The 57,671-nt window shown below is 64.5% G+C and carries 40 protein-coding genes and 1 tRNA gene (2 of these 41 running past the window's edge); 22 read left to right on the top strand and 19 right to left on the bottom strand.

The genetic code is table 11. The annotated features are described in order from the left end of the window. The 7 genes from SJI03_RS03655 to SJI03_RS03625 form a co-directional block, all read left to right on the top strand. A protein-coding gene (locus SJI03_RS03655) for a 2OG-Fe dioxygenase family protein (RefSeq protein ID WP_099378092.1) crosses the window boundary here: on the top strand, positions 1-632 show its 3' portion. It extends 103 nt beyond the left edge of the window; 632 of the gene's 735 nt are visible here — the last part of the coding sequence; the start codon falls outside the window, past its left edge; the stop codon is at positions 630-632. A gap of 142 nt (positions 633-774) precedes the next feature. Then, the gene (locus tag SJI03_RS03650; protein WP_322426285.1) at positions 775-2,136 is read left to right on the top strand and encodes a hybrid sensor histidine kinase/response regulator; all 1,362 of its coding nucleotides are present in this window, start codon (positions 775-777) and stop codon (positions 2,134-2,136) included. A 265-nt stretch (positions 2,137-2,401) separates the two neighbouring features. Then, positions 2,402-3,130 (top strand): CerR family C-terminal domain-containing protein, encoded by a 729-nt coding sequence (locus SJI03_RS03645; RefSeq protein WP_322426284.1) that lies wholly within the window; start codon positions 2,402-2,404, stop codon positions 3,128-3,130. Continuing rightward, on the top strand, positions 3,127-4,539 hold the full coding sequence (locus SJI03_RS03640; protein ID WP_322426283.1) for an efflux transporter outer membrane subunit: 1,413 nt from the start codon (positions 3,127-3,129) through the stop codon (positions 4,537-4,539). The genes SJI03_RS03645 and SJI03_RS03640 overlap by 4 nt, the downstream gene beginning before the upstream one ends. Positions 4,540-4,552: 13 nt before the next feature. Next, the gene (locus SJI03_RS03635) at positions 4,553-5,716 is read left to right on the top strand and encodes an efflux RND transporter periplasmic adaptor subunit (protein WP_322426282.1); all 1,164 of its coding nucleotides are present in this window, start codon (positions 4,553-4,555) and stop codon (positions 5,714-5,716) included. 9 nt (positions 5,717-5,725) lie between these two features. After that, positions 5,726-8,842 carry an efflux RND transporter permease subunit gene (locus SJI03_RS03630; RefSeq protein ID WP_322426281.1) on the top strand — a complete coding sequence of 1,039 codons (3,117 nt, stop codon included), beginning with the start codon at positions 5,726-5,728 and terminating at the stop codon, positions 8,840-8,842. Between the two features lie 131 nt (positions 8,843-8,973). Further along, positions 8,974-9,945, top strand: a complete 972-nt coding sequence (locus SJI03_RS03625) for a hypothetical protein (protein ID WP_322426280.1) — start codon at positions 8,974-8,976, stop codon at positions 9,943-9,945. A gap of 19 nt (positions 9,946-9,964) precedes the next feature. Here SJI03_RS03625 and SJI03_RS03620 read toward each other — a convergent pair whose 3' ends face one another. From SJI03_RS03620 to SJI03_RS03610, 3 genes are all read right to left on the bottom strand, one after another. Then, positions 9,965-10,705 (bottom strand): tetratricopeptide repeat protein, encoded by a 741-nt coding sequence (locus SJI03_RS03620; RefSeq protein ID WP_322426279.1) that lies wholly within the window; start codon positions 10,703-10,705, stop codon positions 9,965-9,967. A gap of 166 nt (positions 10,706-10,871) precedes the next feature. Beyond that, positions 10,872-15,320 (bottom strand): OmpA family protein, encoded by a 4,449-nt coding sequence (locus SJI03_RS03615; protein ID WP_322426278.1) that lies wholly within the window; start codon positions 15,318-15,320, stop codon positions 10,872-10,874. 14 nt (positions 15,321-15,334) lie between these two features. Next, the gene (locus SJI03_RS03610; RefSeq protein ID WP_322426277.1) at positions 15,335-23,974 is read right to left on the bottom strand and encodes an SdrD B-like domain-containing protein; all 8,640 of its coding nucleotides are present in this window, start codon (positions 23,972-23,974) and stop codon (positions 15,335-15,337) included. A gap of 580 nt (positions 23,975-24,554) precedes the next feature. On the opposite strand from SJI03_RS03610, the gene SJI03_RS03605 reads away from it, so the two are divergent. Continuing rightward, positions 24,555-24,803, top strand: coding sequence for a hypothetical protein (locus SJI03_RS03605; RefSeq protein WP_322426276.1), 249 nt, complete (start codon positions 24,555-24,557; stop codon positions 24,801-24,803). A gap of 33 nt (positions 24,804-24,836) precedes the next feature. On the opposite strand, the gene SJI03_RS03600 is transcribed toward SJI03_RS03605, so the two are convergent. The 5 genes from SJI03_RS03600 to SJI03_RS03580 form a co-directional block, all read right to left on the bottom strand. Continuing rightward, on the bottom strand, positions 24,837-26,234 hold the full coding sequence (locus tag SJI03_RS03600) for an efflux transporter outer membrane subunit (protein ID WP_099378102.1): 1,398 nt from the start codon (positions 26,232-26,234) through the stop codon (positions 24,837-24,839). Continuing rightward, positions 26,231-27,400, bottom strand: coding sequence for an HlyD family secretion protein (locus tag SJI03_RS03595; RefSeq protein WP_322426275.1), 1,170 nt, complete (start codon positions 27,398-27,400; stop codon positions 26,231-26,233). The genes SJI03_RS03600 and SJI03_RS03595 overlap by 4 nt, the downstream gene beginning before the upstream one ends. After that, positions 27,387-29,081, bottom strand: a complete 1,695-nt coding sequence (locus tag SJI03_RS03590) for an MFS transporter (RefSeq protein ID WP_176385402.1) — start codon at positions 29,079-29,081, stop codon at positions 27,387-27,389. The genes SJI03_RS03595 and SJI03_RS03590 overlap by 14 nt, the downstream gene beginning before the upstream one ends. Before the next feature lie 197 nt (positions 29,082-29,278). After that, entirely contained in the window at positions 29,279-31,690 is a 2,412-nt protein-coding gene (locus SJI03_RS03585) for a catalase (RefSeq protein ID WP_322426274.1), read from the bottom strand. 240 nt (positions 31,691-31,930) lie between these two features. Beyond that, on the bottom strand, positions 31,931-32,284 hold the full coding sequence (locus SJI03_RS03580) for a DUF883 family protein (protein ID WP_099378105.1): 354 nt from the start codon (positions 32,282-32,284) through the stop codon (positions 31,931-31,933). A gap of 377 nt (positions 32,285-32,661) precedes the next feature. Between SJI03_RS03580 and SJI03_RS03575 the strand changes: the two genes are divergently transcribed. Next, positions 32,662-34,062: a PLP-dependent aminotransferase family protein gene (locus SJI03_RS03575; protein WP_099378106.1), complete on the top strand. Its 1,401-nt coding sequence runs from the start codon at positions 32,662-32,664 to the stop codon at positions 34,060-34,062. On the opposite strand, the gene SJI03_RS03570 is transcribed toward SJI03_RS03575, so the two are convergent. Then, positions 34,059-34,472, bottom strand: a complete 414-nt coding sequence (locus SJI03_RS03570; protein WP_199534355.1) for a DoxX family protein — start codon at positions 34,470-34,472, stop codon at positions 34,059-34,061. The two genes, SJI03_RS03575 and SJI03_RS03570, sit on opposite strands and share 4 nt — an antisense overlap. Before the next feature lie 169 nt (positions 34,473-34,641). On the opposite strand from SJI03_RS03570, the gene SJI03_RS03565 reads away from it, so the two are divergent. The 3 genes from SJI03_RS03565 (at position 34,642) to SJI03_RS03555 (ending at position 37,183) form a co-directional block, all read left to right on the top strand. Further along, on the top strand, positions 34,642-35,619 hold the full coding sequence (locus tag SJI03_RS03565; RefSeq protein WP_099378107.1) for an alpha/beta fold hydrolase: 978 nt from the start codon (positions 34,642-34,644) through the stop codon (positions 35,617-35,619). Between the two features lie 173 nt (positions 35,620-35,792). Next, positions 35,793-36,527 (top strand): sensor histidine kinase, encoded by a 735-nt coding sequence (locus tag SJI03_RS03560; RefSeq protein WP_322426273.1) that lies wholly within the window; start codon positions 35,793-35,795, stop codon positions 36,525-36,527. A gap of 8 nt (positions 36,528-36,535) precedes the next feature. Further along, positions 36,536-37,183: a response regulator gene (locus SJI03_RS03555; RefSeq protein WP_099378195.1), complete on the top strand. Its 648-nt coding sequence runs from the start codon at positions 36,536-36,538 to the stop codon at positions 37,181-37,183. A gap of 10 nt (positions 37,184-37,193) precedes the next feature. On the opposite strand, the gene SJI03_RS03550 is transcribed toward SJI03_RS03555, so the two are convergent. Continuing rightward, on the bottom strand, positions 37,194-37,475 hold the full coding sequence (locus SJI03_RS03550) for a XapX domain-containing protein (protein WP_099378109.1): 282 nt from the start codon (positions 37,473-37,475) through the stop codon (positions 37,194-37,196). A 72-nt stretch (positions 37,476-37,547) separates the two neighbouring features. Beyond that, a complete protein-coding gene (locus SJI03_RS03545) occupies positions 37,548-38,234 on the bottom strand; it encodes a hydrolase (protein ID WP_322426272.1) in 687 nt (228 codons plus the stop codon). 209 nt (positions 38,235-38,443) lie between these two features. Between SJI03_RS03545 and SJI03_RS03540 the strand changes: the two genes are divergently transcribed. After that, positions 38,444-39,076 carry a response regulator gene (locus SJI03_RS03540; protein ID WP_099378110.1) on the top strand — a complete coding sequence of 211 codons (633 nt, stop codon included), beginning with the start codon at positions 38,444-38,446 and terminating at the stop codon, positions 39,074-39,076. Between the two features lie 15 nt (positions 39,077-39,091). On the opposite strand, the gene SJI03_RS03535 is transcribed toward SJI03_RS03540, so the two are convergent. After that, entirely contained in the window at positions 39,092-39,790 is a 699-nt protein-coding gene (locus tag SJI03_RS03535; RefSeq protein WP_322426271.1) for a YoaK family protein, read from the bottom strand. Between the two features lie 241 nt (positions 39,791-40,031). Between SJI03_RS03535 and SJI03_RS03530 the strand changes: the two genes are divergently transcribed. The 4 genes from SJI03_RS03530 to SJI03_RS03515 all read left to right on the top strand — a co-directional run bounded on the left by SJI03_RS03530 (position 40,032) and on the right by SJI03_RS03515 (position 44,404). Next, entirely contained in the window at positions 40,032-41,906 is a 1,875-nt protein-coding gene (locus SJI03_RS03530; protein ID WP_099378112.1) for an amidohydrolase, read from the top strand. A gap of 4 nt (positions 41,907-41,910) precedes the next feature. Further along, positions 41,911-43,005 carry a porin gene (locus SJI03_RS03525; RefSeq protein ID WP_322426270.1) on the top strand — a complete coding sequence of 365 codons (1,095 nt, stop codon included), beginning with the start codon at positions 41,911-41,913 and terminating at the stop codon, positions 43,003-43,005. Between the two features lie 83 nt (positions 43,006-43,088). Then, complete coding sequence (locus tag SJI03_RS03520) at positions 43,089-43,916, top strand: AraC family transcriptional regulator (RefSeq protein ID WP_322426269.1); 828 nt, start codon at positions 43,089-43,091, stop codon at positions 43,914-43,916. 77 nt (positions 43,917-43,993) lie between these two features. Further along, the gene (locus SJI03_RS03515; protein ID WP_322426268.1) at positions 43,994-44,404 is read left to right on the top strand and encodes a cupin domain-containing protein; all 411 of its coding nucleotides are present in this window, start codon (positions 43,994-43,996) and stop codon (positions 44,402-44,404) included. Positions 44,405-44,474: 70 nt separating this feature from the next. Here the strand turns inward: SJI03_RS03515 and SJI03_RS03510 are convergent. The 3 genes from SJI03_RS03510 to pepN form a co-directional block, all read right to left on the bottom strand. Continuing rightward, a tRNA-Thr gene (locus SJI03_RS03510) sits at positions 44,475-44,550 on the bottom strand. 115 nt (positions 44,551-44,665) lie between these two features. Further along, positions 44,666-45,667 carry a class 1 fructose-bisphosphatase gene (locus tag SJI03_RS03505; protein ID WP_034747152.1) on the bottom strand — a complete coding sequence of 334 codons (1,002 nt, stop codon included), beginning with the start codon at positions 45,665-45,667 and terminating at the stop codon, positions 44,666-44,668. Positions 45,668-45,701: 34 nt separating this feature from the next. After that, the gene (gene pepN / locus SJI03_RS03500; protein ID WP_322426267.1) at positions 45,702-48,356 is read right to left on the bottom strand and encodes an aminopeptidase N; all 2,655 of its coding nucleotides are present in this window, start codon (positions 48,354-48,356) and stop codon (positions 45,702-45,704) included. Positions 48,357-48,553: 197 nt separating this feature from the next. On the opposite strand from pepN, the gene SJI03_RS03495 reads away from it, so the two are divergent. Further along, positions 48,554-49,183, top strand: coding sequence for a DUF4136 domain-containing protein (locus SJI03_RS03495; RefSeq protein WP_099378117.1), 630 nt, complete (start codon positions 48,554-48,556; stop codon positions 49,181-49,183). Positions 49,184-49,353: 170 nt separating this feature from the next. On the opposite strand, the gene SJI03_RS03490 is transcribed toward SJI03_RS03495, so the two are convergent. The 4 genes from SJI03_RS03490 to SJI03_RS03475 all read right to left on the bottom strand — a co-directional run bounded on the left by SJI03_RS03490 (position 49,354) and on the right by SJI03_RS03475 (position 54,277). Then, complete coding sequence (locus tag SJI03_RS03490; protein WP_322426266.1) at positions 49,354-50,343, bottom strand: quinone oxidoreductase; 990 nt, start codon at positions 50,341-50,343, stop codon at positions 49,354-49,356. Positions 50,344-50,366: 23 nt separating this feature from the next. Continuing rightward, the gene (locus tag SJI03_RS03485) at positions 50,367-50,756 is read right to left on the bottom strand and encodes a methylglyoxal synthase (protein WP_099378119.1); all 390 of its coding nucleotides are present in this window, start codon (positions 50,754-50,756) and stop codon (positions 50,367-50,369) included. 29 nt (positions 50,757-50,785) lie between these two features. Beyond that, positions 50,786-51,706 (bottom strand): DMT family transporter, encoded by a 921-nt coding sequence (locus SJI03_RS03480; protein ID WP_322426265.1) that lies wholly within the window; start codon positions 51,704-51,706, stop codon positions 50,786-50,788. 99 nt (positions 51,707-51,805) lie between these two features. Further along, positions 51,806-54,277, bottom strand: coding sequence for an alkaline phosphatase D family protein (locus SJI03_RS03475; RefSeq protein WP_322426264.1), 2,472 nt, complete (start codon positions 54,275-54,277; stop codon positions 51,806-51,808). A gap of 155 nt (positions 54,278-54,432) precedes the next feature. Between SJI03_RS03475 and SJI03_RS03470 the strand changes: the two genes are divergently transcribed. From SJI03_RS03470 to hemF, 4 genes are all read left to right on the top strand, one after another. Continuing rightward, entirely contained in the window at positions 54,433-55,158 is a 726-nt protein-coding gene (locus SJI03_RS03470) for a YebC/PmpR family DNA-binding transcriptional regulator (protein WP_322426263.1), read from the top strand. 60 nt (positions 55,159-55,218) lie between these two features. Next, the gene (purD, locus tag SJI03_RS03465) at positions 55,219-56,487 is read left to right on the top strand and encodes a phosphoribosylamine--glycine ligase (RefSeq protein ID WP_322426262.1); all 1,269 of its coding nucleotides are present in this window, start codon (positions 55,219-55,221) and stop codon (positions 56,485-56,487) included. Between the two features lie 127 nt (positions 56,488-56,614). Further along, complete coding sequence (locus SJI03_RS03460; RefSeq protein ID WP_322426261.1) at positions 56,615-57,409, top strand: hypothetical protein; 795 nt, start codon at positions 56,615-56,617, stop codon at positions 57,407-57,409. Between the two features lie 103 nt (positions 57,410-57,512). Next, positions 57,513-57,671 carry the 5' end (the start) of an oxygen-dependent coproporphyrinogen oxidase gene (gene hemF / locus SJI03_RS03455; RefSeq protein WP_099378125.1) on the top strand. 756 nt of this gene lie beyond the right edge of the window, so 159 of the gene's 915 nt are visible here — the first part of the coding sequence; its start codon is at positions 57,513-57,515; its stop codon lies off the right edge, out of view.

The raw sequence follows: 57,671 nt of genomic DNA, 5'->3' as shown, positions 1-57,671 counted from the left end.
CCGGCTGCCCGCTGGCCGCATTGCGCGCGCTGGAACCAAGCTGGAATACCTTGCCGCTGGACAATTACCTGAAGGATGGCGGCCGCTATCGCCGCCGGCGCCACTCGTGCTTCGTGCAGGATGGCGAGCGCCTGACGCAGACGGCGCACCGTCCGCACTGGCAACCGGTGGAGTACAACGCCCTGCACGGCGGCATGCACCGCCTGTTCGAACCGGTCGAAGCGGCTATCGTCGCGCAAGCGGCCTGGCAACAGCTGCTCCGCGCGCTGGGCGACGCCTGCTCGCAGGTCAAGGGCAGCCAGCCGTGGTTCATCGAGGCGCACCAGTTCCGCATCGATACGACCGATGGCATCGGCCGCCCCACGCCGGAAGGCGCGCACCGCGACGGTGTCGATTTTGTCGCCGTGCTGCTGATCGGGCGCGAACAGGTCAAGGGCGGCGAGACGCGCATCTTCGAAGCAGACGGCCCCAACGGCAAGCGCTTTACCCTGACCGAGCCATGGTCGCTGCTGCTGCTCGACGATGCAGCCGTGATCCACGAATCGACGCCGATCCAGCCTATCGGCGAGCATGGACACCGCGATACGCTCGTGCTCACCTATCGCGCAGGCCAATTCCAGGGCGAAAACTGACAAGCGGCCACAGCATTCCCTGTGGCCAAAATAGTTACTTGGAAGTTACTTTTGCAGACCTAAATCCGATATAGTCATACGATGTCGATATTGTGCGCTCATCGCGCCCAGCATCACCACACTGAAATTCTAGGAGAGGTCTGTGGACTCCAACAACCAAATCAAGCCTGACGAAATCGAGATCCTGATCGTCGAGGACAGCCCGACTCAGGCGGAGCGCTTGCGCCGCCTGATCCAGTCGCTGCACTATAACGCCCGCGTGGCGGCGAATGGCCAGCTGGCCCTGGCCGCCATCCGCGAGCGCAAACCGCACCTGGTGCTGTCCGATATCGTCATGCCTGAAATGAATGGCTACGACCTGTGCCGCGCCATCAAGTCCGATCCGACCTTGCGCGACATCCCCGTGATCCTCGTCACCTCGCTCAACGATCCGAAGGACATCATCCGCGGCATCGAGTGCGGCGCCGACAATTTCATCCGCAAGCCTTACGCGGAAGACTACCTGCTCAACCGCATCAGCCACATGCTGATGAACCAGAAGCTGCGCAAGAACCAGAACGTGGAAATCGGCATCGCCCTGTACCTGGGCGACCAGAAGCATTTCATCAATGCGGAACGCCAGCAAATCCTCGACCTGCTGATCTCGACCTATGAACAGGCGGTGCAGGTGAACGGCGAACTGCAGGCGCGCGAACGCCAGGTGATCGAGCTGAACATGCGTCTGGCGCACCATGCGGCCGAACTGGAAACCATCAACCGCGAAATCGCCCTGAAAAACCTGGAACTGGCCGAAGCGAGCCGCATGAAGTCCGCCTTCATCGCCAACATGTCGCATGAACTGCGCACGCCGCTCAACGCCATCATCGGCTTCACGGGCGCGCTGCTGATGAAACTGCCCGGCCCCCTGACGTCCGACCAGGACAAGCAACTCAATACCATCCGCGCCAGCGCGCGCCATTTGCTCTCGCTGATCAACGACATCCTCGACGTGGCCAAGATCGAGGCGGGCAAGCTGACCCTGTCGATCGAGCCCGTGCACTGCCAGGAACTGATGGCCGACGTGGCCGACACCCTGCGCCCCCTGGCCCAGCAAAAAGGCCTGACCCTGGAAATGGCGCTGGGAGAAGCGGGCCAGCCGCCCGCCATCATCGACACGGATCGCCGCGCGCTGACGCAAATCCTCATCAACTTGCTCAACAACGCCATCAAGTTCACGGAACAGGGCACGGTGCGCATCAGCCTTGCCCAGCGCGACGAAGACGGCGTGCTGGTGACGGAAATGAGCATCGCCGACAGCGGCGCCGGCATCAAGGAAGAAGACCAGGCCAAGCTGTTCCAGGCCTTCTCGCAGCTCGATTCCACCTCCACGCGCCATGTGGAAGGCGCGGGACTGGGCCTGTACCTGTGCCAGAACCTGGCCAACGCCATCGGCGGCGCCCTGTTCTTCAACAGCGACTACGGTTCCGGCAGCACGTTTACCCTGGCCCTGCGCAGCAAGGCCTGAGCTGCTGTGCGCCGCAGCATGAAATGCTGGCTTTTTACCATCCCAGACAGACCGATACAGTAGTTCTACGGTATTGCACCGCACCATTTTCGGCGCTATAGTAGAACTGTCTCCTCCAATTCGTTCTCCGAACATTGGATTCAGCCCGCGAATACAACCGCGGGCTTTTTTTTGCCTGCGTTTTCCACGCATCTTCATCCTTTCTTAACTAAATCAACCGGCTTAGTTATATCAATCGCTTGAGATATATGATTAAATCTCCGGCATGATTGAAAAAACCGCCATCCCCACTTCCCACGCCGACGATGGGCGCAAGCCCCGCTCCGACGGCGAACAGTCGCGCGAGCGGCTGCTGCATAGCGCCATCCGCCTGTTCGCCGAACAGGGTTACGCCAAGACCTCCACGCGCGAACTGGCACAGGCGGCCGGCACCAACGCAGCGGCCATCAGCTATTATTTTGGCGACAAGGCTGGCCTGTACCGCGCCGCCTTTGCGCAGCAGTCAGCCAGCCCGCAAGACAATATCGCCCTGTACGAACAACCGCATTTCACCTTGCGCGAAAGCCTGGAAGGCTTTTATGCGCAATTGCTCGCGCCCATGCAGCAGGGCGACATCGCACGCGACTGCATGCGCCTGTGGTGCCGCGAAATGCTCGAACCGACGGGCCTGTGGGCGCGCGAGATCGACCAGAATATCCGCCCCGAGCACGAGGCGCTCACGCGCGTGCTGGCGCGCCACCTGGGTGCGCCCGACAACAGCGACGACATGCACCGCCTGGCGTTTTCCATCGCTTCGCTGGCCTTGCAGCACATGGTGGGCACCGAAGTGCTGCAAACCCTGCGCCCGCAACTGCTGGAGTCGCCGCACGCGATCGACACCTGGCTGGCGCGCATGACCGACTACGCGCTGGCCATGGCCGAGGTGGAGCGCCGGCGCCTGGCCATTCCTCCCTCCCACCATACCGCTCAACGACAAGCAGAAGGACAAGCATGACGACTATTCGATGCACCGTTCAACGCGTCCTGGCTGTCAGCATCGTGCTGGCACTGGGCGGTTGCGCCCTGCAGGGGCCGCCCGCAGCGGTGGCCGCCAGTGCCCCCGCTCAGTGGCAGGCACCGCTGCCGCACAACGGCAAACTGACGGACCTAGCCAGCTGGTGGCAGGGCCAGGGCGACAGCCTGCTGGTGGAATTGATCACCGACGCGCAGCAGGTCAGCCCGACCATCGCCGCCGCCGGCACACGCATCGTGCAGGCGCGCGCGGACAGCATCGCCAGCGGCGCCGCGCTGGCGCCCAAGCTCGATGCGACGGGCAGCGTGGTGCGCACCAGCCAGCAATCGGCGCAACCGAGCGGCACCACCTCGCAGGCGGCCTTGCAGGCGTCTTGGGAAGTCGACGTGTTTGGCGCCAACCGCGCCACGCGCGATGCGGCGCAGGAGCGCTACGACAGCGCCCGCGCGCTCTGGCATGAAGCGCGCGTCTCGGTGGCCGCCGAAGTGGCGAACCAGTACTACGCCTTGCGCACCTGCCAGCAATTGCAGGCCGTGTCCGAACAGGATGCCGTCTCGCGCCGCGATTCGGCACGCCTGACGGAGCTGAGCGCCGGTGCCGGCTTCCAGCCGCCCGCCAACGCCGCCCTGGCCCGCGCCAGCGCCGCCGAAGGCGCCAGCCGAGCCATCGAACAGCGCGCCGCCTGCGACGTGAATGTCAAGGCGCTGGTGGCCCTGTCGGCGATGCCGGAAGCGTCGCTGCGCCAGAAGCTGGCGGCCAGTCCCTTTGTTGCGCCCTCGCCCGTGGCGATTGCGGAATTGCCTGCGCAAACCCTGGGCCAGCGTCCCGACATCTACAGCGCTGAACGCGAAGTGGCAGCCGCCAGCTTCGAAGTGCGCGGCGCGCAGGCGCAACGCTACCCGCGCCTGAGCCTTGCCGGCTCCATCGGCAAGGGCAATATCCGCGCCGGCGGCACCAGCATCACGGCCAGCACCTGGAGCATCGGCCCGCTGGCCGTCAGCCTGCCCATCTTCGACGGCGGCACCCGCCGCGCCCAGGTCGATGCGGCCACGGCGCGCTACGACGAAGCCGTGGTGAAATATCGTGCCGGCGTGCGCCAGGCCGTGCGCGAAGTGGAAGAGGCGCTGGTCAACCTGGCCAGCACGGACGAGCGCAGCAGCTACGCCAAGACGGCCCTGGAAGGCTACCGCGTGTCGTTTGTCGCCACCGAGGACCGCTACAAGAATGGCCTGGCCAGCCTGATCGAACTGGAAGACGCGCGCCGCACGCGCCTGGCCGCCGAAAATACGGTGGTCAATCTCGAGCGCGAACGCAGCGCCGCCTGGGTGGCGCTGTACCGCGCCGCCGGCGGCGGCTGGACCAGCAGCGCCATCGCCAACAATGCCCTCTGACGGATACGACAACATGAAAAAAATGACCTTGAAACCGATGGCGCTCGCCCTTGCCGCCCTTTGCGTTGTGCTGGGTGCCGGCGTGGCCCTGTACTCCCCGTCCTCCACGGCGGCAGATGACGCCAAGGATAAGAATGCGGCGCAAAAGCCGGCCCTCACCGTCACCACGGCCAAGCCGCAAACGGCCAACCTGCCCATCAAGCTGCAGGCGAACGGCAACGTGGCCGCCTGGCAAGAAGCCGTCATCGGCAGCGAATCGAACGGCTTGCGCCTGACCGACGTGCGCGTGAATGTCGGCGACGTGGTGCGCGCCGGCCAGGTGCTGGCCGTGTTCTCGAACGACACGGTGAACGCCGACGTGGCGCAGGCGAAGGCCGCCGTGCTGGAGGCGGAAGCGAATGCCGCGGAAGCAGCCGCCAACGCACAGCGCGCCCGCTCGCTGCAAAGCACGGGCGCCATCAGCGCGCAGCAGATCAGCCAGTACCTGACGGCAGAGCAGACGGCCAACGCGCGCATCGCCTCGACCAAGGCGCAGTTGGCGTCGCAGCAGCTGCGCCTGAAATACACGCAGGTGGTGGCGCCCGACAGCGGCATCATCTCCTCGCGCTCGGCTACCGTGGGGTCGGTGGTGGGCGCCGGCACGGAATTGTTCCGCATGATCCGCCAGGGCCGCCTCGAATGGCGCGCCGAAGTGACGGCCACTGAATTACTGAACCTGAAAGCGGGCACCCTGGCGCAGGTCAAGGCCGCCAACGGCAGCACTTTGACGGGAAAGGTGCGCATGATTGCCCCTACCGTCGACCCGCAGACGCGTTCCGCCCTCGTGTATGTCGACCTGCCGGCCAGCACCGGCAACAATGCACCGTTCAAGGCCGGCATGTACGCCAGCGGCGAATTTGAGCTGGGCACCTCGGGCGCGCTGACGGTGCCGCAGCAGGCGATTGCCGTGCGCGATGGCTTCAGTTATGTCTTCCGCCTCAATGCCGACCAGCGGGTCAGCCAGATCAAGGTGCAGGCCGGACGGCGCCTGAGCGACCGCATTGAAATCCTGGGTGGCATCACGGCCGACACGACGATTGTCGTCAGCGGCGCCGGCTTCCTCAATGACGGCGACCTGGTACGCAATGTGCAAAACCCGGTTGCAGCAGCTGCCAAGCCAGCCACGGCGAAAAAGTAAGGAGAGGCCATGAATTTTTCCTCCCTCTCGATCAAGAATCCGATCCCGGCCATCATGCTGTTCGTGCTGCTGACCCTGGCCGGTCTGCTGGCCTACAAGGCCAATCCGGTACAGGATTTCCCTGACATCGAACTGCCCATCGTCACCGTCAGCGCGGTGCTGCCCGGCGCCGCGCCGGCCCAGCTGGAAACGGAAGTGGCGCGCAAGATCGAAGACTCCGTCGCCACCCTGCAAGGCGTGAAAAACATCTACACCAAGGTGCTCGATGGCGTCGTCACGGTCACCGTGGAATTCATCCTGGAAAAGCAGATCGCCGAAGCCGTCAACGATGTGCGCGACGCCGTCGCGCGCGTGAAAGCGGACATGCCGGCTGAGCTGCGCGACCCCACCGTCACCAAGGCTTCCACGGCCGGGCGCGTGGTGCTGACCTTTATCGCCACGGCGAAAGGGGGCGTGGACAATCCGCTCGACGCGCCCGACCTGTCCTGGTTTGTCGACAATACGGTGGCCAAGCGCCTCTTGACCGTACCCGGCGTGGGCGCCGTCACCCGCGTGGGCGGCGTCTACCGCGAGATCCAGGTGGAACTCGATGAAGCGCGCATGGCCGCATTGAAAGTGTCGGCCCTCGACGTCTCGCGCCAGCTGCGCCTGGTGCAGCGCGAAGCGCCTGGCGGCCGGGGCGACATCAGCGGCGCCGAGCAATCAGTGCGCACCATCGCCACCGTCAAGACGGCCGATGAACTGTCGCGCGTGGAAGTACCGCTGCCGGACGGCCGCCATGTGCGCCTGGACCAGGTGGCCACCGTGCGCGACACGATCGCCGAACCGCGCGCGCTGGCCGAGCAGGATGGCAAGACGGTCGTCGCCTTTGAAGTGTTCCGCACCAAGGGCGCCAGTGAAGTGGCCGTCGCCAAGGGCGCACGCGACGCCATCGCCGACCTGCAGAAGGAAAACCCGAATGTGGTACTGCAGCAGTCGATCGACAATGCCTTCCCCGTCGAGGAAAACTTCGACGGCTCGATGGAGCTGCTGTACGAAGGCGCGCTGCTGGCCGTGCTGGTGGTGTGGTGGTTCCTGCGCGACTGGCGCGCCACCCTGGTGGCCGCCGCTGCCCTGCCCCTGTCCGTGATGCCGGCCTTCCTCGGCATCTACTGGTTCGGCTACACGCTCAATACCGTCACCCTGCTGTCGCTGGCCCTGGTCGTCGGCGTGCTGGTCGACGACGCCATCGTGGAAATCGAAAACATCGAGCGCCATCTGCGCATGGGCAAGTCGCCAATGGAAGCGGCCATGGAAGCGGCCGACGAAATCGGCATGGCGGTGATCGCCACCACCTTCGCGCTGGTGGCCGTGTTCCTGCCAACGGCCTTCATGAGCGGCATTCCCGGCCTGTTCTTCAAGCAGTTCGGCTGGACGGCCGTGCTGGCCGTGCTGGCGTCTCTGGTGGTGGCGCGCCTGCTCACGCCGATGATGGCCGCCTACATATTGAAACCGCTGCCGCACAAGGAAGAGCAGGATGGCTGGCTGATGACGCGCTACCTGACGGTCATGCGCTGGTGCCTGAACCACCGCGGCATCACGGCCATCGCCGCAGCCCTGTTCTTTGTCGGCGCCATCGCGCTCGTGCCGCTGCTGCCGACCGGTTTCGTGCCGGCCGCCGACCGCGCGCAGACGCAAATCAACCTGGAACTGCCGCCCGGCTCCACCCTGGGTGAAACGCAGGCCGTGGCAGCATTGGCGCGCGATGCGGCCATGCGCACGCCTGGCATCCAGGGCGTCTTCAGTTCGATAGGCGGCGGCTCCAGCGGCGACGCCTTCGCCCCCGGCGCGGCAGCCGAGGCGCGCCGCGCCGTGCTGACCCTGACCACCGTGCACCGCACGAAGCGCAAGGAATCGATGGCTGGCCTGGAAACGCAGTTGCGCAACAAGCTCGATACGATTCCCGGCGCCCGCTTCACGGTGGGACCGCCCGACACGGGCGTCAAGATGCAGCTGGTGCTGCGCTCGGAAGATCCGGTGGCTTTGACGGCGGCGGCGCAAAAAGTCGAGCGCGAACTGCGCGGCCTGAAAGGCATCGGCAACGTCAATTCCAGCGCCTCGCTGGTGCGACCGGAAATCATCGTGCGCCCCGATTTCGCCAAGGCGGCCGACCTGGGTGTGACGGCGGCGGCCATCGGCGAAACGGTGCGCGTGGCCACGGCCGGCGACTACGACACGGACCTGACGAAAATGAACCTGCCCGAGCGGCAAGTGCCGATCCGCGTCAAGTTGCCCAACAGCGTGCGCGCCGACCTGGCCGCCATCGAGCGCCTGACGGTGCCCGGCAAGAATGGTCCCGTGCGCCTTGCGAACGTGGCCACGGTAACGATGGAAAGCGGCCCGGCACAGATCGACCGCCTGAACCGCAGCCGCAACGTGACGCTGGACGTGGAACTCGGTTCGCGCACCCTCGGTGAACTGAACGAAGAAGCGCGCGCGCTGCCATCGATGAAGAATCTGCCGCCATCCGTGAAGATCGCCGAACTGGGCGACGCGCAGGAAATGGCCTCGCTGTTCGCCAGCTTCGGCCTGGCCATGCTGATCGGCGTGCTGTGCATCTACTGCGTGCTGGTATTGCTGTTCAAGGACTTCATGCAGCCGGTAACCATCCTGGCGGCGCTGCCGCTGTCGATCGGCGGCGCCTTCGTGGCGCTGCTGATCACGGGCAGCGCCCTGTCGATGCCGTCGATGATCGGCCTGATCATGCTGATGGGGATCGTCACCAAGAACTCGATCCTGCTGGTCGACTATGCGATCCTGGCGCGCCAGGCGGGCATGAACCGCTTCGATGCGCTGGTCGACGCCTGTCACAAGCGCAGCCGCCCCATCCTGATGACGACGATCGCCATGGGCGCCGGCATGATGCCGCTGGCACTGGGCTGGGGCGCCGACCCCAGCTTCCGTTCGCCGATGGCCATTACCGTGATCGGCGGCCTGATCACGTCGACCTTACTCAGCCTGCTGGTGGTGCCGGCCGTGTTCACCTACATCGACGACCTGGAGCACCTGCTCAAGCGCGGCATGGCGAAACTGCGCCGCCAGAAGGCGCCGCTGCGGCGCGATGACAAGGTGGCGCTGGAAAAATAAGCGCCGCCACTGTTTGCAAAATCGCCCCCTGCGGGCAAGGAAGCGAAGGACCGGCCGTCAGGCCGCGCTCCCTCGCTTCCATCTATCTGGCATACTGCGCCCATTCTCCATGAACGCAATCTGCCCTGCCTATGAATTACCGCACCCCGCTCGTCCTGCTACTGGTATCCGCACTGCTCGGCGCCTGCTCGGACAAGACCGCCCCCGCCAGCGCCGACGTGGCAGCTGACGTCGTAACCGAGGTCCCCGCGGCCGCTGACGATGCCGCATCGGCCGAACACGTGCCGCCGCCGGCCGCCACGGCGCCAAGAACGGAAGCGATGAACACGCCGCAGGCGCGCGAACTCGAAGTGGGCATGATGCGCGCCGTCTTCGGCAAGGACTATCGCAGCGACAGCGACGATGCGCTGGCCGACCTGTCCGATCCGGACAAGCACGTCGACAGACTCAGTTACGTGGTCAGCGCCGTCAGCCACAAGCTGCTGCCCGATGGCCGCGCCATCCTGGTGGCGAATGCGGAAACGGCCAACACGGAAGGCACGGCCGAATCGGCGCATGCCTCGTCGGGACTGTTGAATGTGTTTTTCCTCGCGCCCAAGGGCCAGCCGGAAGACGGCCAGTGGCAAGTCGTGAAACGGCTGGAAAACATTGCCGCCCTCGGTTCGTCGGGCCAGCTCGGCGAAGTCCACTGGGTCATGCTGGGCGCGAACAAGCCGGGACTGGCGATCCGCCATGGCTACACGGGCCAGGGCTACACCATCACGCAACTGGCCCTGTTTGAAATCGGCGACGGCAAGGTGACCGCGCTTGATGGCGGAATCGACCTGTACTCGGACAATATGGGCGCCTGCACGCCGGACATGGACGAGTGCTGGATGGTCAGCGGCAATTGGCGCTTCGCCACGGCGCGCAATGGCGGCGCCTACGACGACCTGCTGATCGATTTCAAGGGCGCCTCCGAGAAGATCAAGCCCGGCGTCACGGTCAAGCCGGACGAAGACCCGCCGCGCATTGCCACACCGTTGAACGGCCACGCGCGCTATGGCTTCGATGGCAAGGGATACAAACTGGTCGAGGGCAAGAACACGGTGCCTGGCGTCTGAGCCAGGCACCGGCAAAAAATCAGCGGCGCGCCTTCTCCAGGCGCAACAGCAGCGGCGCATACATGGCACGCGTATGGCTGCTCCAGCGGTCCATGGCGCTGTCGATATCGAGCAGCAGGCGGTCCGACAATACCTTGTCACCCTGCTGCAGCGCCCAGATCGCACACTCGGCGCGGCATTCGAAGCTGTTGTAGCGCGTCAGCGCGTCGTCGAATTCCGCCTTCGCTTCCACCTGGCGCCCGCTTTGCGCCAGCGCACGCGCCGTCAGCAGGGACACCATCTCGGGACGGAATTGGATATCCGTGCGGCGAATGAACTCCAGGTGCGTCAGCGCTTCGGCACCCCGCTCGCACTCCAGGTAGGCGCGTGCCGCACCCAGGCGAATTTCCAGGTCCGAGGAAAACGCGCCCCGCAGGCAGGCTTCATACGTCGATGCCGCTTCCTGCGCATCGCCCGCTTCCAGCTGCGCGCTGGCCAGGCGCATCTGGTTTTGCGCCGTCGGCGTGTACTCGAAGGCGGCCTTCGCCTCGCGCAATTCGCGGTTCGGATCAAGCACCTGCACGGCCACCGAAGCGACCTTGCGCGCGCCTTGCGGCAGGCGCGAATTGGGCAAATAGATGGCGAAGAAATACACCACGCTGCCCAACAGCGGGAACATGAATAAAATGAGCAGCCAGTACAGCTGCTGCCCGTTGCGCACCACATGGATCGCAAAAAACAATGCGATCAGAATGTGGATGCCTATGCCAAAAATCGTCATGCTGCAACCTCGTTCGTGACGGGAGCCGCTGGCACCATGCCGCAGCTTTCCCTGGCTCAATATTACACCGGCCACCGCGGCAAGCTCGCCAGGGAGACACGCGAACGGCGAAAAAAAAGCAGGGCAGCCGCGAGACTGCCCTGCCTTCCTGGCGCGTCAATCGGCGTCAGAACGTGCTGATGGCGTTCAGGAACCAGCCCCGGCTGCGATACGACAAATCCGTCAAATCGTCCGAGAAGGTCGTGAAGTTGTAGCCGATGCCGATCTTGGCGTGCTTCGCCACATGCCGGTAGACGCCGATCAGGGCGCCGGCGCGTGCATCTCCCGCCTCGCGCGCCTTCAGCCTGCGCCCCTCGATCAGGGCGTCCCACTCCTTGACGATATGAATGTCGGCGCGCAGCACCAGCAATTCCGCGCGGCTGGAGAACCAGTCGCCTTGCGTCTTCGACGCCCGCAACTGGCCCGTGCGCACACCGAATTTCCCGCCCACCGACAGCCATGGCCTGACGTCATACGTCGTATCGACATTCAGGATATGGCTTTTCTGCGTGTAATCGAGCACCCCGCCCGTGACGCCGTCAACCTGGCCTGGCGATGGCAGGTTGTAAAAGTACGTGTACTTGAACAGGGTATTCCAGCGGTCGTTGTCGACCGGGCGATAGGCCGCTCCCGTCACGACTTCCGTGTAATCGCCATCGTAGAAGGCCCCCCGCGTGGAGCTGCTGCGCGACAGGTTGAATTTCCCCAGCAGGCGCCAATCGCGGTCCAGCTGGTAGCTCAGCGCATTACGTGTCAGCCACACCTTGCGGTGTTCGCTGTTCGCGTCCGTGGCGCAGCCGCCGTCAGCCGGCACGGTGGCGCAACTGCCATCGACCGTACCCAGCGACTTCGTGCGGTCGGTGCGGAACTCCAGCGCGCTGGAAAACTTCAGCCGCTCGTAGGCATACGCCGCCGTCAGGCCGATGGCGTCGCGCTTCAAGTCGCCCGACAAGGGGTTCGACAGCGTACCCGTCTCGAACTTGATGCCCGTGGTCCAGCGCTCGGTGGGCGCCAGGTCCACGCCGAACGCGTGCGTCAGGCTTTGCGGTCCCGCGCCATTGCCCCAGCGGCTTTCCGCAAACAGGCCGGCTTTGTCGTTCAGGCGGTAGCGGCTGCCCGCCGTCAGCGTGGACTGGCGGCCGCTGTAGTTCACATCCGGCGTTTCCGTCTCCATGCGGTAGTTCAGGTAAACGCTGCTGCGCTCATCCATCTGCATGTTGCCGAACAACTGGCCGCCCACGCCGCCGCTGCCGCCCGACGCTTCGGCCCCGAGGCGCAGGCGTTCGCTCACCTGGTAGGTGCCACCGAGTCCCGCGCGGTCATTCAGGGCGCGATTGCCGCTGCGCGACAAGGTATGCTGCACGAAACCGTACATGTCCCACGGCGCATACAGCAATCCTGCCACGCGCGCCGAGGCCACGCCGGAAGCGAGCGTGGTGTCGGGGCCATACTGCGGACCGCCAGCCATGCCCGCCTCGCGGCCCTGCGTCACCAGCTGGCCCGTGATGCCGCCTTCCAATCCCTGCTGCTGCGGTACGGCGCTCGACGCCGGCGTCCTTTCCAGCACGCCATCACGGGCTTGCTGGCCTTCCTGCAATGGCCGATAGTCGACGCGCAGCACGGCGTCGCTACGCCCGCCATCCTGGCTCAGGATGGCGCTGGCATTGTCCCCGCCAATCGCATTGTCGCGGCGGTCGTGCCGCAGGCCTGCCGACACGCCCCACTCCGCATCGAGCTTGTGGCGCAGTGCCGCTTCCACCGCGCGCGCATCCTGGCTGGTGGCCGTGCGGTCATCTGCCTTCAGCGACATTTCCGTGCGCTCGCCCAGTGGCAAGGTCGCAGCCAGGCCCGTTTGCCGCACGGCTTCGCCGTTCAGGGTCTGCATGCCCGGTCCCGCGTAGCCCGCTTCGCGGTCCTGCCAGTAGGCGGCGATACGGCCACGCGCCGCGCCGCCCAGGTCAGCAAGGTCCAGCGCACCGTCGAAACGCTTCGCGTTGGCCGGGCGTCCGCCCGCCGTCGTCTGGTTGAAATCAAAACCGCCGCTCGATGAACTGAGCACGCTGCTGGCGTCGCCACTGGAACGGGCTGCCTCGGCCTTGATCCAGGTGCCCGGCTTGTAGCGCAAGGTCAGGTCCAGCTCCTTGAGGGTCTGATCCGAACCCTGTTCGCCCTGGTGATAATTGCTGGCCCCGATGCGTACATGGTCGTTGAACCAGTGGCTGGCGCGCACCCCCACCGAGGTGCCGGAAATGGCGCTCAGGCCCGGCACGTATTCATATGTCGCCACCAGGTACACGGGATTGCCGCTCAGGCTTGCGCTTTGCACCAGCGCACCGCCATCGGCCACGGAGGACAGCGGCGAGCGCAAGGTCAGGCGTCCCTGCAGGTAGTTGATTTCATAATCCTGCGACGGCGTCAGCTGGATGCGTTCGATCACCAGGCCCGAATCCTTGTCGCGCACTTCCACCCACAGGCGTTCCGAACCCTGCGTCAGATCCAGGTGGCGCAGATAGTATTGCGAACCGCCCGTGCCGCGAAATTCCTCGCGCGACTGCAAGGTCCCCGGCGAAGCGGCAAAGGCGTTGACCGTGCTGGCCTTTTCGCCATGGCTGGTGCTGGCGGCGCCATTCCACAACAGGTTCGCGCCATACAGGCCACGGCTGTACTGTGCCAGTTCCGAGCCGCTCCAGGTGGTCTGGAAATTCCCCCACATGACGGAAGAATCGCCTTTTTCCAGGCGCACGTAAAAACGCCCCTGGGTTGGCGCATCGTCGACGGTGGTGCTGTCGTCGCCGTACACGGGATAGTATTTGTCCGGATCGATGCGGCGCAGCAGGTAGTTCGGATCCTTGCTCTGGAAGTTGTGGAACAGGTCGCGCAGCGGCTGCTCGCGCGTGTCGGCGCTGGCCGTCAGCAAATAGTCGCCCTTGATCTTGCCCTTCAAATAAAACGCGCCACGGCCATCGGCCCAGGTCTCGTTCTTATAGTGCTGCGTGTCGCCCGTGACCAGTTCCGCCGGCCCCTTGGTGCGGTCGCGGCCAATGGTCAGGTCGGCCAGCGCCACATAGAACCAGTCGCTGTCGGCGATGTTCAGGTTGCGGCGGAAGGTCATGCCGGCTCCGCTGCCATCCTTCACGGCCACCTCCACCGTATGCGGTCCAGGACGCATGATCTGGCGCATGGCGAACTTGCCGTTGGCGTCGACCGGCACGACCATGCCCAGCGCCGTCACCTGCTGGCCAGGCTTGATCTTCTCGCCGCTGATGGTGACGCTGCCGCCTGATGCATCGATATTGCGCAGGATCAGGCTCGATTCGCCCCAGCCGGCCAACGCTTCGCCACCGGCCTTCTTGCCCGGCGCTTCGGCCGGCACCGCATCGAGCAGGCGCAGTGGCTGCAGGCGCGTCTCGTCGAACTTGCCGCTGGCGTCGTATACGCGCAGCAGGTAGCCGATCTGCTCCGGCGCATCCGCCGGCGCCTGCCAGGCCGTGGCTTCGCCCATCGTCGCGGGCACGATGGCAAATGGCTGCTCCTGCGTGCTCTGTCCCTTGGCGAAAATGCGGATCTCGGCGCGCTGCTGGAAAAAAGCGTAGTTGGTGTAGGTGCCAAAACGCACAGGCGCCTGGCGCTGCGCATGAGGCGCCGCCAGCCAGACATTCAAGGCCGGCGCAACGTTCAGGGGATCGTACTTGACCTGGATGTCGGAACGTTCCAGCGCCACGTCGACGCAGCGCTGGCGGTCCGCTTCCTGCTGGCGCGTATCGGTTTCCTGCACCACGCCGTCAATGCTGATGGAGAAGGCCGCATCGCGGTTGGCCACCTGGCTGGCGACGGCACAATCGTCGACCAGTACTTCCGTCTCGATGCGCTTCGGCGCTGCGGCGGCGACAGCCGGCAGTTCGACGGCTTCCTCGTACCAGGCACGGATTTCCGTGCGGCGGTTCTGCGCCATGCCTTGCGGCGTGGCGTTCGACGCGATTGCTTCGCTCTCGCCCTTGCCGCTGGCGGCAAAGGCCGCTGCCGGCAAGTCCAGTGCTCGCATCAGATAGGCCGTGACGGCCAGCGCGCGCGCCTCCGACAGATGCTGGTTGGTCGGAAAAGTCGGCTTCAGCCAGGCAGCGATGCGCTGGTTGTCCGTATGCCCGATCACCTGCACGCGCACCTTCTGCTTGCCGCGCAAACGTGCGGCAAGCGCGTCAAGCCGGGCCATCGCGGCCGGCAGCAGCACATCGCGGCCGGACTCGAAGTTGGTGCCCGACAGCAGGTCGTCGAAGGTCACGCTCTGCTGCGCCGGCACGGCCGGCGGCACCGCTTCCAGGATCACGCGGCGCTCGGCGCGGCTCAGGCCGGACGGCGCCAGACCGCTGAAAGCCGACGACTCCTGCTCGCCGCTCGAGGGCTGCTGCGCCCCCATGCTGTGGCCCCGGTCCAGCATTTTCCCCCGCAGCGCGTGCTCATTTGCCTGTTGCGCGTGCGCGCCCAGACACACAAAGCCTATGCTGCCAAGCAAATACACGAGCCGCTTGGGGGCCGGGCTGGCCGCCGCTTTGAGGGTGCCTTGATTGCTAACGTTCATGGTCATTTTCGGTTTCATTGTGCGCCCTCGATCTCGATGACGAGGGGATATTCGTTTTGCAGTGCCTGCCAGCGCGCCTGCATCTCGCTTTCGATCGCCTTGCTGCGGCGCGCCGCCAGCGCGGCATCGCCGCCAGCGGCATACGCGATGCGCAGTACCGACGGCTTGGCGCGCAACTGGCTCACCAGTCCTTCGATGCGCCCGGCCCATTCCGCCTGCAAGGCCGTTTCGCCCGCAACGAATGCAGCGTCGCTCAACTCAAGACGTACTACCCGATGGATCGTGGCGCCAAAGTTCAGCTTGACCACCTTGCCTCGGGTCAGACGCACATCGCGCGGATTTTCCGTGGTGACGCGGTAGCCGCTCGGCAGGGTGCGGTCGTCAAGCTTCATGACGAAGTTCGAGCCGCGGTCCGCATTCGGAATCGCCGGACAAGCCACGTGGAAACGTCCTTCCGCATCCGTCGTCACCAGCAAGCCGCGCGCCGTCGCCATGCGCACGCCGGCAATGCCCGCTTCGCCTTCATCCTGGTAGCCATTCGCGTTCTGGTCGTCGAACACCTTGCCGATGATGTCGGGACAATCGAAGGTGGCATCCGGCACCACGCGCACCGTGGCAGTAGCCAGGTTGGAAATACGCGTCTCGCCCGTCGCTGCCCAGGCCTGGTTGACGTATTCGCCATCGCCAACGCCGCTGCCCACCATCAGCATCAGCTTGTAGGTCTTCTTCTCCTTCGGTGCGAAACCGCTTTCTTTCCAGCGCAGGCTGCGGCCATCGACGACAGGTTCCGCCGGCACGCCATTGCGGGTAGCACTGCCGACGCGGTACTTGAAGCCGGCCGGTATCAAATCGCGCACCTCCATCGCCCCCAGCGTCGCCGCCTGGGGATTGCTGGCCGTGATCGTGTACGGCACCAGGTCGCCGCGCGTGACGTTCAGCATCGGTGTCGTCTTCGTCACCATGATGCTGTCGCTGCCCAGCGGATCGAGCGGAATATGGTTGTTCAGGATCGGTGCCGAACCGCCATTCGTGATGACAAAGCTCAGGTAATACTGCGTGGTCCTGGCGCCTCCGGCGATCAGTCCGGTGCAGTTATTCGGATCGAGTTCCATCTTCGTCGACAATGCCGGCGCCAGCTCGCTGGCCTGGATAAAGGCCGGATCGGGCACCAGGCCCACTGTCAATGGTCCCTTGCAGGCCGGCAGGCTACCGGATGGCGCCAGCAGGTAGTTCGCCGGAGCTAACACGCTCAGCGTATACACGCCGCTGGGGAAGCCGTTCTGCAACAGGAACTGGTACATGCCGTCGCTGCCTACGGTTTGCGTCTGCTCGGCTACCCCACCGACCAGGTGCGCGGCGCTGTCGAAACCGGCAGGGCCGCTGATCGACACCACGGCGCCAGCCACCGGCTTGCGCGTCACGGAGTCGTACACCACGCCGGCAGGATCAAGCGGCAGATTCTGCTCGACGACACGGTCGCCGTCGCGCAAGGTCAGGTTGCTGATGCGGCTGCCACCTGGCACCACCACGCCTTCGCCCCCTGTCGAAACGGGCACATTCGGCATGTTGTTGCCATCCTTGAGGAAGGTGATCGCATAGCCGGAACCCGTCGGCAAGCCACTTGCCTCGTAGCCGGGGCAATGCAGGTTGTCGAACTGGTAGAAGCCTTTCTCGTCCGTGATGGCGCGGCAGATCAATTTGCCTTCCTGGTGCAATTCGGCCGTCCAGCCAGCCACGCCAGCCTGGCTGCCGTCGAGCGGACGCACACGGCTGCCGTCATGATTCAGCCATACGTAGCCGTTGATGATGGGCGGCTTCAATTGCGGTATGCCCTTCTCGCCGAACAAATAGCCGCGCATGTCGTCGCCCGCCGCCAGCTTGATGCCGGTGATCGTATCCTTGTTGCCCACGCCGACAGGCTTGCTGGCGTTGGCCGTACCAACCGACCCTGGCAGCACTACCGTCTTGCCGTCCACATAGCCGGCCGGCTGCGTTTCCGTCAGGGTGTAGCCGGCGGCGTCGCTGACTGGCACCGTATCGAACAGATAGCTGCCGTCGGCACCGGTCACCACGCTCAGTTTGACCGGCTTGCCATCGACGGAAGTGCCGCTCAGGACCACCGTCACGCCGGCAATGCCTTGCTCGCCTTCGTTGCGAACGCCGTCGTTATTCAGGTCCGCATACACCACGCCACCGAGCTTGCCCAGCATATGGCGTTCGCCAAACAGATAGCCGCTCGCCTGCGTCGCCACTGGCAGCACGATGTCGCCGATCGTGTTGTGTTCTGGCGCCGCGCCGAAGCTGGCGTTATTCACCTTGCCGCCGGCGCTACCGGCCGTTTCGCGGCCGTCGAGATACACGGCAGGCTGGCTTTCCAGCAGGCTGTAGGTACCGGCAGGCAGGCCGTCGAAGCGGTAGCTGCCATCGGTTCCGGTCACCACCGTACGGCTAAAACCATTCGCGCCGCGCAAGGTGATTTCAATCTCGGCGATGCCTGCTTCACCCGCGTCCATGGCGCCGTTGTCGTTCAGGTCGCGATACACGAAACCCCGCAACGACGACACCTGTTCGCGGAAATCATAGCCGCTGCCATTGCCCTGTGGCGGCAGGATGATGCCGCTGATGACATCGACCACGCCGTTGCCGACCGGCTTGCCGTTGACGCTGCCGACAGAAGTACCCGTCGCACCCGGATAATTCCCCAGGCCGGCCGGTTGCGTTTCAGTGACCGTGTAGCCGCCCGGACCCGATGGATACAGGCCAGGGAAAGTGTAACTGCCATCGGCGGCCGTGACGACGCTGACATTGACCGGCTTGCCGTGGCCGTCGATGCCGCTCAGCGTCAGGCTCACGCCCTGCAAGCCTTCGCCCTTCTCGTAGCTGCCGTTGTCGTTCGCATCGCCGAACACGCGGCCGGAAATACTCGCCGCCAGCAGTTCGCCGAAGTCAAAACGCGTATGGCTCTTCGACGCATCGAATGGTATGCGCGCGATGGCGTTGGCCGTGCCGATGTCACAGGCAGGATTGGCGCAGGATGCGGCGCCGTCGATCAGGCCCTTGCGCTGGCGTCCGTCCAGATAGGCAGTAGGCTGCGTTTCTACCAGCGTATAGCCGGCCGCATTCGCGTTCGGCAGATCGCGGAAGCTGTAGCTGCCGTCGGCCGCCGTGATGGCCGTGCGCTTGACCGGCGTGACGCCATCGCGGGCGATGCCGGACAGGCTGATGGTAACGCCGGCGATGCCTGCGGTTTCACCCGCATCGCGTACGCCATTATCGTTGGCGTCGACGTAGACGGCGCCGCTGATGGCGCCTGTCTTCTCGCCGAAATCGTAGCCCGTCAACTGTGCGCCCGGTGCGAGCGCGATGGCGCTGACCACGTTGGCCACGCCCGCATTGCCGCCGCCATTGCCGGCAGCCTGGCCCGCATCGGCGTAATTGACCGGCTGCGTTTGTGTCACGGTATAGCTGCCGGCAAGCAGGCCGTCGAACTGGTAGGCGCCGTTGGCATCGGTGAGCACCGTCACCGGACCGCCTGTACCGCCGGTCAGTGTCAGTGTCACGCCCGTCAATGGCGTGTCGCCGCTGCTGGCCGCACCATTGCCATCCACATCGAGGTAGACCTTGCCGGCGATGCTGCCCGTCAGTTCGCCAAAATTGTAATCGCGCGCGCTGCCGCCGTTCGGCAGCACGACGCCGCTGAACTGGTCGAAGCGGGGCGCGCTGCCGCCGATGCGTCCTGTCGCGACACCATTCACAGTGCCCACGCTTTCCGCGCCATCGAGGTAGGCGGCAGGCTGGACTTCCACAACGGCATAGCCGTTGCTGTCGCTTTGCGGCAGGCCCGTGAAGCGGTAGCCGCCGTCGGCCGCCGTTTGCAGCGTGCACAAGGCAGGCACGATCACGCTGCAGACATCGAAGCCGTCAGCCGTGGTGCCCGACAACGTGACCGTCACGCCGGCGATGCCCGTTTCGCCCGCATCCTTGCGGCCATTGCGGTTCGCATCGATATACACGTAACCGGACAGCGACTGCGCCACGCCGCCCGCCGCGCCTGGCGCCTGGCCGAAATGGTAGCCCGTCGCCGTGGCACCGGGCAGCAGCACGATGGCGCCGGCAGTGCGGATCGCCGCACCCGGCACGCCGGTACCAGGCACGCGCACGGCGCCGTCGATCAGGCCACCCAGGCTGCCAGCCTGCGCACCCGTGTGATACAGGCTGGCCGGCGGCGTGACCGTCACGGCATAGCCGGCGGCGTCGCTCGGCGCCAGGCCGGCAATCAGGTAACTGCCATCCGCGCCCGTCTGGAAGGTACAGCTCGGCACTGCACTGCCTGGACAGACTGGATGACCGAGATGGTCGTTGCCGCTCAAGGTCAGCGTGACGCCGGCCACGCCCGTGCTTTCGCCACCCTGGCGCACCGCATCGCGGTTGTTGTCCATGTAGACGCTGCCGGCAATCGACGCCAACGCCAGTTCGCCGAAATTGCGCTCGGTGTAGCTGAGGCCCGGTTCGATGCTGCCGACGACGATGCCTTCCGGCGCCGCGCGGCCCGCGCTGTTCGCCACGACATTGCCGGCACCGTTCTGCTCCTTGCCATCCGCATAGCCGGCAGGCTGGGACAGTTCGGTGACCGTGTAGGATTCTCCCAGCCGGCTTGGCGGGACATTGGTGAAACTGTATTTGCCATTGGCGTCGGTGGTGGCCGTGCAGGCACTGCCCATCGCGGCGCACACGTCGGCGCCCCAGAAGGTCAGGCCGGAGAGCTTCACCTGCACGCCGGCGATGCCATTTTCGCCCGCCTCGCGCAAGCCGTTATTGTTCTTGTCGGCGTACACGTAGCCGCTGATGGCCGCATGCGCGTATTCCTGGAACAGGTAGCCGGTCGCCGCCGTATTCGGCGCCAGCACGATCTGGCCGATGGTGTTGTGCGTCGCGCTGGCGGAACAGTTGGCGCCGCCGTCGCAGCTGGCCGGTGGCGGCGTGCCACCGGCCGTGCCGGCGACTTCAAACAGGTCGGCGTAGCTGGCCGGCTGTGTCTCGACGAGGGTGTAGCCGCCGGCCGCGGAGCGCGGCAGGCGGTCAAACAGGAAGTCGCCGCTGCTGGTACCGAGGGTCAGCGGTGCGCCCGCCGTGCCGATATCGTTGCCCCAGAAATCCTGGCCGTACAGCGAGAACGTCACGCTGCTGGTGATTTTTTCACCGGCATCCATGCTGTTGCTGCGGTTTGCATCGTTATAGACGGAGCCGGCGATGCTCGACTTGACGATCTGCACATCGACGCTGGAACTGTTGTTGCCTGCATTCGGATCGCGCGAGGTGCCCGGCGTCGGCACGATGCTGGCCGTATTCGTGATATTGCTGGCGAACGGTCCCGCATAGGCCGGGTATGGCGCCTTCACGGGGATGGTGATGCTGACCAGATTGGCCGTGTCGGCTGCGCCCGATGCAATCGGCAGCACGCCCAGCGTGCAGGTCACGGTGACCGGCGAACCGCTGCTGACGCAATTGTTCAAGGTCAGCGGAGCGCCCGAGCCGAGGCGTGCCGTCGGCGCGCCCGTCAGCACGAAACCGGCCGGCAGCACGTCGGTGACGACCGTGCTGGCCGCGAGGGCGGGACCCAGATTCCCCACCACCAGGGTGTAGGTGAAGGGCTGGTTGATGCTGAACGGCGAGGCGGGCGAAACGGTTTTCGACACCAGCATCAGATCGGTCTTCGGCAGCACGGTGGTGGTTTCTTCCACCACGTTGTTCGTCGCCAGCTTGTCGCCGGCAAACGGCGCCGCCCCCGTTTCCAGCGATTCGACGCTGGCATTGATCTTGTAGGTGATCGATCCCAGCGGCGCATTGCTGACGGGACCCGTATCGAATTTCAGGCCGAACACGCGGCTGGCGCCACTGGCCAAGGTGCTGCCAGCGGATGAGCTAGCCAGGTAGCACACCAGGTTCGAGCCCGCGCCGCCTGGCTGGCTGCACGAGGCGCCGGCCGGCAAGGTGCTGCCGGCGGCATTCCACAGCATGGTATACGGCACGGCCGCGCCGTTTTGCGGCGGCGGCACGGGAGCCACGACCAGCTTCAGGCCGGTGGCCAGCGAAGGGCCATTGTTTTGCACGCTGACCTGGTACACCAGCGCATCGCCGAACGGGCTCTGTTCGTAGCCCGTATCGACGGCCGACACGCTCAGGTCCAGCTCCTTGCTGATCACGGTGACCGTGGTGCTGCTGCTGTCGTTGGCCGCATTGCTGTCGTCGGTCGTGGTGCTGATGGTGGCGCTGCTGACATAGGTCGCGTCGAGCGCATCGGGGTACGGGAACACGGGAATGACCGAGAAAATCAGCTGGCGCGTCTCGCCATCGCCGAGCCCAAAGGTCCGGCATTCGATACCGGACTGTCCCGCATAGGGCGCGCCGGTGAAGGCAGGCACCAGCGTGCATTGCGCAGCGCTGCCCGCGATGCTGGCCGAGCCGGCCACAAAGCTCATGCGCGCCGGATCGATGACCTGGCGCAGTACCACATTGGCGGCGCTGCTGGGTCCATTGTTGCGGATCGAGGTGGTGTACACCAGCGGCACGCCGACGCGCACGGGGTTCGGCGCACCGGACATCGCCGTGACGCCGACATCGGCCCGCGGCACGACGGTGACGGTGGCGCCGGAGCTGTTATTGGCCGCATTGGTGTCGATGGCATCGGGACTCGATACCGTGGCGGTATTGAGCAAGGCACCGTCCTTCAATGGGCGGTTGAGCGTGATGGTGATGGTGCGCGATGCACCACTGCCCAGGTTCAGCAGCGTGCAAGTGACGGTTGAAGCAAAGCTGCAGCTTTCGCCCGCGCCGCTGCCGGCCAGCGCGACGCTGCCACCCGTGGTGCCGCTGCTGCCGTTGTACCAATGCGGCAAGGCGTCGACCACCTTGACGGTCGGAGCGCTGTCCGGGCCGGCATTGCTGACCACCAGGGTATAGCTGAAAGTATTCGACGCGGCCGGCAAGCTGGCCAGGGACGCCGTCTTGACGATGGCCAGGTCAACGTTCAGCGGCGTCGATGTGACGCTGGCGGTGGCGCAATTGCCCGTGCTCGCATTGTCCGGCGGCTGGTGCGCCGACCCGGCGGCCATGCCGGTACAGGCAGTATTGCTCAAGGTGCCAGCAAAACCGGCTTGCGCGCGCGTGGTCAGAACCAGGGCAGGCAGTTTTGCGCCGCGCGCCAGGCTGCCGCTGATCGTGTAGTGACAGGTGACCAGTTGTCCGGCCACGCTGCAGGTCCAGCCGGTGCCGCTGGCGCTGACGTAGCTTTCTTGCGGCGACAAGGTATCGGTCACGGTCACGGTGCCGCTGGCGGCACTGGTGGAGGTGTTCGCATTGGTGACCGTGATGGTATTGGTGATCAGGCCATTGGCTGCGACCAGCCCTGGCGACTTGCTCTTGGTCAGGGTCAGGTGGGCGAATGGCGCGACGATGGTGTACGTGGCCGAGGCGGGATTGTTCAAGCCATCGAGCGGGGCGCTGCGCGCCACGTCCACCACATTCGCGCCGCCCGTCGCACCTGTGGCGACGGTCAGCGGAATCAGGAACTTGGAGGAGGTGTCGCCATGCGCCAGCGCGCCGATACTGCAGGTGATCGTCTGGCCCGCCTTGGCGCAGCCAGCCGGCAAGGTGCCGATGGTGAAATCGCTGGACACCGTCGTCTTCACGGTGACGCCGCTGGCATCCTGCGTGCCGCTATTGACTGCCCACAGGTTCAGGCTGACCGCCTCGCCCGCCGTCAACGAGCTCAGGCCGCTGGCGTTCGACACCAGGGTTTCCTTGGCATCGAGGTCGGTGCCCGGCTTGACCGTGACGATGACCTGGCTGGGTCCATTATTGCCGTCTTCCGGATCACCGGTCTGCAAGTCGCTGGAGGCCACCGACGCACCGTTGGTGATGGTGCCGGCGATGCTCTTCACGATGCGTCCGCCGATCGTGATGGGGGGAGCCTGCTGTCCGACGCCGATGGCCGCGCCGCTGTAAGTACAGGTCAGCACGGTGCCCGAACGGGCGCATGCCCAGCCGGCGCCTGACGCCGACGCGTAGGTAAAATCCGCGCTGGCCGGCAAGTTGTACGTGACCTTGAATTGCGATGCGCTATCCGGACCGGCATTCGCCACGTCCACCTGGTAGCCCACCGTTGCGCCGGCCGCTGCCGTACAGGCTGCGGGGCAGCCGCTCAAGCCGGTCGTGCCGCTGGCGGCCACGCTCAGGTCCGCGCCCTTGATGACGGTGACCGTTTTGATCGAATCGTTGTTGAAGCTGTTGCCGTCCGTGTCCACGTTGGCAAAAGACACGCTGGCCTTCGTGACCACGGCGGAAGCCGCCGAGCCGGTGCCGCTGAAGTTTACTGTCCAGTTCGCTGTCTTGCCCAGTCCGCTGCGCGTGCAATTGAGCAATTGCGGACTGCCCGCCAGATTGAAGGCGCAACCGGCCGGCGCCGTGCTCGATGCAAAACTCACATTGGCAGGCAGTTCCACCGCCAGGCGCACGGTGCCCGTCGCATCGACCAGGTCCTCATTGTTCGTCACGACCACCGAAAAGCTGGCCTTGCCGCCGCGCGGCACGGGATCCGGCGTTTGCAGATAGGCGGAAACGGATAAGTCGATGGTCGCCGCCGATGCCGTTCCCACCCCGCCAAGGGTACAGAAACAGACGATCAGCCATAGCAAGCGCTGCAGGAGAGCGCGCGGCCCTCCCCGCTTGCAAGAGATCAGACAGGAGAAGATAGTTCGCAAAAAGGAGGACATAGGCATGGCAGTCATCAGGGGGTTGTGCGGTGTACTGCAACGGCACTTCCGGCCCAGAAAAAATAGCGAACAGCCTGTTTTTTCACCCTGCTGGCATGACAAGGCGGCACGAAAGTCAACAAATATTCAATGTGTAATTTTTAGCAACATTGATGATTTGCGACATTCTGGTGCATTTTTTAATGCTTTACAATCAATAAAAATATTAAAAAGTTAATTAATTGAGATTAGACAAGGAAATCAAAAAATTCCTCAAAGGCACTTGTGCCCATGCTAACAAGTGTGTCTATTTTGTTATTTATTGAAATTGGTACTAAGACAGTTTTTTTGGCATCACGCCCTTGGAATGGCAGAAAATGACGGTAAAGATGCCAATTTGAGCCAATGTGTCACTATGTATCCTACCGTACATATCAAAATATAAAGTGTTTCCCATGTGATACTAAAAATAATTGAAATGACAATGTTTATTGGTATCACAGGAGATGCGCGGCGAAAATCGCAAAAGAATTCCCAGTGGAAATTCTTTGTGCAAGATACCGTGAAAATTTCGTTGTTAAAATACAACAACAAAAATCGGCAGCGCGCCGTCGCGGACAGGGGAAAAGCAGGGATTTTTGGGAAAGGGCAGCAGGAGGACGCCGCCGTCAGCATCCAGGCAAACAGCCTGGATGTTGCAGCAAGAAAGACCAGCGCTTGTCCCGGCAGGTGAATCCATCGCCTGCCGGACAGACTGGAACAAGCTTTAAGGGCGGGCCGCTGCCGACCAGCCGCCGCCCATGGCCCGGTACAGGTCGACCGAGGCGACGAGGATGCGCGTCTTCAGCTGCAGCAGTCCCACGTCGGCGCTGTACAGGGTACGCTGGGCGTCGAGTTCTTCCAGGTACGAGGCATAGCCATTGCGGTAACGGTTATGCGCGATGCGCAGGGTGTCCGCCGCCGTGGCGCGGCGCGCATCGTTTTCCACGGCTTGCTGCCGCAGCCGGTAGATGGCGCCCAGGCTGTTCTCCGTTTCGGCGAAAGCATTGCGCACCACGTTTTCATATGCGTAGACAAGCTGGTCGCGCTGCGCGCCGGCCGCATCCGTCTGCGCCTGCACCCGGCCACCATCGAACAGGGGGCCGGCCGCCAGCGCCGTCAGGCGCCACAGGGCCGTCGGCGCATGCAGGAAATCGGTGAGGGTCGTCGCTTGCCCGCCGCCGACGGCCGTCAGCTTGAACGAGGGCAGCAGCTGGTCGCGCGTGGCGGCCAGGCTGGCGTTGGCGGCCGCCAGGTTGTGTTCCGCGCGCGCGATGTCGGGCCGCCGGCGCAGCAATTCGGATGGCAGGCCGGCCGGCACGCCAGGCGCCGCCAGCTCGGCCAGCGGCAAGCCGCGCGCGATGGGGCCGGGATTGCCGCCGACGAGGATGGCCAGCGCGTTTTCCTGCTCGAAGATTTGCCGCTGCAGCTGCGGCACCTGCTCGGCCGCCGCATGGTATTCCGATTGCGCCTGCAGCCATTCCAGGCGCGAGCTGTAGCCCACCTCGAACTGCTTGCGCGCCAGCTCGCGCGACTGTTCGCGCAGCTGCAAGGTCGATTGCGTCAGCGCCAGCTGCGCGTCGAGTCCCCGCAGATTCAGGTAACTCGTCGCCACGCTGGCGGCGATCGACAGGGCCGCCGCATCGAGGCTGGCCTGCTCGGCGCGGTAGCTTTCGCCGGCCGCATCGCTCAGACTGGCCAGCCGGCCCCACACATCGATTTCATAACTGGCCTGCAGTTCCGCCTGGAAGACATTCGTCACATACGGCTTGCCGCTGGAGGCCAGGGTGCGCGTGCGCGTGGGCGAGCCGTCGAAGGCCAGGTTGGGCGCGCGGTTTGCATCGGCCTGCGCCAGGCGCGCGCGGTATTCCTGCACGCGGGCGCGCGCCACGCGCAAGTCGCCGTTGCGCGCCAGCGCCTCGCCCACCAGGTCGCTCAAGACCGGATCACCGAAGGCTTGCCACCACAGCTGCTCGACATGGGCGTCAGTCGCCGCCGGTGCACCTGCCGCCTGCGCGCGCCAGCCGGATGGCAACTGCAGTGCCGATGCGGGCTGCGGTGGCGCGTTGGCGGCGCAGCCGGCCAGCGCCAGCGCACCGGCCATCAGCAGGAAATGGCGCTTCATGGCTTGGCCTTCTTCGCTGCAGGCGGCGGCGCCGGATTCTCCGCCGAGTCGTTCAGCACGGCCGACGTGTCGACGCTGACCACCACCGACATGCCGGGCACGAGGCGGCGTGCGTTCGCCTGGCCCGCATCGATGCGGATGCGCACGGGAATGCGCTGGGCGATTTTGAGGTAATTACCCGTTGCGTTATCGGCCGGCAGCACGGAAAACTCGGAACCCGTGGCCGGCGAGATGCGCTCCACCTGACCTGTCAGCACGGCGCCGTCGAGCGCATCGACGTGGAAGGTGGCGCTCTGCCCCTCCTGCACGCCGTTCATCTGCGTTTCCTTGAAATTGGCGATCACCCACATCTGGCGCGGCACCAGCGCCATCAGCTGCGCGCCCGAATTCACGTACGCGCCCTGGCGCACCGTCACCTGGCCCAATTGTCCATCGGAAGGCGCCACGATGCGCGTGTTATCGAGGTCGATCTTCGCTGCCTTGACGGCCGCCTGCGCGTTCGCCACGGCCGCTTCCAGGGCCTGCTTGTTGACCACCACGCTATGCACGCTTTGCTGGGCGATGTCGAGATTGGCCCTGGCCTGCGCCAGCGCTGCCGCCATCTGCGCCTGCGTGGCGCGCGACTGGTCGTGTTCGCGCTGCGACAAAGAACCGTCGGCCACCAGCTGCTCCACGCGATTGAGGTCAGCGCTGGCCTTGCGCGCCTGCGCTTCCGCGTTGGCCATCACGGCCTCGCTGACGGAAATGCCCGCCTGCGCGCTGGCCTTTTGCTGCGCCCAGTTCGACAGCGCCGCCTGCTGCGCGGCCAGCTGGGCCTGCGCCTGCTCGTAGCGCTGCTGGTAGATGCGATCGTCGATGCGCACCAGCAGCTGGCCCTCCTTGACGTCCATGAAGTCCTGCACCGTCACCTCCACCACATAGCCGGACAGCTGCGTGCCGATGATGGTCACCTGCCCCCGCACGGTGGCGTTTTCCGTCGTCACGATGGGACTGGTGAACGGCGGCAGCCGCCACGCGTACAGCACGATCAGCACGCCCACCAGGGCCACGGCCGCAAAGGCCAGCGCGGACAGCCATTGGTGGCGCCGGTCCGGCTGCGCCGTGGAAGGGGCGGCGGGTGCGGGTGCGATGGGCGGTACTGGCGGCGTGGTGTTATTTTCTGTCATTGCTCGGTTCCGAATTGGTAATGGGGACGATGGCCATGGCCGTCTGCGCATCGCGCACGGGGCCGACCAGACGACGCGCGCCGGTGGTGATGCGGGTCCAGGACTGGCTGACCAGCATCCAGATCAAGGTGGCGATGGCGACGCCGGCGATCATCAAAAAAACGTCGTTATAGGCCAGCACATTGGCTTCGCGCGTGGCGATGGCGCCCAGGCGCGCCACGCCCTGGGTGCTGCGCAAGGTGGGATCCATCAGCACGCCGCCATAGCTTGCGGCGCCCGACTGCACGCGCGCGGCCACCTGCGGGTCAAGCATGGTGAGATGCTCGACCAGGTAGCTGGAATGGTATTTTTCGCGCGCCGTCTGGATGGTGCCGACGATGGCCGCCCCGAGCAGGCCGCCCAGGTTCTGCGTCATGGTAAACATCACGGAAAAACTCACCAGGTTGCGCGGTTCGGCGATCACGGCGCCCATGCCCGCCACCATGGTGGGACCAAGGAAATAAGTGCCGCCAAAGGCCAGCAGAAACTGGCTGACATACATGTTGACGGGGCGCGTCTGGCTGGTGGCGTGCGCGTCGATCAGGGCGCCAGCGGCGATCAGCAACAGCGCGAACATCAGCGAACGGTTCAGGGTCGCGGGGTTGATCGTCAGCGCACTGACCACCAAACCTGCCACACTGCCCAGCAGGACCACGATAAACAGATTCTGCATCTGGTCCGTGTTCAAGCCCAGCGCCTGCAGAAAGCCCACGGCACCCGTCGATTCGGACAGCACGATACGAAACAGCAGCACTGATAAAAACAGCTTGGCGATCTTGCCTGTGGTGAGCCAGCGCGTGTTGAGCAGCGGGCGCGCGCGGTTATGTTCGATGGCCAGCGAGGCGGCGATCAGCACGATGGAACATGCCAGGCACACGCCCACCCACTCGGACTCCATCCACCACGCCGTGCGCCCCTGCGCCAGCACGGCGCACAGCAGGGCCACACCGGGCGCGAACAGGATGAAAGTGAGGAAATCGAGCGGCTCGAACGTCTGCACGCGGTCACCGGGCGGCAGTTTCAGGGCCAGCACGCAGCCCAGCGCCAGCAGGGCCAGCCCCAGTTCGAACAGGTACAGGCCATGCCATTCGCCGATCTGCAGCAGCTCGGAAGTGAAGATGCGCGCCAGCGGCAGCGCCAGCTGAGCAAAACCCAGGCCCAGCACCACGCCTTTCAGGCGGTGCCGCGCGGGAAACGCCTGCAAGGTGTAGTACAGCCCCAGCACGCCGAGCGCGCCGCCCACCATGCCATGCGCGGCGCGCACGGCGATCGCCGACGGCAAGGTATTCGCATACAGGTGGGCGAACGTCACCAGCGCATACAGCACCAGGAACGCTTCCGTGAACAGGCGCAGGCCGAACTGCTGGCGGAACTTCACCAGCAGCAGATTCATGGACACGATGGTCATCACGTAGGCGGCCGGCAGCCACTGCATCTGGTAGGCATAGGCAGCCAGCGAACCTTGCAGGTTCAGCAAATTGGCCGTCACCAGGCCGTTGCCCAGTCCCCCCGTCAGCGCGACGATCAGGCCGACGATGAAATACGCGACACGCTTGGGCGTCGAATGTTCGGGCATCGATGGCGACCCGGGCAAGGTCGGGCGTTCGCCCGGCCCCCAGGTGCGAGGTGTGTACTTGTCCATGCAGTAATCGCGATCCGGTTTGCTGAAGCCGTTCCTTGCCGCTGCTATCCAGATAGTGGCAAATGAACAGTTCTAGTCAGCAGCATATCACCGCAGGACGTTTTTATTGTTTACATTGTTGCATGGCGTTGCGCATGCAGCTCAAACAGCGTATGCAACGGGGCCGGCGGTTACGGCCCCTGTGCCGATGCAGCCTCTCACACCCGCGGCGGGTCCGTCTCGCGCGCAAACGCCCGGTGCGCGACCAGCGCCTTTTTAAAGGCCGCCACGGCTTTCACCACGTCGCCGGAAGGCGCGACGATGATGGCGGGATCCGGCTTGCCATCGGGCAGGGTCACCGGCACGCCAGCCTTGTCCAGCAAGTCCTTGCCGGCGCCGATGGCCAGCATCGGCTTGCAGTGGCGGTATTGCAGGCGCAGGAAGTCGAGCGCATTGGCATCGTCGCCCAGCTGCTGCACGGCGCCCTGACCGTCCGGCACCACGACGGCGTCGAACAGCACGGACGGTCCCGCCTCGAGCGAGATTTCCACGTCGAGCGGCGCGCCGCCGCTGGTGTCGACTTTCCCCAGGTGGCTGCCCGCCAGGCGCGGCACGGCGCCATCGGCCAGCAGCGCGGCATAGATATTGCGCACCTGCGCGCCATCGCTGCCCGGCCCCACCAGGATGGCCACGCGCAGGGTATGGATGCCCGTCTTGCCGGGGCGGAAAAAGAGCGACAGCGCCGGCGATGGCGGATATGCCGGCAGCGGCTGCAGCGAGGCGCGCGGCATGACGGGCGGCAGCGCCAGCCCCAGGCCATCGGCCAGGCGCTGCGCCAGGGTTTCGTCGACGTTGCGCAGCATGGCGACGATGCGCTGGCGGATAGCCACCGTCTGCACCTTGCTCAATTCAAAGCGGAATGCATGCACAATGTGCTCTTGTTCGATAGGCGTCTGGCTGATCCAGAACAGGCGCGCCTGGCCATAGTGCTCAGCGAATTTCTCGGGCTTGCCGCGCACCTTGTCGCCTTCGGCGGAGGCGGGAAAACTGTTGAAGCCCTTCGCGCCCGCCTGGAACGGGCAGCCGCCCGCCAGCGAATTGGGTTCATACGCGACCCGGCCCCGGTTGATGGCCTGGCGGTGGATACCGTCGCGCTGGTTGTTGTGCACGGGCGCCAGCGGCGCATTGATGGGGATCTCATGGAAGTTGGCGCCGCCCAGCCGCGTGATCTGCGTGTCGACATACGAGTGGATGCGTCCCTGCAGCAGCGGGTCGTTACTGAAATCGATGCCTGGCACGATGTGCGCCGTGCAGAATGCCACCTGCTCCGTCTCGGCGAAAAAATTGTCCGGGTTGCGGTTCAAGACCATTTTCCCGACGGGGACGAGAGGGACAAGTTCTTCGGGAATCAGCTTGGTGGGGTCGAGCACGTCGAAGGGGAACGCTTCCGCCTGCGCTTCCGTGAAGACCTGGAAGGACAGCTCGTACTCGGGATACGCGCCGCACTCGATGGCTTCCCACAGATCACGCCGGTGGAAATCGGAATCGGCGCCGCTGATCTTGACGGCTTCGTCCCACACGAGCGAGTGCGTGCCGGCCATGGGCGACCAGTGGAATTTGCAGAACACGGACTGGCCCTTGGCATTGACGAGGCGGAAGGTGTGCACGCCGAAGCCCTGCATCATCCGGTAACTGCGGGGGATGGCGCGGTCCGACATGGCCCACATCAGCATGTGCGTGATTTCCGGCGACAGCGAGGCGAAATCCCAGAAGGTGTCGTGCGCGCTGGCCGCCTGCGGCATGCCATTGTGCGGTTCGGGCTTGACCGCATGCACGAGGTCGGGGAATTTCATCGCATCCTGGATGAAGAAGACGGGGATGTTATTGCCGACCAAATCCCAGTTGCCCTCGTCCGTATAAAACTTCACGGCAAAACCGCGCACGTCGCGCGCCGTATCGGTGGAACCGCGTTCGCCGGCCACCGTGGAAAAACGCACGAAGACGGGCGTGCGCTTGCCCGCCTTGGCGAACAGCTTGGCACGCGTATGCTTGCTTTGCTCCTTGTAACATTCGAAGTAACCGTGGGCCGCCGAACCGCGCGCATGCACGACGCGCTCGGGGATGCGCTCATGGTCGAAATGCGTGAGCTTTTCACGCAGGATGAAATCTTCCATCAGGGTCGGGCCGCGCAAGCCCGCCTTCAGCGAATTCTGATTGTCACCCACGGGCACGCCCTGATTGGTCGTCAGCACGCAGCCGCTATCGTCGGCACGGGCGCCGTCCAGCGAGCTATTCAGCGCATTCTCGCCCAGCGCGGGCTGGCCATCGCCCGTCTTCGGAGAGGGTATCGTTTCGCCCGTGGTGCTGGCCGTGGCCAGCGGCTCGCCAGCTGCCACATGCACGCCTTCGGCCGGCGTGCGCGCCGCCTCGCCGTACTGGCCTTCCTCTTTCGGATTGACGGCCATGGCGGCGGCCAGCTGCTGGCCGGCGGCCGTCTTTTGCAGCAGCGCGCGGGTCACGTCATTGTCCGCCCCCAGGCTGTGCGGCGCATTGCTGTCGGATGGACCGGACATGCTGCTCAAAACGGAACCCGCACCGTCCGTGGACGGCGATTTCTTGTTGGTAGCCATTACGTCTCCTGTGAGTAGTTTGCCCCGGGAGAACGCTACAACTCCCTCATTCAGCGCACGAACAGGGCAATCAAAATAATGATGGGTATAGGTATGCCGATCAACCACAACAAAATGGAGCGCATCATCACTCTCCTTTACTGCTTGCTACTACCTTGTGCGCGTGGGCGCCGGCCCGCCCCGCCATGACGGCGAGGGGAATAGCGCCCACGACAACTACCTTCCAGGAAGGCGCAAAACTTATTTACGCGAGCCCAGCAATTTCGACAGGCCGTACCCGGCCGCTGCCGCGATCAGCAAGGACACTGCCGGGCGCTCGCGCACATAATCGCGGCCCGTCTCGCCGGCGCGCTGGCAGGCGGCGCCCAATTGCTTGCCGCGCGCCATCAGGGTTTCGGATGCCTTGTTGACGCTGTCGCTGACCTGGTCCAGGCGGTCGCCCACCTGGTCCACGCCGTCATGGGCGCGCGTGGCCACCTTGTCGGCCAGGGGTTGTGCCTGGCTTGCCACCTTGTCGATGGTGCGGTGCAATTCCTGGCGGGTATCCTGGGGGGTACCGTTCATATCGGAGCTGGTTTTTTCAATCGCGTTCATGATGGTTTCCTTTAACAGTGAATAATTTCAACCATGCTCGATGCCGTGACCGAATCATGATTCTCCTCGCTTCGGGGAAAAAGAAGCGGCTAAACGCTGCCGGGCTGAGCCATATCAAACAGTGGATCAGCAGCAAGCTGTTAGCACTACCTTACCCGCGCCAGCCGCGCGCCACCGTGCGCTGCCACACCTTGAAGGCCAGACTTAAATTCCTGTTGGAAATAGCAATCCCAGCCAGTCCGATTTGGATGCAGGGAAACGATCCATTATGCATAGTCCTTGCCGCAAGATAAAACCTGCTCCACTCACAAATGCATGGATTTTTTCAAGGTATTTCCTCATAATTGCATGAATAAATACCCATACATATAGATAAAATGTCCAAGTCAAAATCCATACAAGAAGAAAGCCAGGCCGGCGCATGGATCACGCCGTTCGTGCAGCACGGCGGTCCGCGCTACCTGCAGATCGCCGACATGCTCGAGCGCGCGCTATCCGATGGCAGCCTGCGCCCGGGCGACCGCTTGCCGCCGCAGCGCAGCCTGGCCGCGCTGTTCCAGATCGACCTGACGACCGTGACGCGCGCCTACGACGAAGCCAAGCGCCGCAACCTGCTGGAAGGGCATGGCGCGCGCGGCACCTATGTGGCGGCGCCAAAAGTGGAATTGACGCAGATGCTGGACCTGAGCATGAACATCCCGCCGCCGCCCGTAGGCGTGGATTTCGACGACCTGCTGAAACAGGGCGTGGCGCAGGTGCTGATGCGCACGGACAGCGATCTGTTGATGAGCTATCACCTGGGCGGCGGCAGCCAGGCCGACCGCGCGGCGGGCGCCGCCTGGCTCGCGCCCATGTTCGGCGATGTCGACGCGGAACACGTGGTGGCCTGCCCCGGCGCGCAGGCGGCGCTGGCGGCGCTGATTTTGACCCTGAGCCGGCCCGGCGACGCCATCCTGACGGAAGCGGCCGTGTATCCGGGCTTGCGCCTGGCCGCAGGCCAGTTGAACCGCAAGACCATCGCCGTGGAAACGGATGCCGACGGCATGCTGCCCGAGGCGCTGGAAAAGGCTGGCCGCAAGCACCACGCGCGCCTCGTGTATTTGAACCCTACCCTGCAAAACCCCACGGCGCACACCATGCCGGCCGCGCGCCGCCTGGCCATCACGGAGGTGGCCCAGCGCTGCGGCATGCACATCATCGAGGATGACCCGTACTGGCTGCTGGCATCCGATGCGCCGCCGCCCCTGGCGCATTACGCGCCAGCCCACGTGTCGCATATCGCCACCCTGTCAAAATGCCTGGCGCCGGGCCTGCGCATGGCCTATACACTGATCGCCGACACGCAGCTGCGCGAACGCTTCCTGCAGGCGCTGCGCACGTTCAGTCTGATGGCCACGCCCGTGACGACGGCGCTGACGACGCAATGGATACACGACGGCTCCGCGCACGCGCTGCTGGCCGGCATACGCAGCGAAGCGGATGCGCGCCAGGACATTATCCGCACCCTCCTGACGGGCACCACTCACCCGCGCAGCGATGGCATTCACGTGTGGTTTTCGCTGCCCAGTTACTGGAGCTCGCGCGAACTGGCCGACACGGCCCGCGCCCAGGGCGTGGCCGTCACGGCGTCCGACGCCTTCTACGACAGCCGTGCGCCGAACGCCATCCGCATCTCGCTGGGCAGCCTCCGCGACCGCGCGCGCCTGGCCAGCGCATTGAAGAAATTATCACTGCTGCTGGCGCACAAGCCTGCCGTGCGGCGGGAATTCGTCATTTAACGGCGCAACCGCGCATCCACCGAATACTTGCCCGCGCCGCTGATGGCAATCGTGCCGAAGACGATGATCAGCAGCCAGCCAAACTGGCCGTCGGCGATGCTCCAGTCAGGGTGCACGAGCAGCATCGACACGCCCAGCAGGAACAGCAAGGGCAGGCAGGCCAGGCGCGTCAGCAAGCCGGCGGCGACCAGCAGCGGGCAGACGATTTCCGCGAACAGGGCGCAGTACAGGGTGACGGCACGGCCCAGGTGCAGCGGGTCGTCGATGTGCGCCAGTTCCTCGGAGAAATGCAGCAGCTTCGGCAAGCCATGCACGTGCAGCACCAGCAGCGCGCCCGCCACGCGCGCAAACAGCAAGCCCGCGTCGGGTAAAAAGGGGCCGGCCAGTGCCGCCATCGAGTTTTTCTTCATGATTACTCCAGTGGGAAAGCCAGGCGGCGCGGGGCGCCGCTGCCAGCCATCATAGGCAGGCGGGAGACTCGGCGCGACTGGTCTTTTGGCAGAGGCGCCAGCGCGCGCGAAGGCCTAGACTCGCTGTTGCCATCATTGGCCCCTCCCCCATCCCCGAAGGAAATGCATCATGCCGAAGAAAATCGAAGCCGAAGAAGTCAACTCCCGCCGCAAGCTGCTCGTCAGCGTCGCCGGCGTGGCCGCCGGCGCGGGCCTGCTGGCCGCCGGTGGCGCCAGCGCCGCCGCCAAGCCAGCCGCCGCCGCTGCAGCGCCGGGCAAGCTCACCGTCAATAGCGTCACCGTCAAGGACGGCACCGTCATCCACTTCAAGGACTGGGGCACGGGCACGCCCGTGGTCTTCAGCCACGGCTGGCCATTGCAGGGCGACGCCTGGGAAGACCAGATGATGTTCCTGGCCAGCCACGGCTACCGCGTGATCGCGCACGACCGCCGCGGCCACGGCCTGTCCAGCCAGCCATGGCAGGGCAATGACATGGATACCTACGCCGACGACCTGGCCACCCTGCTCGACGCGCTCGACATCAAGGGCGCGACCCTGGTCGGCCATTCGACGGGCGGCGGCGAAGTGGCCCGCTATATCGGCCGCCATGGCGAAAAGCGCGTGGCCAAGGCCGTGCTGGTGGGCGCCGTGCCGCCGCAGATGGTCAAGTCGGAGACGAATCCGGGCGGCTTGCCGATGTCCGTCTTCGATGGCATCCGCGCCGGCGTGCTGGCCGACCGCTCGCAATTCTTCAAGGACCTGACCGTGCCGTTCTTCGGCGCCAACCGTCCCGGCAACAAGGTATCGCAAGGCATGCGCGACACCTTCTGGCTGCAGGGCATGCAGTGCGGCATCAAGAACGCCTACGATTGCATCAAACAGTTTTCCGAGACGGACTTCACGGCCGACCTGAAGAAAATCTCCGTGCCGACCCTGGTAGTGCACGGCGGCGACGACCAGATCGTGCCGATCGACGCTTCCGGCAAGGCCGCAGCCAAGCTCATCAAGAACGCCAGGCTGGTCATCTATGAAGGCGCGCCGCACGGCTTGCCGGCCACCCACAAGGACCGACTGAACGACGACTTGCTGGCCTTTATCAAATCCTGACCGTTCTGCGCTCCCCGCACCGCCGGCCCGCCCGGCGGTATTTCACTCTCCCCAGCGCGCAAAAAAACCGCCCGCCTCCCCCATTCGTATAACTGCCTTGCCTGCCGGGCCATGCATACTTGTTGCAGCGCGGCATACGCTGCGACAGCGACAGGAGCACGGCGATGGCCAGCATGCATTATCCCCTTCAAAAAAACGACGCCGGCCTGGCGCAGGCCCAGCACCTAGGCGGCATGGGCGGCATGGGCGAATTTGCCGCATCGGTCGCGCACGAGGTGCGCCAGCCGCTGGCGGCCATCACGCTCAATGCCGATGCCGCCCTGCGCTGGCTCGATCACGATCCGCCCCGCCTCGACGAGGCGCGCGCGGCGCTGGCCCTGGTCGCCAGCGCCGGCAGCCATGCCAGCGCCGTGCTGCGCAGCGTGCAGGACCTGGCCTGCAACGCGCCGGGCAGCCACGGCCATTTTGTGGCCGACGACGCCGTGCAAGACCTGCTGCCGCTGCTGTGCGCGCCACTGCAACGCCACGCCATCCGCCTGGAAACGCAGCTGGCGCCGGGCCGCCCGCTGCTGCACGCCGACCCGGTGCAATTTCGGCAAGTCATCCTGAACCTGCTGATGAACGCCATCGAAGCCCTGCAGGGCACCAGCGGCCGGCCGCGCACGGTGCTGCTGTCCTCGCGCCTGGATGGGGAAGTGCAGCATTTCAGCATCGCCGACAATGGCGCCGGCATCGCGCCGCAGGCAGCTGGCCGCCTGTACCACGCCCTGTATTCCAGCAAGCCGGACGGCATGGGCATGGGCCTGGCCATCTGCCGCCGCATCGTCGACGCGCATGGGGGGCGCCTGTGGCATGCCCCCGGCGCCCCCCATGGCAGCGTTTTCCACTTCACCCTGCCAGCGCCATGAGCACAGCCATGCACACAACCCTGCCCCCGGCCGATCCGCCGATTACCCTGTTGATCGCCGACGACCACCCGCTGATCCTGGCGGGACTGGCCTCGCTGATCGCGTCACTGCCAGGTTTCCTCCTGCTGGGGCAGGCCGGCACGGGCTACGCCGCCGTAGAGCTGTACCGGGAGCTACGGCCCGACGTGGTGCTGATGGATTTGAACATGCCGGAAATGCATGGCGTCGAGGCGATCGAACGCATCTGCGCAGACGACGCGCAAGCGAAGATCATCATCCTCACCACCTACCAGGGCGAAGACAATGTGCACCGCGCCCTGCACGCCGGCGCGCGCGGCTACCTGCTGAAGGATTCCGGCTTCCTGCAACTGACGCAGTGCATCCGCCAGGTGGCCGCCGGCAGGCACTACCTGCCGCCGGAACTGGCGGCGCAGCAAGCCAGTCGCATCGAGGCGAATCGCCTGTCGAAACGCGAGCACGACATCCTGCTGCACCTGTCAGCAGGCAAGAGCAACAAGATGATCGCGCGCAACGCCGGCATCGAGGTAGGCACCGTCAAATTTCATGTAAATAACATTTTGACCAAGCTCAACGTATCAAGCCGCACCGAAGCGGCCACGGTGGCCGCCCGGCGCGGCTTGCTGGGCGCGTTCTGACGCCACGGTATCAAGCGGCGCTGTCGTCCTTCTGCTGCGGTTCGGCCTTGGCCAGCGTTGGTTTCGCCTCCACGCCGCTGATCTTCGGCACACACTCGCTGCGCAGCCACGACACCGTGATGGCTTCTCCCGCCATCAGGCGCTTGACGCCGGGGACGATCTGTTCGCCGATCAGCATGCCCAGCAGGCCGATCAGGGCAATGGCGGGCGGCGCCGGCGAGCGCACCTGCAGGACGGCGTAAATGACGCCAACCAGCAAGCCCACCGCCAGCGAAATCACATATAACTTCATGGCGCATTCCTTTCGATGAAAAAAACGCCGCGCACGCTCAGGCGCGCGGCGCATGGCACTGCCGCGTGGCGCTTACCTGGCAGGCACCGGCGCCAGGGTGGCGTGTTCGCCATGGATGCGCTGCGGTGCCTTGTGCACCATCGTGTAGGCGTAGTCGACGCCCATGCCGTAGGCGCCCGAATGTTCGCGCACGATGGCCATGACGGCGTCGTAGCTTGCCTTGTGCGCCCAGTCGCGCTGCCATTCCAGCAGCACCTGCTGCCATGTCACGGGCACCACGCCGGCCTGGATCATGCGCTGCATGGCGTAGTCGTGCGCTTCCTTCGACGTGCCGCCGGATGCGTCGGCCACCATGTAGATTTCGTAGTCGCCTTCGAGCATCGCGCACAGGGCGAAGCTGTTGTTGCACACTTCCGTCCACAGGCCGGAGACGACGACTTTCTTCTTGCCGTTGGCGGCCAGCGCATCACGCACCTTCTGGTCATCCCAGGAATTCATCGAGCTGCGCTCGAGGATATCCTTGCCGGGGAAGACGTCCAGCAGCTCGGGATAGGTGTGGCCGGAGAAGCTTTCCGTTTCGACGGTCGTAATGATGGTGGGGATGTTGAACACCTTGGCGGCCTTGGCCAGGCCCACGGTATTGTTTTTCAGCGCTTGCCGGTCCATCGATTGCACGCCGAACGCCATTTGCGGCTGCTGGTCGATGAAAATGATCTGGCAATTGTCGGGGGTAAGGACTTCCAGTTTCGGATTGGTCATGATGTCATCCATGAAGACAGGGTTGAGTGGGTACTGCCGTGCATCGTATGCCTGGCGGCGTGCCCGCACCACTATCTAAATATAGGCTGGCATGGAGCTTTCCTCTGGGGAATCCCCCCTGCAGCCCGGTGAGCGCTGCGGTAAAATACCTTTTGCTCACCATGTTCCGACGACTCTTGATCGATAACTCCTCTTTGCCAGGCAACATCATGCGCAGCGATATGGCGCCGATACGCATCCTCATCGCCGACGACCACCAGTTGCTGCTAGACGGCATCGCGGCCCTGCTGCGCGCCTTTCCCGGCGTGGCGCTGGTGGGCCAGGCCACCGATGGCCAGCAGGCGGTGCAGCAATTTGACGCGCTGCAGCCCGATGTCACGCTGATGGATTTGCAGATGCCAGTCATGAGCGGCCTTGACGCCATCGGCACCATCCGCGCGCGCCATCCGCAGGCGCGCATCATCGTGCTGACCACCTACAAGGGCGATACGCAAGTGCTGCGCGCCATCCGCGCGGGCGCATGTGGTTATGTGCTGAAAAGCGCGCTGCGCCACGAATTGCTGGCGGCGATACAGAACGTGCATGCGGGACGGCGCCACATCACGCCCGAGATCGAGGCGGAACTGGCGCTGTACGCCTGCAGCGACGTGCTGTCGAACCGCGAACTGGACGTGCTCAAGCAGGTTGCGCAAGGCAATTCCAACCGCGAAACGGGCGCACTGCTGCAGATCAAGGAAGAAACCGTCAAGGCGCACATGAGCACCATCCTGGCCAAGCTGGGCGCCCGTGACCGCACCCACGCCGTCACGATCGCGCTACGGCGCGGCATCCTCGACGCCTGAGCCGCGCCAGTACGCTCAGGCCGCCGGCACGCCCGGCTGGCCGCTACGCTGCTGCACGACGATCAATCCCCCCAGCAGCATCAACGGCAAGGCCAGCGCCACGAAACCGAAGGCCAGGTAGGCAAAGGCGGCGGCGATGGCGCCCAGGGCAAAGGCCAGCAACGGCCAGAAGAACTTCCCGCAGCGCGCATGGGTGGCAGCATCGGCCGCGCCGCGCAGCACGTCGACGGTGTCGATGACGATCTGCGTCACATTCCCCGTCATCATGGAAGTGGGCGCCAAGTGCGCCAGCAGCAGCCGGCTGGTGGCACTGTGCACGCCCATGGCGGCCGTGCCCAGCAAGCCTGCCGCCATGGCCATGGAACTGACATCCTTGCCGATCGGCTCGGCCAGGATGCCAAACACCATGAAGCCGGCCAGCAAGGCCCACTGCAGCAGCATCGCCAGGGTCAGCGACGGGCCGGCGCGGCGCTCGACGGCCAGCACCATCAGGCGTGTGATGGCGACGCCGGCGATAAAGGCGGGGAAAGCGAGAAACTTCAACAGGATGGAAGCGCGCGATGCGTCCGCCAGGGCGGCGCCAATCAGCACGAAGTTGCCCGTGACATGGGCCGTAAACAGGCCAAACAGGGCAATGAAACCCAGGGTGTCGACATACCCGGCTAAAAATCCCAGACTGGTGCCGAACAGGCGGGTGTGTGGTGGCTGATCCATCGAATGACTCCTGATACCGTGCAATGCACTAAAAACGAAAAACGCGCCAGGGAAGCGCCCGGCGCCGCAGCCTGCATGGTAAGCCATGCGGCCGGCCGCCGCCCCCGTCCTTCGGCCAGTGCGCTCCGCCCCACCTGATCTTTTGGCCCGTGTTCACGCGCGGGACGTCCGCTACACTGGCCGACGTGACTTTCGCGCCGCGCACGCCGGCCCTCCCGCACTGCAACCATGGAGCTGCACCATGCCAGAACACACCCTCCCCGCCACCGCACCCTTGATCCTGCTCAACGGCTGTTTTCATACCGTCGATAAAAGCTGCCCGCAAGCGAGCGCGGTGGCCATTGCCGACGGCAAATTCCTTGCCGTCGGTGACGCCGATGATGTCATGCGCCACCGCGCGCCCGACAGCCGCGTGATCGACCTCGGTGGCCGCACCGTGATCCCCGGCCTGAACGACTCGCACTTGCACCTGATCCGCGGCGGCTTGAACTACAACCTGGAATTGCGCTGGGAAGGCGTGCCCTCACTGGCCGACGCCCTGCGCATGCTGAAGGAACAGGCGTTGCGCACGCCGAACCCGCAGTGGGTACGCGTCGTCGGCGGCTGGAACGAATTCCAGTTCGCGGAAAAGCGCATGCCCACCCTCGATGAAATCAACGCGGCCGCGCCCGACACCCCCGTCTTCATCCTGCACCTGTACGACCGCGCCCTGCTGAACCGCGCCGCCCTGCGCGTGGTCGGCTACGACAAGAACACGCCGAATCCGCCGGGCGGCGAAATCGTGCGCGACGCTGCCGGTAACCCCACGGGCATGCTGATCGCGCGTCCGAACGCCATGATTTTATATGCGACCCTGGCCAAGGGTCCGACCCTGCCGCGCGAACTGCAAGTCAATTCCACGCGCCAGTTCATGCGCGAACTCAATCGCCTCGGCCTGACCAGCGCCATCGACGCGGGCGGCGGCTTCCAGAATTATCCGGAAGACTACGCGGTGGTCGAGGAGCTGGCGCAAAAGGAGCAGCTGACCATCCGCATCGCCTACAACCTGTTCACGCAAAACAAGGGCCGCGAACTGGAGGATTTTGAAAAATGGACGGAGATGGTCACGCCGGGCCAGGGCGATGATTACTACCGCCATAACGGCGCCGGCGAAATGCTCGTGTTTTCCGCCGCCGACTTCGAAGATTTCCTTGAGCCGCGCCCGGACCTGGCGCCAGGCATGGACGACGAACTGGAAAAGGTCGTGCGCCACCTGGTGTCGAAACGCTGGCCCTTCCGCCTGCACGCCACCTATGATGAATCGATAGCCCGCATGCTGACGGTCTTTGAAAAGGTCAACCGCGATATCCCGTTCGACGGCCTGCACTGGATGTTCGACCATTGCGAAACCATCACGCCGAAAAACATCGACCGGGTCAAGGCGCTGGGCGGCGGCATCGCCATCCAGCACCGCATGGCCTTCCAGGGCGAATACTTTGTCGACCGCTACGGCGCGGAAGCGGCCAAGGCCACGCCGCCGATCGCGCGCATGCTTGCCTCGGGCGTGCCGGTGGGCGGCGGCACCGATGCCACCCGGGTCGCCAGCTACAACCCGTGGACGGCGCTGTACTGGCTCGTGTCGGGCCGCACCGTGGGCGGCTTGCGCCTGTACGACGCGGGCAGCCGTTTGTCGCGTGACACGGCGCTGGAACTGTGGACGGCGGGCAGCGCCTGGTTCTCCAGCGAGCAAGGCAAGAAGGGGCGCATCCAGGAAGGCATGCTGGCCGACCTGGCGGTCCTGAGCGCGGATTTCTTCAGCATCGATGAAGAAGCGATCAAGTCGATCGAATCGGTGCTCACCATCGTCGGCGGCAAGATCGTCTACGGCCAGGCGGAATTTACCAAGCTGGCGCCACCTCCTATCCCCGTATTGCCCGACTGGTCGCCCGTGAAAAACGTGGCCGGCCACTACCGCGCCGCGCCGCCGCAAAAGACCAGCGTCATGCAACAGCACCAGTGCCAGGGCGCCTGCGGCGTGCACGCCCACGCGCACGACGTGGCGCGCAAGAGTTCCGTGCCCGTCTCCAGCCACTCCGGCTTCTGGGGCGCGCTGGGGTGCAGCTGCTTTGCGTTCTGAGGCCATGCTGACGCGCTTGCCCCTGCTGGCTGCCGGCGCGCTCGCGCTGGCCGCTAACCTGCCCGCCGCGGCACAGGAAAATGTGCAGCTGTACGGCCGCCTGAACGTGGCGTTCGAAGCGCTGCACTCGTCCGGCAGCGGCGACAGCGGACGGCGCGTCTCCAACAACCGTTCGGTACTGGGTTTTCGCGGCAGCGAAGACCTGGACGGCGGCTGGCAGGCGCTGTTCCAGGTCGAGGGCACCTTGGCTCCCGACACGGGCGCGGGATCCATCGCCGCGCGCGACACGCGTGCCGGCATAGCCGGCCCGTGGGGCACCCTGTTTGCCGGCAACTGGACCCTGCCCTACAACAGCGCCACTTCCGCGCTCGACCCGTTCTACCCCACCACGGCCGGCTACATGAGCCTGATGGGCAACGGCGCGGGCGCCACCGAAAGCAATACCAGCAATGCGTACTCGTTCGACCGACGCCAGCAAAACAGCGTGCATTACTGGACGCCGCAGTGGCGGGGCTGGTCGCTGCGCGTGGCGCGCGGCATGGCGGAAGAACGGCCGGCCAACGGCGTGCATCCCGCACTGATGTCGGCCGCCCTGCTCTACGACGGCGGCTCCCTGTATGCGAGCCTGGCGCAGGAAGAACACCACGCCTACCAGGGAAGGGGACTCTCCGACCGTGGCAGCAAGCTGGCCCTGGCATGGAGGATAGACAGCGCCACGCAACTGGCGGTGGCGCTGGAAAGCCTGCGTTACGCCACGGCCACGGGCGAGCTGCGCCGACGCACGGTGTATGTCTCCGCCACGCGCCAGTTCGGCCGCCATGGCCTGCGCTTCGGCCTGGCCCACGCGCAAAGCGCCACCGGCAGCGCGCTGGAAACCATCGGCACCGTGCGCGCCGGCAGCGGTACGGGCGCCACCCACGCCACCGCCGGGTACGACTACCAGCTGTCGAAACGCAGCAGCCTGTATGCCTACTACACGCGTCTGGCCAACGGCCGCAACGGCATCGCCGACTTTGCCATCAACAGTCTGGGACGCGATGCAGAAACAAGGGGCGCCACCTTGTCGGGCGTGGCGCTGGGGATCAAGCACAACTTCTGAACCGCGGTTTTCGTGGACAGCCCTATGCGCGGCGAGTACAGTCTGAATTCGTCAACCAGGGCAGGCATCTGCGAACAGACACCATGAAGCGAGCATCAACGCCAGCACTCAGCGACTGGGTCAGGTGCGCCGAACCGGTACAAGGAATCGAACGCATCGAGGCGTGGTTCAAGGGCAAGGCCTATGCCATGCACCGCCACGACACCTACGCCATCGGCCGCACGCTGGCGGGCGTGCAGCGTTTCAGCTACCGCCGCGGGCAGCGCAACAGCCTGCCCGGCAATACCATGATCCTGCATCCCGACGAGGCCCACGATGGCCAGGCGGGCACCGACGCCGGCTTCCGTTACCGCATGCTGTATATCGAGCCGGCGCTGTTCCAGGACGTGCTGGGCGGACGCGCGCTGCCCTTCATCGAAGGCGGCGTGTCGACCGATCCCCGCCTGGCGGCGGCCACCTGCGCCTTGCTGCCGCACGACGGCCACCCGCTCGAAGCGCTGGAACAAAGCGAGGCGCTGGCAGAACTGGCGCATGCGCTGGCGGCGGCGGCCGGTACGCCGGCGCAGCGTCCAAAAGGCGATTTCCTGGCGGCGCGGCACGCGCGCGACTACTTGCAGGCGCACTGCACGCGCGCCGTCAGCCTGGCGGAACTTGAAGCGGCAACGGGACGCGATCGCTGGAGCCTGTCGCACGACTTTCGCGTCTTCTATGGCACCAGCCCATACCGCTATCTGACGATGCGGCGCCTGGAAATGGTGCGGCGCCTGCTGCTGGCAGGCAGCACGCTCGCATCGGCTGCCATGGCCGCGGGCTTTGCCGACCAGAGCCACATGACGCGGCACTTCCTGAAAACCCATGGACTCACGCCCGGCCGCTGGCTGCGTTACGCCGGCGGTGCCAGCACACGCTGAAAACACCCACGATCGTTCAATACGGCCGGCAAGCAGTTGCGTATTCTGGCTGCATCGCCACTTGAACGGAGCACAGCATGTCAATCACCAACACCAAGCGCGGCCAGGGCCAGTCCATCGACCTGGCAGGCAAGATAGCCCTGATCGACGGGCACTGGCAGCCGCGCGTCATCGCCGAAATGAATGACTACCAATTCAAGGTCGTCAAGGTACTCGGTCAATTCCAGTGGCACCGGCACGCCGACACGGACGAAACCTTCATCGTGCTGGAAGGCGAATTGCACATCGCCCTGCGCGGCCCTGGCTACGCGGAAGGACATGCCATCGTGCAGCGTGCCGGCCAGATGGCGGTGGTGACCCGTGGCGTCGAGCACAAACCGTGCGCCCTTGCCGAAGCCAGGCTGCTGCTGATCGAGCCGCGCGGCGTGGTCAATACGGGCGATGGCGACGCGTATGAGCGCACGGTGCAGAACGATCAGTGGATATGAAGCCGGAAGGATGACAAAAAACAAAAAACCCGCTGACTTTTTCAAGTCAAGCGGGTTTTCTGATGAAACTTGGTGCCGTTGGCCGGAATCGAACTGGCGACCTTCACATTACGAATGTGCTGCTCTACCAACTGAGCTACAACGGCGAAGACCCACATTCTACAAACAATGCACAAAATTTGCTAGTGTCAACGCGAACTTTTTTGCATTTTTTTGGCGGCCCGGCTGCGGGCCGCTAAAAATCGTGGAAAAGTGCGGCTTTTACTCCGCGTGGTAAGCCGTGACGCGGGCCACTTCGTCTTTCGAGCCGAGGAAGACGGGCACGCGCTGGTGCAGCTTGTGCGGGGCGATGTCCATGATGCGCTGCTGGCCGTCGGTGGCGGCGCCGCCCGCCTGCTCGACGATGAAGGCCATCGGGTTCGCTTCGTACATCAGGCGCAGCTTGCCCGGCATCGAGGTGTCGCGCAGGTCGGCCGGGTACATGAAGATGCCGCCGCGGTTCAGGATGCGATGCACGTCGGCCACCATCGAGGCGATCCAGCGCATGTTGAAGTTGGTGCCACGCGGGCCCGTGTCGCCGGCCAGCAGTTCGTCGACATAGCGTTTCACGGGCGGATGCCAGTGGCGCGCGTTCGACATGTTGATGGCGAATTCCTTCGTCGTCGGCGGGATCTGCATATTGCTTTGCGTGAGCACCCACGAACCCATTTCACGGTCCAGGGTGAAACAGTTCACGCCATTGCCAAAAGTCAGCACCAGCATGGTTTGCGGGCCGTACACGGCGTAGCCGGCCGCCACTTGCTTGCTGCCTGCCTGCATGAAGTCCTGCTCGGTCGGCTGCCCCATGCCGTCCGGCGCCTTCAGTACCGAGAAGATGGTACCGATCGAGACGTTGACGTCGATGTTCGACGAGCCATCCAATGGGTCGAACAGCAGCATGTATTCGCCCTTCGGATAGCGGTTCGGGATCGGGTGGATCGATTCCATCTCTTCCGACGCCATGGCAGCCAGGTGGCCGCCCCATTCGTTCGCTTCCAGCAGGATCTCGTTGGAGATGATGTCGAGTTTTTTCTGTACTTCGCCCTGCACGTTTTCCGTGTCCGCCGTGCCCAGCACTTCGCCCAGCGCGCCCTTGCCGACGGCGTGGCTGATGGTTTTGCAGGCGCGCGCGACGACTTCGATCAGCAGGCGCAGTTCGGCCGGAATGCTGTTGTTCGAGCGCTGCTCTTCAACCAGGTATTGCGTAAGACTGATGCGTTTCATGAAATCCCTTTTGTTTTGATGAGTTATTGCGGTGTTAATTGGCCAATGCCTTGCTGACGACTTCCATCACGTCATTCGACAGGTTGGCCTGGCCGGCGACTTTTTCCAGCGCCTCGCGCATGTGGCTTTGCAGCGCAGGCACGTACCGGCGCCAGCGGTCCATGGAACGCGCCAGGCGGGCCGCCACTTGCGGGTTCAGGGCGTCGAGCGCGATCACTTGCTCGGCCCAGAAGGCGTAGCCGCTGCCATCTGCCGCATGGAATTGCGATGGATTGCCGTTGGTGAAATTGAAGATCAGGCTGCGCGCGCGGTTCGGATTTTTCAAGGTGAAGGCCGGATGCGTCATCAACTGGCGCACGGCTTGCACATCGGTCGTTGGCGCGGCCGCCTGCATGGCGAACCACTTGTCGATCACCAGCGCTTCGTTCTCGAAGTCGGTATAGAAGCTGGTCAAGGCCGCCTGCGCATGCGGCTGCGAGCCGGAATGAATCAGCGCCGCCAGCGCCGCGGCGCGGTCCGTCATGTTGCCGGCATTGTCGAACTGCAGCCGCGCCAGGTCCAGCTCCGCCGCTTCAGGCGCGATCAGCAGATACGACAGCGCCAGGTTTTTCAGCGCGCGCTTGCCGGCCGACAGGGCGTCAGGGCTGTATTCGCCCGGCGTCTGGTTGGCGTGGTATTGCGCCAGCAGTTCAGGCTTCAGGGCGGTGGCGATGGTGCGGCGCATGAATTGGCGCGCCGCATGGATCGCTTGCGGGTCGACTTGCGCCATGCGCTCGGCGATGATGGTTTCCGACGGCAGGATCAGCGCCAGCTCGCGGAAGGCGGGATCGAGCGCTTCGTCGGCCAGCAAGGCGCGCTGCGCTGCGATGAAGGTGTCGTCCAGCACCAGGGTCTCGCCAGCAGCCACGGCACCGGTCAGTTTCAGCAGGCGCTCCATGGCCAGGCGCTGACCAGCTTCCCAGCGGTTGACGGGATCGCTGTCGTGGCGGAACAGGTGCAGCAGTTCGGCGTCGGTATAGCCGTACTCCAGCACCACGGGCGCGGAAAAGTCGCGCAGCAGCGAAGGCACGGGGGCTTGCGCCACCTGCGTGAAGCGGAAAGTCTGCGACGCTTGCGTCAGTTCCAGCACGACGCTGGTGGCGCCGTTCGACGCCACGCCATCCACGTACAACGGCAGGTCGCTGCCATCGGCAGCCAGCAAGCCGACGGTGACGGGAATGTGGAACGGCAGTTTCTTCGGCTGGCCCGGCGTGGCGGGGCAGCTTTGCGCCAGGGTCAGCTCGAACGTCCGGCTGTCAGCATCGTAGCGCGTGGAAGCTTGCACGATGGGCGTGCCGGCCTGGCTGTACCAGCGCTCGAATTGGGTAAAGTCGCGGCCATTCGCGTCGGCCATCGCGGCGCGGAAGTCGTCGCACTGGACGGCCTGGCCGTCGTGGCGTTCAAAATACAGGTCCATCCCCTTGCGGAAACCGTCGCGCCCCACGAGGGTCTGGTACATGCGCACCACTTCGGCGCCTTTTTCGTAAATCGTGACCGTGTAAAAGTTATTGATCTCGACAAAGGAGTCGGGACGCACGGGATGGGCCATCGGACCCGCGTCTTCCGGGAACTGCGCCTGGCGCAGGGTGCGCACCTGGTCGATGCGCGTGACGGCGCGGCCCGTGTCCGTGCCGATCATGTCGGCCGAAAACTCCTGGTCGCGGAACACCGTCAAGCCTTCCTTCAGCGACAGCTGGAACCAGTCGCGGCACGTCACGCGGTTGCCGGTCCAGTTGTGAAAGTATTCGTGGCCCACCACCGCTTCGATGCCTGCGTAATCGACGTCGGTCGCCACGCGCGAGTTGGCCAGCACATACTTGGTATTGAAGATGTTCAAACCCTTGTTTTCCATGGCGCCCATGTTGAAGTCGCCGACGGCGACGATCATGAAGCGGTCCAGGTCCAGTTCCAGGCCAAAACGTTCCTCGTCCCAGCGAATCGAATTTTTCAGCGACTGCATGGCGTAGTCGGTTTTATCGAGGTTGCCGTCTTCCACCCACACCTGCAGCAGCACTTCGCGGCCCGATTTCAAGGTGTAGCGCTCTTCCTGGCACACCAGGCGCGCGGCGACCAGGGCAAACAGGTAGGAAGGTTTCTTGAACGGGTCTTCCCACTTGGCGTAATGGCGACCATCACCGAGGTCGCCTTCTTCGATCAGGTTGCCGTTCGACAACAGCACCGGATACTTGTCCTTGTCGGCGCGCAGCATGACCGTATACCTGGCCATCACGTCGGGGCGGTCCGGGAAGAAGGTGATGCGGCGGAAGCCTTCCGCTTCGCACTGCGTGAAGAAATTATGGTTCGACACGTACAGGCCGGACAGCGAGGTATTGTCCTGCGGCGCCAGCACGGTTTCGATATCGAGCGTAACATCGTCCGGAGCCTTGGGGATGCTCAGCATGCTGGCCGTCAGCTTGTACTGCGACGGTTTCAGCAGCTTGCCGTTCAGGCGTACTTGCACCAGTTCGATGTGTTCGCCGTGCAATTCGATGCTGCGGCTGGTGCTGGCCGGGTTATGGCGCATGTGAATCCGGCTCGCCACCACTGTGCGGGCGGGATCGAGATCGAAACCAAGTTCGACGCTGTCAACCAGGAAGCTGGGCGGCGTGTAATCTTTGCGGTAAATCGTCTGAGGGCTGTCTGTGCGCATAGGGATTTGGGTGGGAGCGGAGGCAAAAGCCTATTTTACCAACACCAGCCCCCGATAGTCGCGATTCAGGCCAGGAATGTTGGATTCCCTTACACGCCGACATGCTCGGTAACATTCTGTAATAATGAATAGAAACAAATAGAACTATTCTTATAATACTAAGCGATGAATTGTGTCTACTATCAGGAGGTCATGCAATGAAACGTTATCTCACCATCATGATGGCCGCATTGACCGTGTTGCTGACCGGATGCGCCACCACCATACGCAGCGATGTGACCGTCTTCCACGAGTGGCCTGCGCAATTGCAGGACAAATCGTATGCGTTTGAAGCGCCAGCGGCGGAAAACGACACGCTGGAATACCGCAACTACCAGAACCTGGTGCGCGCGGAACTGGCCAAGCACGGCTTCGGCGAAGCGTCCGGCCCGGCGGCAGCCAATTTGCGCGTGGCGATGCAGTTTTCCACCGTCGACTATCCTGAGCGCGTGCTGCAGGCGTCCGATCCATTCTGGTATGGCCCTGGCTACTGGCCTGGCCGCTACGGCTACCGCTACGGCGCATGGCCAGGCTATGGCCGCTTTGGCTACAACCCCTACTGGTATGGCCCGATGGACGTGGAAGAAAGCGTGCGCCATAAATATGAACGCGAATTGCGCGTGACGATCAATGACCGCAACGGCAAGAAACTGTACGACGTCACCGTACAATCGACCAGCAACAAGCGCGCCACGTCGCAAGTGATGCCGGCCATGGTGGCCAGCGCCTTTGCCGATTTCCCCGGCCAGAGCGGCGTGCCCCGGAAAGTCGAAGTCAAAATCGAATAATCAGGTGGCAATACAAAAAAACCGGCTGGTGCAGCAATGCACCAGCCGGTTTTTTTTCACCTACGAATAATACGCCTCGGCGGCAAAGGTCAGTGCGCCGATCAGGGCCACGGCCAATAACAGTACGATCAGCAGGCGGCCGAACTTCGGCGTGCCGTCATCGCTGCCGCTCATGGCACGATGATGGTCGAGCCGGTCGTCTTGCGCCCTTCCAGGTCCGCATGCGCCTGGGCGATATGGGCCAGACTGTAGCGCTGGTTGATCTCGATCTGCACTTCGCCGCTGCTGACGACGCCGAACAGCGAGGCCGCCATCTCTTCCAGGTTGGCGCGGTTCGACGCATAGCTGAACAGGGCCGGACGCGTGATGAACAGCGAACCGCGCGAGGCCAGCTCGCTGAGGGTGAAGGCCGGCACGGGACCGGAGGCGTTGCCGAAGCTGACCATCATGCCCAGCGGCGCCAGGCAGTCGAGCGAACCCGTAAACGTGTCCTTGCCGATGGAATCGTAGACGACGGAGACGCCCTTGCCGCCCGTGATCTCGCGCACGCGCTCGACGAAGTTTTCCGTGTTGTAGTTGATGACGTGGGCCGCGCCATGCGCCTTGGCCAGCGCCGCCTTTTCATCGGAGCCGGCCGTGCCGATCAGGTTCACGCCCAGCACTTTCGCCCACTGGCAGGCGATCAGGCCCACGCCGCCCGCGGCCGCGTGGAACAGGATGGTATCGCCCGCCTTCAGCGCCACCGTGCGGTGGAACAGGTATTGCACCGTCAAGCCTTGCAGCATCATGGCGGCGGCCGTGTCGAAAGCTATGCGCTCGGGCAACACCAGCAGCAGGGCCGCTGGCAGGTTGCGCTGCTGCGCATACGCGCCATTGATGCGCGCCGCATACGCCACCCGGTCACCGATTTTCACTTCCGTGACGCCCTCGCCCACCGCCTCGACGATGCCCGCCCCCTCGACACCGAGGCCATTGGGCAGCGGCTGCGGATACAAGCCCGTGCGGAAATACACGTCGATGAAATTGAGGCCGATGGCCTCGTGCTTGACGCGCGCCTCGCCGGGGCCGGGCGGCGGCAGTTCCACGTCCACATACTCCATCACTTCCGGGCCGCCCACGCGCTGTACGCGGATGGCCTTGGTGGTAATCGTTGCGCTCATGCTCATCTCCTTGTCTCGGTGAATCAGGCGGCAGCGTTGGCCTGCGCCTGCAGTTGCGACAGCACCAGGTGCGCCGATGACAGATTTGTCGCGCACGCCACGTTGTGCACGTCGCAGGCGCGCACCAGGGCATTGATGTCCGGCTCGTGCGGCTGCGGCGTCATCGGGTCGCGCAGGAAGATCACGCAATCGATCAAGCCTTCCACCAGCAGCGAGCCGATCTGCAAGTCGCCGCCGAACGGACCGGAATGCTTGCGTTCCACCTGCAAGCCCAGCTCATTGATCAGGCGGCCGCCCGTGGTGCCCGTGGCCGACAGTTCGCAACCCTTCAAAAAGTCCAGGTATTCGCCCGCCAGGGTAATCATGTCATCTTTTTTCTTGTCGTGGGCAATCAGGGCGATGCGTGTTTTCATGGTGAGGACGTTTTCAGTGAGTGGAGGAATTATTTCTTTTTCGACAGCAAGTAAATCCCGGCCAATACCAGGCTGGTGCCAGCCAGTTGCCAGTTGGTGATCGGTTCATCGAGAATCATGGCGCCCAGGAACAGGGTCGACACGGGGCCGATCATGCCAGCCTGCGAAGCGACGGGCGCGCCGATGCGCTCGACGGCGATCATCGTCATGAAGACGGGCATCACCGTGCAAAAGATACCATTGAGCAAGGACAAGCCATACACGGGCATGGGCTGGATCAGCAACTCGACGGGGCGCAGGATGAAGAATTGGGCGATACAGGCAAAGCTGGCCACGCACATCGCGTAGGAAACGAGCCGCATCGAACCGATGCGTTTCACCAATTCGCCCGAACCCAGCAGATACACGGCATACGCACAGGCCGAGCCCAGCACGAGCGTCGATCCCAGCGCCACATTGCTGGCGCCGCCCTGCAAGTCGTGCACGAACACCAGTACGATGCCGCAATACGAGGTAAGCAAGGCCAGCCACTGCAAGCGGCTGATGCTCTGCTTGAAGTACACGGTGGTAATCAGGAGCACGAAGGTGGGTGTGAGGAACAGGATCAAGCGCTCCAGCCCCACGGAAATGTATTGCAGCCCAAGAAAGTCCAGATAGCTGGACAGATAGTAGCCGACGAGCCCCAGCCCGACGAGGCGCCAGCGGTCGCGGTTTGATAGCGGCGGCTCCGTGCGCATCTTCCACCAGGCGATGACGGCGAACACGGGCAGCGAAAAGATCATCCTGAAGGCGATCAGAGTGACGGCGTCGATCTGGTAGCGGTACAGCAGCTTGGCGACGATGGCCTTGGTGGAAAACAGCACCGCCCCGCCCACGGCGATGGCCAGGCCACCGAGGTAGACGGAACGGGGAAGCGAGGGAGGAGATGCTTGCGGGGAACTGGAGCTCATCTCCAGATTGTAAGGCAAAAGCCGGGGTCAGACCCCCTCGGGCGGCAGCGCAAGCCTCAGAGCTAGCCGTATTGAGGGTCTGACCCCAGCAGTTCGGCCTTAGGACACCACCACCGCCGCCGCGCCCGCCGTCACCGTCGCCGTCGTCACCCGCGCAATCACGTTGCTTGGTGCCGCCGTGCCGATCAGTTTATTTACCTGCTTGAACTGCGCCACCAGCTTGCCCGGCGTCAAAGTGACCACCGTGTAGCCCTGCGCATCCGTATTCAAATGCTTGATCCACGGGTTGTTGCCCAGGCCGGACAATTGCTGCGCCAAGCCCAGCAGGGTCACGCTGAAGTCGGTGCTCGCTTTCAAGCCAGCCTGCACGGCTGCTACCGTCGCATCGAGTTGCGCTTCCGGCACGCCCTTGGCGGCCAGGGCGCCGCGCAACTGCACGCGCAATTGCTCCAGCAGGCTGTCGACGGTGGGCGCCGCCTTACCCATGGTGTAGTCGAGCAAGTTGACGTCGAGATTGACCGTGCCCAGGCCCGTGACGGGGATGGCCAGCGGATAGCTGACGAGGGTGCCGATATCGCCCATGGCGCCGGCAGCCGACTTCAGGTAGCTGAAGAAGGAATCGGAGCTGACGCCAGCCGACACCAGGTCCACCATGACGGGCGTGCCGCCGCCGGCCGCGTCGAAGTCGTCGCTGACGGTACCCGCAAAAAACGAGTGGATATCGCCGGTCAGCGCCACCACGTTGCCGATGGCATTGGTTTTCAGGTGCGCCATCAGGTTCTTGCGCTCGCTGTTGTAACCATCCCACTGGTCGCAATTGAGCAGGAAACGTGTAAAGAATGGTGCCAGCGCCGCCTGCTGGCCGGAAGCGGCGACAAAACTCGATGCGGCGCCCTTGGCCTGCACGTCGGGCTTGATCCAGCCGAAGGCGATCACTTGCGCGGCGGCGGCCGGCGAGCCGCTGTTGTAGGCAGCCACCGTGATGCCGGCCTGGGCCGCGCTCAAGCCGGCGCCCACGGCAGCGGCGCCCTGCGCGCCGGCATTGGCTGCGGCGCCGGCAATGGCCATCGCCGCCGCTTGCGCCACGGTCGTCGATGCGCCCGCCGTCGAAGCGGCCACGATGCCTGAGGCCAGCGGCACGTTGCCGCCCACCAACGGCAAGGTGCTGGCGATGGCCTTGCCCACGTTGGCCATGGCGCTCAGCGCCAGCAAGGTGGCAATCGCATCCGTGCCATTGAGACCCATGCGCAGCAGGGACACTTCATTGCCCCACAGCTTCCAGGTCGAGGTCGCCGCCTTCATCTTGCTTTTCCACCAGTCGCGCTGGGTCGTTCCCAGCATGCCGACGGCAGCCAGCGGATCGGCGCCGGCCTTGGTGGCGGCCGCCATTTTCTGTCCTTCCACGCTGTCGAACAGCGCTTGCGGCACCAGGTAGCGGCTGCCGATGCTGCCCAGCGGCTTGCCCGTGGCAGGATTGATGGTCGACTCGGCGATCGCATGGTCGGCGCGGTACAGGCGCTCGTCCGTCATCACCAGCTGCATCAGTTTGCCGAACTGGAAGTCGCGGTAAATCTGGATGTTCTGGAACGTCGTCGCGGCGCTATCGAACGTGACGTCGGCCGGCATGTATTCGAACCACGCCTGGTTGGCACTGCGGCGGCGGGCTGGCTGGTGCAAATCGCTGCCGTCCGCCGCCACGATGCCTTCATAGGTGGAAGCGTCCTGCCATGCATCGTCCGTGAATTCGTGGTCATCCCAGACGGCGATGAAGGCAAAGCGCTCGTGCACGGCTTGCAGGCGCGCATCGGTACGGTATTTCTTGTACAGGTAGCGGTAGTCGGCCACGGTGGTCGCGTATTTCGCGCCGGATGTGCCGCTTTTGAACGTGCCGTCGGGCAATTTCAGCTGGTCGTGGCGGCTTTCCACGGCGCCGCTCTGGAAGGCCTCGCCCACCGTTTCATAGATGTAATCGCCCAGGTGGACGATGAAATCGAGCGATTCGTTGGCGGCGATGTGCGACAGCGCACCCCAGTGGTTGATGCTCCAGTCCTGGCACGTCAGGTAGGCAAACTGCAGCTGCGACACGTCGGCGGTCGCGGCAGACGCCGTCTTGAAGCGGCCCACGTTCGAGCGCACGTCGCCGGCGATGAACTGGTAAAAATACACCTGGCCCGGCTGCAGGCCCGTCACCTTGTGGCGCAGGGTATTGTCGAAATCGGTTTTCAGGGGCAGCTTGGCGTCGACGATGGGCGTGCCCGCCAGGGCAGTATTGCCGCCCAAGGCGGACGAGTTGTCGGTGGCGCTGACAATCAGGCGCACGGCCACGTCGGACTTGCTGGCCACGGCAGGCGCGACGGCATCGAAACTGGCGGGCACGACGCGCGTCCACAGCATGGCGCTGTCGGCGCGGGGGTCGCCCGAGGCCACGCTTTGCGGGAATTTCCAGTCGCTGCCCGAGGCCAGCGGCACGCCGGGATCGCTGTAATCGGTGCTGCCGCACGCGGCGAGGCCGACGGTGGCCACCGACACGGTAATAAAGCCGCCCAATTTCAGAAATTGCCGCCTGTCCATTTGACTTGCCATGATGTCGCGCCCTCGATATGGTGAAAGCGCGTCACTTTAGCAACAGATTGTGTCATCCTGATGACGGGGCCATGCCGCTTCGCAGGGGGCCGATATGCTAAAATGTCGGCCACAATTGAACACCCGTCTAAGGAAGATTCGACATGGCAGGACATAGCAAATGGGCCAATATCAAGCATAAAAAGGCTGCCACCGATGCCAAGCGCGGCAAAATCTGGACGCGCCTGATCAAGGAAATCACGGTCGCAGCCCGCATGGGCGGCGCCGACGCCATCACCAATCCGCGCCTGCGCCTGGCAGTCGACAAGGCGGCCGATGCGAACATGCCAAAAGACAACGTCCAGCGCGCGATCAACCGCGGCAGCGGCGGCGTCGATGGCGCCAACTATGAAGAAGTGCGCTACGAAGGCTACGGCGTGGGCGGCGCGGCCGTCATCGTTGAATGCATGACCGACAACAAGGTGCGCACGGTGGCTGAAGTGCGCAACGCCTTCAACAAGAACGGCGGCAACATGGGCAACGAAGGTTCCGTCGCCTTCATGTTCCAGCACTGCGGCCAGCTGCTGTTCGCGCCGGGCACCGACGAAGACAAACTGATGGAAGCGGCCCTGGAAGCGGGCGCCGACGACGTCATCGCCGATGAGGAAGGCGGCTTCGAAGTGCTCACTCCCGTGCATGATTTCGCCGCCGTCAAGGAAGCGCTGGAAGCGGCCGGCTTCAAGGCCGAAGTGGCCGAAGTCATCATGAAACCGGCAACGGAAACCGTCTACACGGGCGACGACGCCATCAAGATGCAAAAGCTGATCGATGCGCTGGAACTGCTGGACGATGTCCAGGAAGTGTTCACCAACGCCCTGATAGAGAATTAATCACTCTGCACTCAAGGGCGGCACCGCCGCCCTGCAACCCACATTGAACGAACGGTCCCTATGAAAATTCTGGTAGTCGGCTCTGGCGGCCGCGAACACGCCCTGGCCTGGAAACTGGCCCAGTCCGAACGCATACAGATGGTGTATGTCGCGCCGGGCAACGGCGGCACCGCGCGCGATGCGCGCCTGGTCAATCTCGACATCAGCGACCCGCAATTGCTGGCCGACTTCGTTCAACAGGAACACATCGGCCTGACCGTCGTCGGTCCGGAAGTGCCACTGGCAGCGGGCATCGTCAACCTGTTTCGCTCGCGCGGCCTGAAAATCTTCGGCCCGACGAAAGAAGCGGCACAACTGGAATCGTCGAAGGACTTCGCCAAGGCCTTCATGCAGCGCCACGGCATCCCGACGGCCGCCTACCAGACGTTTTCCGACGTCGCTCCCGCGCACGCCTATGTCGACGCCATGGGCGCGCCCATCGTCATCAAGGCCGACGGCCTGGCCGCCGGCAAGGGCGTGGTCGTCGCCATGACCCTGGAAGAAGCGCACCAGGCGGTCGACAATATGCTGGCCGATAACCAGTTTGGCGACGCTGGCGCGCGCATCGTCATCGAGGAATTCCTCGCCGGCGAAGAAGCGAGCTTCATCGTCATGTGCGACGGCAAGAACATCCTGCCGCTGGCCACCAGCCAGGATCATAAGCGCCTGAAGGACCACGACCAGGGCCCGAACACGGGCGGCATGGGCGCGTATTCGCCGGCGCCGATCGTCACGCCGGCCATGCATGCGCGCGTCATGCGCGAAATCATCGTGCCGACCATCCAGGGCATGGCCAAGGATGGCATCACGTTCACGGGCTTCCTGTACGCGGGCCTGATGATCGACGACAAGGGCACGCCAAAGACCCTGGAATTCAACTGCCGCATGGGCGACCCGGAAACGCAGCCGATCATGGCGCGCCTGAAAACCGACCTGGTGACTGTCATGGAGCACGCCGTCAACGGCACCCTCGACGCCGCGGAACTGGAATGGGACCGCCGCACGGCCGTTGGCGTCGTCATGGCCGCCGCCGGCTACCCGGACGATCCCGTCAAGGGCACGTCCATCGGCGACATCCCGGCCGAAACGCCGGACTCCGTCACCTTCCATGCGGGCACCCGCATCGAGGGCGAGCGCCTGGTCACCAACGGCGGCCGCGTGCTGTGCGTGGTGGGCCTGGGCGACAGCATCAAGATGGCGCAGAAGCAGGCATATGAAACCGTGGAAAAAATCCATTTCGACGGCGCGCAGTACCGCCGCGACATCGGCTGGCGCGGCCTGAAGCACTAAGCACGCCCCTTGGTGGCAAACGGCAGGGCCGGCGCGGAATACATCCGCCCCGGCCCTGTTTTTGATTGGCGCGCCGGGAAAACGGACCTTGCGCTAAGATTTTGCCTTTCAGACAAAGTTTCAGCCCATGACCAGTCACCTCCATCCTGCCCTCGCCGAACTGCGCCGACTCAGCCTGATCACGGGCAATGAGCTCGACGACGCCACCGACGAACTGGAGATCCTCGCCTTGGACGAGGAAGACGACGTCGACATGCCGCGGCTGGCCGCCGGCGCAGGTCCCGCCGAGGCACTGGCATGGCTGCTGCGCACCGACCTTCTGCCACAGGACGACTTCCTGCGGCGCGTACAGGATCTGCCGCGCCGACATGGCGGCGCGGCCCTGCTCGAACGCCAGCAACTGGCCGCCGACGCGCTCAATATGGTCAATCGCCAGGCCATCGACACCCTGTACGACGAAGACCTGATCAACCAGTGGCAGCGCGACGCAGCCCACGCCAGCCTGCCCGCGGACCGCCTGCTTGCCTCGCCGATCGCCGCCCTGCGCGAGATGCTCCGGCAAGGCACCATGACGGCGCAGCAATTCGAAGTATTGCGCACGCGCCAGCACGGCTCGGAGCTGGGACGCATCATCGTCGATGGCGCCGCGCGCCAGGCGCGCCGGGAGCGCCCCGCCTATGCGCGTCCGGGAACGTGGGTGATGGCCGCGCTGCTGGTGCTGGTACTGGCCTTTGCCGGCCGCGCCATCGTGGCCAGGCAAGCGCCCTCTCCCGCCGCAGCCCCTGTCACCGGGCAAGGCGTAGAGCGGCCCGACTTGCAGCAGCGCGCCGCGCACGCAGTGGTAAGTGCGCGCTTGCCCGGCGCCAGCGCGGACCTGTCCATCACGGTGGTGCAGGACGACGCCACGCCGCCCGCGCGCTGAACCACAACACAAACGCACAGCGCAAGCGCCGCCCTATCACAAAAACGCGTAACAGGGTACAATCCGTCCTTACTTTTTTATTTCGGCCTCGTCGGCCCACGCGATGTCGTCAACTCCCTCTCCTTCGGCCGTCAAGGCCTATTTGCTCGATTTGCAAAGCCGTATCGTGCAGGCGCTCGAAGCGCAGGACGGCAAGCCCTTCCTGACCGATGCCTGGCAGCGCCCCGAGGGCGGCGGCGGCATTTCGCGGCTGATCGAGGAA

This window comes from Janthinobacterium sp. GMG1 (genome assembly GCF_034427795.1).
Taxonomy (GTDB): Bacteria; Pseudomonadota; Gammaproteobacteria; order Burkholderiales; family Burkholderiaceae_D; genus Janthinobacterium.
The sequence above is the reverse complement of the archived record's forward strand: the minus strand, read 5'-3'. Positions and strand labels throughout refer to the sequence as shown.

What these genes read in the sequence shown, in the direction of transcription:
- SJI03_RS03645 (WP_322426284.1), top strand. Translation starts at nt 2,402, where the DNA reads ATGATTGAAAAAACCGCCATCCCCACTTCCCACGCCGACGATGGGCGC.
- SJI03_RS03640 (WP_322426283.1), top strand. Translation starts at nt 3,127, where the DNA reads ATGACGACTATTCGATGCACCGTTCAACGCGTCCTGGCTGTCAGCATC.
- SJI03_RS03635 (WP_322426282.1), top strand. Translation starts at nt 4,553, where the DNA reads ATGAAAAAAATGACCTTGAAACCGATGGCGCTCGCCCTTGCCGCCCTT.
- SJI03_RS03630 (WP_322426281.1), top strand. Translation starts at nt 5,726, where the DNA reads ATGAATTTTTCCTCCCTCTCGATCAAGAATCCGATCCCGGCCATCATG.
- SJI03_RS03625 (WP_322426280.1), top strand. Translation starts at nt 8,974, where the DNA reads ATGAATTACCGCACCCCGCTCGTCCTGCTACTGGTATCCGCACTGCTC.
- SJI03_RS03620 (WP_322426279.1), bottom strand. Translation starts at nt 10,705, where the DNA reads ATGACGATTTTTGGCATAGGCATCCACATTCTGATCGCATTGTTTTTT.
- SJI03_RS03615 (WP_322426278.1), bottom strand. Translation starts at nt 15,320, where the DNA reads ATGAACGTTAGCAATCAAGGCACCCTCAAAGCGGCGGCCAGCCCGGCC.
- SJI03_RS03605 (WP_322426276.1), top strand. Translation starts at nt 24,555, where the DNA reads ATGTTTATTGGTATCACAGGAGATGCGCGGCGAAAATCGCAAAAGAAT.
- SJI03_RS03600 (WP_099378102.1), bottom strand. Translation starts at nt 26,234, where the DNA reads ATGAAGCGCCATTTCCTGCTGATGGCCGGTGCGCTGGCGCTGGCCGGC.
- SJI03_RS03595 (WP_322426275.1), bottom strand. Translation starts at nt 27,400, where the DNA reads ATGACAGAAAATAACACCACGCCGCCAGTACCGCCCATCGCACCCGCA.
- SJI03_RS03590 (WP_176385402.1), bottom strand. Translation starts at nt 29,081, where the DNA reads ATGGACAAGTACACACCTCGCACCTGGGGGCCGGGCGAACGCCCGACC.
- SJI03_RS03585 (WP_322426274.1), bottom strand. Translation starts at nt 31,690, where the DNA reads ATGGCTACCAACAAGAAATCGCCGTCCACGGACGGTGCGGGTTCCGTT.
- SJI03_RS03580 (WP_099378105.1), bottom strand. Translation starts at nt 32,284, where the DNA reads ATGAACGCGATTGAAAAAACCAGCTCCGATATGAACGGTACCCCCCAG.
- SJI03_RS03575 (WP_099378106.1), top strand. Translation starts at nt 32,662, where the DNA reads ATGTCCAAGTCAAAATCCATACAAGAAGAAAGCCAGGCCGGCGCATGG.
- SJI03_RS03570 (WP_199534355.1), bottom strand. Translation starts at nt 34,472, where the DNA reads ATGAAGAAAAACTCGATGGCGGCACTGGCCGGCCCCTTTTTACCCGAC.
- SJI03_RS03565 (WP_099378107.1), top strand. Translation starts at nt 34,642, where the DNA reads ATGCCGAAGAAAATCGAAGCCGAAGAAGTCAACTCCCGCCGCAAGCTG.
- SJI03_RS03560 (WP_322426273.1), top strand. Translation starts at nt 35,793, where the DNA reads ATGCATTATCCCCTTCAAAAAAACGACGCCGGCCTGGCGCAGGCCCAG.
- SJI03_RS03555 (WP_099378195.1), top strand. Translation starts at nt 36,536, where the DNA reads ATGCACACAACCCTGCCCCCGGCCGATCCGCCGATTACCCTGTTGATC.
- SJI03_RS03550 (WP_099378109.1), bottom strand. Translation starts at nt 37,475, where the DNA reads ATGAAGTTATATGTGATTTCGCTGGCGGTGGGCTTGCTGGTTGGCGTC.
- SJI03_RS03545 (WP_322426272.1), bottom strand. Translation starts at nt 38,234, where the DNA reads ATGACCAATCCGAAACTGGAAGTCCTTACCCCCGACAATTGCCAGATC.
- SJI03_RS03540 (WP_099378110.1), top strand. Translation starts at nt 38,444, where the DNA reads ATGCGCAGCGATATGGCGCCGATACGCATCCTCATCGCCGACGACCAC.
- SJI03_RS03535 (WP_322426271.1), bottom strand. Translation starts at nt 39,790, where the DNA reads ATGGATCAGCCACCACACACCCGCCTGTTCGGCACCAGTCTGGGATTT.
- SJI03_RS03530 (WP_099378112.1), top strand. Translation starts at nt 40,032, where the DNA reads ATGCCAGAACACACCCTCCCCGCCACCGCACCCTTGATCCTGCTCAAC.
- SJI03_RS03525 (WP_322426270.1), top strand. Translation starts at nt 41,911, where the DNA reads ATGCTGACGCGCTTGCCCCTGCTGGCTGCCGGCGCGCTCGCGCTGGCC.
- SJI03_RS03520 (WP_322426269.1), top strand. Translation starts at nt 43,089, where the DNA reads ATGAAGCGAGCATCAACGCCAGCACTCAGCGACTGGGTCAGGTGCGCC.
- SJI03_RS03515 (WP_322426268.1), top strand. Translation starts at nt 43,994, where the DNA reads ATGTCAATCACCAACACCAAGCGCGGCCAGGGCCAGTCCATCGACCTG.
- SJI03_RS03505 (WP_034747152.1), bottom strand. Translation starts at nt 45,667, where the DNA reads ATGAAACGCATCAGTCTTACGCAATACCTGGTTGAAGAGCAGCGCTCG.
- pepN (WP_322426267.1), bottom strand. Translation starts at nt 48,356, where the DNA reads ATGCGCACAGACAGCCCTCAGACGATTTACCGCAAAGATTACACGCCG.
- SJI03_RS03495 (WP_099378117.1), top strand. Translation starts at nt 48,554, where the DNA reads ATGAAACGTTATCTCACCATCATGATGGCCGCATTGACCGTGTTGCTG.
- SJI03_RS03490 (WP_322426266.1), bottom strand. Translation starts at nt 50,343, where the DNA reads ATGAGCGCAACGATTACCACCAAGGCCATCCGCGTACAGCGCGTGGGC.
- SJI03_RS03485 (WP_099378119.1), bottom strand. Translation starts at nt 50,756, where the DNA reads ATGAAAACACGCATCGCCCTGATTGCCCACGACAAGAAAAAAGATGAC.
- SJI03_RS03480 (WP_322426265.1), bottom strand. Translation starts at nt 51,706, where the DNA reads ATGAGCTCCAGTTCCCCGCAAGCATCTCCTCCCTCGCTTCCCCGTTCC.
- SJI03_RS03475 (WP_322426264.1), bottom strand. Translation starts at nt 54,277, where the DNA reads ATGGACAGGCGGCAATTTCTGAAATTGGGCGGCTTTATTACCGTGTCG.
- SJI03_RS03470 (WP_322426263.1), top strand. Translation starts at nt 54,433, where the DNA reads ATGGCAGGACATAGCAAATGGGCCAATATCAAGCATAAAAAGGCTGCC.
- purD (WP_322426262.1), top strand. Translation starts at nt 55,219, where the DNA reads ATGAAAATTCTGGTAGTCGGCTCTGGCGGCCGCGAACACGCCCTGGCC.
- SJI03_RS03460 (WP_322426261.1), top strand. Translation starts at nt 56,615, where the DNA reads ATGACCAGTCACCTCCATCCTGCCCTCGCCGAACTGCGCCGACTCAGC.